Genomic DNA, 57,346 nt, shown 5'->3' on the forward strand with positions numbered 1-57,346 from the left:
GCACCGGCCCGACCGCGCCCGACCGGGGCCGACTCGGCCGCCGCGAGCACGTCGTCCGCCGACCCGCCCGTCTGCGCCCGGACCGCCGCGGCGACGGCGCCCTCGACGAACGGCGCGTCGGCGACCCGCACGCGCGCGGCGACGTCCGCGTCGGCGAGCTCGAGCACCGACTCGGCGGTGAGCAGCGCGGACCCGAGGTCGACGAGCACGACCGCCGAGCGACCTCCGTCCGTCGCCGCCGCCAGCGCGCGCTCGACCGCGTCGTAGCTCGTCCCGAGACCGCCGTGCCCGTCACCGCCCGCGGCGAGCAGCGGGACGCCGGGGGCCATCTGCCGAGCGAGCTCGACCACCCCGTCCGCCAGCAGACGCGAGTGCGAGACCAGCACGAGGCCCACGCGCACGTCCGGCGTCCCCTCGCCCGCGGCGGACGCGCTCACGCGGCGCCACCCTCCCCGGCGCCACCGCGCGCACCCGTCGCGGCCGACGCTGCCTGCGCGGCCGCCCGCAGGATCAGTGCGCTCGACGTCGCCCCCGGGTCCCGGTGGCCCGCGGACCTCTCGCCCAGGTAGCTCGCCCGGCCCTTCGTCGCGACGAGCGGCACGGTCGCGTCCGACCCGCGCTCCGCGGCGTCCGCAGCCGCCGCCAGGACGTCGGCCGGCCCGGCGCCCGCGTGCGCCGACGCGACGGCTGCCTCGACCGCGGGGCTCCAGGCGTCGACCATCGTCTTCTCGCCGAGCGACGCCTTGCCCCGCACGACGATGCCCTCGAGCGCGGCCTCGAGCATCGCGACCACGCCCGCGCTGTCGAGGGCAGGCGTGCCGGTGATCTTGGCCGCCCGCAGGTACGCGGTGCCGTACAGCGGACCGGCGGCGCCGCCGACGCTCGACATGAGGGTCGTCGCCACGAGCTTGAGGACGTCGCCGATCTCGGCGGGCGCCGCGTCGAGCGCGTCGAGCCGGGCCAGGACCGCGCTGAAGCCGCGCGCGAGGTTCTCGCCGTGGTCGCCGTCGCCGATCTGCCGGTCGAGCTCGACGAGCTCGTCGCGGTGCTCGAGCACCGCCGCCGCCGACGCGCGGACCCACGCCGTCGCCCACGCCACGTCCACCGTCATGCCTGCTCCCGCCTCAGCCGTCCGGACCGCCGCCTCACCATCGGAGAGCGGCGGTGTGCACCGGAGCGTCCCACAGGGCGGTCAGCTCGTCGTCCAGCCGGAGAACGGTCACCGAGGCGCCCTGCATCTCCAGTGATGTCACGTAGCTGCCGACGAGCGACCGGGCCACCTCGACCCCCCGCGCCTCGAGCAACCTGCGTGCCTGACCATAGACGACGTACAGCTCCGAGGCAGGGGTGCCGCCCATGCCGTTGACCAGGAGCAGCACGCGCTCGCCGCCGGTCAGCGCGAGGTCGTCCGCGACGGCGGTCACGAGCATCTCGGTGATCTCGTCGGCGCTCGCGAGCGGGATCCGGTGCCGGCCGGGCTCGCCGTGGATGCCGATGCCGATCTCGACCTCGTCGTCGGGCAGGTCGAAGCTCGGCCGGCCGGCGTGCGGCACGGTGCACGCCGTCAGCGCGACGCCCATGGTCCGCACGTTCGCCACGACCCGCTGGGCGACGGCCGTCACGGCGTCGAGGTCGTCGCCGCGCTCGGCCGCGGCGCCGGCGATCTTCTCGACGGCGACGGTCCCCGCGACGCCGCGGCGCCCCGCGGTGTACAGCGAGTCCTCGACCGCGACGTCGTCGTTCACCAGGACCGTGCGGACCACGAGGTCGTCGGCCTCGGCGAGCTCGACCGCCGTCTCGAAGTTGAGCACGTCGCCCGTGTAGTTCTTGACGATCGCGAGGACCCCGGCGCCGCCGTCCGCCGCCGTGAACGCGGGCGCGATCTGGTCGGGGGTCGGCGAGGTGAACATCGCCCCCGGCACGGCCGCGTCGAGCATGCCGTGACCCACGAAGCCCGCGTGCAGCGGCTCGTGCCCGCTGCCGCCGCCGCTCACGAGCCCGACCTTGCCCGCCACCGCCCCGCCCGCCCGGGCCACGAACAGCGGGTCGGCGTGCACCGCCACGAGGTCGGCGTGCGCGAGCCCGAAGCCCTGGACGGACTCGGTGACCACGTGCTGCGGGTCGTTGATGAGCTTCTTCACCGGGGACCTCTCCTTCTCTGCCGGACGCGCGCCGGGATGCGTGCCGGACGCCCGCCGGACCCGTGCCGAGGACCGGCCACGGCTACCGGCGGCGGCGCCGGGGTCCCCTCACACTTGCCGCGCCCTGGACGAGCGTCAAGCGCACGCCAGGCGCACGACGCCCCCGGTGCACGTAGGTGCACCGGGGGGCGACGTGCGGGCGACGTCAGTCGCGGCCGAGCAGCGTCCGCGCCTGGGCGACGAGCACGACCGAGCCCGTGATCAGGACGCCTGCGCCGTACTGCGCCTCGCTCTCGGCCCGGTTCGACGCGAGCGCGATCGCGTCGTCGAGCCGCTCCGCGACGTGCACGCGGTCCTCGCCGAACACGTCGACCGCGACCTCGGCGAGGTCCGGGACGTCGAGGGCCCGCGACGACGCGGCGCGCGTCACGACGACCTCGGCGAGCAGCGGCTCGAGGCCCGCGAGGATGCCCTCGGGGTCCTTGTCCGCCATGACGCCCACGACGCCGACGAGCCGCGTGAACTCGAAGGCCTCCTCGACCGCCGAGACGAGCGCAGCGACGCCCGCGGGGTTGTGCGCGGCGTCGACCAGGATCGTCGGGCTCGTGCGGACGACCTCGAGCCGCCCGGGCGACGACATGTCCGCGAACGCCGCCTCGACGACCTCGCCGCTCAGCGCCGCGCCGCCCGTGAGCAGGCTCTCGACCGCGACGAGTGCCAGGAGCGCGTTGTGCGCCTGGTGCTCGCCGTACAGCGGCAGGAACACGTCCTGGTAGACCGCACCGGTGCCCCGCAGCGCGATCAGCTGCCCGCCCACCGCGACCTGGCGGTCGACGACCTCGATGTCGACGCCCTCGCGCAGCACCCGGGCGCCGCGCTCGGCGGCGGCTTGCAGCAGGACACCCTCGACGTCCTCGTCCTGCGCCGCCAGGACCGCGGTCGCGCCGTCCTTGATGATCCCGGACTTCTCGCTCGCGATCTCGACGAGCGTGTCGCCGAGGTAGCGCTCGTGGTCCTTGGCGACGGTCGTGACGACCGCGACCTCGCCGTCGACGACGTTCGTCGCGTCCCACGTGCCGCCGAGCCCCACCTCGACGACGGCGACCTCGACGGGCGCGTCGGCGAACGCCGCGAACGCCATCACGGTGAACACCTCGAAGAAGCTGAGCCGCGGACCACCGCGCTCGAGCGAGCGGGTGTCGACCATGTGGACGTACGGCGCGACGTCCTGCCACACCTCGACGAAGCGCTCGTCGCTGATCGGCTCGCCGTCGACCGTGATGCGCTCGGTCACGCGCGTCAGGTGCGGGCTCGTGAACCGGCCCGTGCGCAGCCCGTGCTCGCGCAGGAGCCGCTCGACCATGCGCGCCGTCGACGTCTTGCCGTTGGTCCCCGTGATGTGGACCGTGCGGAACGCGTGCTGCGGGTCGCCCAGCAGCTCGCAGACCTCGCGCACGCGGTCGAGGGACGGCTCGATGTCGTTCTCGGGCGCGCGCTCGAGGATCGCGGCGTACACCTCGTCGGCCGCCGAGCGTGCGGCGGCCTCGGCCTCGCGGCGCAGGTGCTCCGCGCCGCCCGGCTCGCCGGAGTACCCGGACGGCCCGCTGTCGCGCTTCGCGGCGCTCATGCCCGGGCCACCCGGACGACGAGCTCGGTCCCGCCACCGGGCGTCACGACGATCTCGGTCGCGAGCGTCTCGGCCGCGAGGAACTCCCGGTGCGTCTCGATCGCGGTCAGGCCCTCGGCCGGGACGTCGAGCTCGAGCACGATGCGGTCGCTGACCTGCAGGCCCGCGGCCTTGCGTGCGTCCTGCACGGCACGGACCGCGTCGCGCGCGTAGCCCTCGGCGCGCAGCTCGTCGTCGAGCGCGAGGTCGAGCACGACGAACCCGCCGCCCGGCAGCACCGCGGCGGCCAGGTCACCGGCTCCCCCGGCGGCGACGACCGTCGCGAGCTCGTACTCGCCGTCCGCGAGCGTCACGTCGCCGCCCGCCGTGCGGACCACGACCTCGCCGTCCGGCGCCTGCTCCCAGTCGCCGGCCTTCGCGGCACGGATGACGTCCTGGACGCCGCGCCCGAGCCGGGGCCCGGCGGCGCGCGCGTTCACGGACAGCCGGGTCTCGACGCCGACATCGGTCGCCGCCGCGTCGTCGAGCGAGAGCAGCGTGACGCCCTTGACGTTGAGCTCGGCGCCGACGAGGTCCGCGAACGGCTCGACGGCCGTGGGGTCCGCGAGCGCGACCCGGAGCTCGCGCAGCGGCTGGCGCACGCGCAGGGAGTGCGCCTTGCGCAGACCGAGCGCGGTCGACACGATCGCGCGCACGCGGTCGACGGCCGCGACGAGCTCGTCGTCGGCGGGCAGCGCGGTGTCGTCGACCGAGCCCTGCACGAGGCTCGGCCAGTCGGTCAGGTGCACGCTGCGGCCCCCGGTCAACCCGCGCCAGACCTCCTCGGAGACCAGCGGCGCGAGGGGTGCCATGACTCGGGCGAGCGTCTCGAGCGCGGTCCACAGGGTGTTGAACGCGCCGGCGTCCTCGCTCCAGAACCGCTCGCGCGACGTCCGGACGTACCAGTTGGTGAGCACGTCGAGATGCTCGCGCACGCTCTCGCACGCGCCCGGGACGTCGTAGGCGTCGAGCTGCGCGGTGACCTCCTCGACGAGCGTGCGCGTGCGGGCCAGCAGGTACCGGTCCATCGTCGCGAGCCCGGGCAGGTCCTCGGCGGTCACCCGGCGCGCGGTCAGGCCCTCGCCGCCGTTCGCCGCGCCCGCGTAGAGCGCGAAGAAGTACCACGTGCTCCACAGCGGGAGCAGCACCTGGCGGACCTCGGCGCGGATGCCCTCCTCGGTGACCACCAGGTTGCCGCCGCGCAGGATCGGGCTGGCCATGAGGAACCAGCGCATCGCGTCGGAGCCGTCGCGGTCCAGCACCTCGGACACGTCGGGGTAGTTGCGCAGCGACTTGCTCATCTTGCGGCCGTCGGACCCGAGCACGATGCCGTGCGAGACGGCCGTGCCGAACGAGGGGCGGTCGAACAGCGCGGTCGCGAGCACGTGCAGCGTGTAGAACCAGCCGCGCGTCTGCCCGATGTACTCCGTGATGAAGTCGCCCGGGTAGTGGTGCTCGAACCACTCGGCGTTCTCGAACGGGTAGTGCACCTGCGCGAACGGCATCGAGCCGGAGTCGAACCACACGTCGAGCACGTCGGGGATGCGGCGCATCGTGGACCGGCCGGTCGGGTCGTCCGGGTTCGGGCGCGTCAGGTCGTCGATGAACGGCCGGTGCAGGTCCGTGACCTCGACCCCGAAGTCGGCCTCGAGCTCCGCGAGGGAGCCGTAGACGTCGCGGCGCGGGTAGGCCGGGTCGTCGCTCTCCCACACCGGGATGGGCGTGCCCCAGTAGCGGTTGCGCGAGATCGACCAGTCGCGGGCGCCCGCGAGCCACTTGCCGAACTGCCCGTCCTTGATGTGGTCGGGGACCCACGCGATCTTGTCGTTGAGCTCGACCATGCGGTCGCGGAACTCGGTCACGCGCACGAACCAGCTCGACACCGCCTTGTAGATCAGCGGGTTCCGGCACCGCCAGCAGTGCGGGTAGGAGTGCTGGTACGTCTCGTGGCGCACGACGACGGCACGGTCCTCGGCGTGCACGGCCGCGAGCGGGCCCGTGCCGGCCTTGAGGTCCGCGATCACGTGCGGGTTCGCGTCGAACACCTGCTGGCCCGCGTAGTCGGGCACCTCCGTCGTGAAGCGGCCCTTGGAGTCGACCGGGACGACGGGCGTGATGCCCGCCGCCGCGCAGACCGCCATGTCCTCCTCGCCGAAGGCGGGCGCGAGGTGCACGAGGCCGGTGCCGTCCTCGGTCGAGACGAAGTCGCCCACCAGCACGCGGTGCGCGTTCGGGTGACCCGCGAAGTAGGGGAACGGCGGCGTGTACGACCGGCCCGCGACCTCGGCGCCCGTGAGGTGCTCGACGACCGTCGCGTCCTCGCCGAGCTCGCGCGCGTAGGAGGCGAGGCGCGACGCCGCGAGCAGCACGCGGTCGCCCGCGAGCGGGCCCTCGACGGGGGCGACGACGACGTAGTCGATCTCGGGACCGACCGCGACGGCCAGGTTGCTCGGCAGCGTCCACGGGGTCGTCGTCCAGACCAGCGCGAGCTCGCCCGTCTCGAGGCGCACGCCCACCGTCAGCGCCGGGTCCTGGCGCGACTGGTAGACGTCGTCGTCCATCCGCAGCTCGTGGTTCGACAGCGGGGTCTCGTCCCGCCAGCAGTACGGCAGCACCCGGTAGCCCTCGTACGCGAGACCCTTGTCGTAGAGCTGCTTGAACGCCCAGACGACCGACTCCATGTAGGTCAGGTCGAGCGTCTTGTAGTCGTTGTCGAAGTCGACCCAGCGCGCCTGGCGCGTCACGTACTCGCGCCACTCGTCGGTGTACTTGAGCACCGACGTGCGGCAGGCCTCGTTGAACGCGGCGATGCCCATCTCGTCGATCTGCGACTTGTCGGTGATGCCGAGCACGCGCTCGGCCTCGAGCTCGGCGGGCAGCCCGTGCGTGTCCCACCCGAAGCGGCGCTCGACCCGGCGGCCCCGCTGGGTCTGGTAGCGCCCGACGAGGTCCTTCGCGTACCCCGTGAGCAGGTGACCGTAGTGCGGCAGGCCGTTCGCGAACGGCGGGCCGTCGTAGAAGACGAACTCGTTCGCGCCGTGCTCGCCCGCGGGGCGCTGGTCGATCGAGGCCTGGAACGTGCCGTCGGCCGCCCAGTGGGCGAGCACGTCCTTCTCGAGGGACGGCAGGTCGGGGCTCGCGGGCACACCGTCGTCGGCGCGGTGCAGCGGATAGGCCATGGTCTTCGGGCTCCCGGGGTCGGTCGTGCGCTCTCGTCACCTGCACGAGGACGACGGCCCCGGTTCTCGCCGGTCGCCACCGCGGTACCACCCCGCTTGCCACGCCCCGCGAACGGGTGCGCGACCTCTCTCCGACGGCTGTGACGGGCCTGCCCCGTCCGGTTCTACTGGGCGGCGCGCTCCCGTGGGCCGGGCGTGCACCGCTGTTCTTCCGGAGGCTCACCGGTGATGGCCGGGTCGACGCCTGTGCCCGCCATCCTAGACGCCGGTGCGGTGGGGACCGCCAGCGGGATCCGGGCCGCGCCGAGCTCGTGCGTCCCGGCGCCGCGCGTCAGATCGCGGCCGAGCCGCCCGGGCGCCAGACGGCCTCGTCGACCCAGTGCCGCGTCGCGGACTCGTCGACGCGGCGGTCGTACTCCTCGGGCGTGATGGCCCCGCTCTCGAGCGCGGTGAGGTTCTCGACGTCCTCGCGGTTGGGCACCCAGCCGCCCGCCGCCGCCCGCACGAACGACTGCGCGACGGAGCGGCGCTGCTGCGCGTCGAGCGGCTCGAACAGGTCGGGCCACAAGGCCTCGACGTCGGGCTCCTCGTGCATCGCCGGTCCCCCTCCTCGCGCTGCGCGACGGACGGCCGGGCAGCACGGCCGACTGTACGCAGCGCCGGTCCGGACGTCTCGCGGTGCGATGATCTCGCCCGTGACCTACCGCCTCGTCCTGCTCGACCTCGACGGCACCCTGACCGACTCGGCCCCCGCGATCACCGCCTCGGTGCGCGCCGCGTACGCCGCGATGGGCATCCCCGCACCGGACGCAGCGACCCTGCGGACCTTCGTGGGGCCGCCGATCTGGGACAACTTCACGGCCCACGGCGTCCCGCCGGAGCTCGTCGAGACCGGCATCGCCGCCTACCGCGCCGACTACGCCGAGCGGGCGACGCGGGACGCGGTCCTGTACCCCGGCATCGTCGAGCTGCTGACCGCGCTGCGCGCCGCCGGCCTGCGCGCCGCGGTCGCGACGTCCAAGCCCGAGCCGACGGCCCGGCGCATCGCCGCGCACTTCGGCCTGGACGCGCTCGTCGACGGCGTGTTCGGCGCGACGTTCGACCAGACGCGCGCGAGCAAGGCCGCCGTCGTCGCGCACGCGCTGGACTCGCTCGACGCGCGGGACCTCGCCGCGCGCGGGGAGGTCGTCATGGTCGGCGACCGTGAGCACGACGTGCTCGGCTCGCGCGCGCACGGCGTCGGGTGCATCGCGGTGACGTGGGGCTACGCCCCGGCCGGCGAGCTCGAGGCCGCGGCCCCGCTGGCGACCGTCACGTCCGTCGACGAGCTGCACGCGCTGCTCGTCGACGGGCACCGGGACGCGATGCCGGCGGCCGCCTCGTGAGCGCCGTCGACATCCTCGGCTGGGCGGGGTCGGTGCTGCTCGTCTACTCGGTGCTGCAGTCCCGCATGCTGCGGTTCCGCGTGCTGAACCTCGCCGCGTCCGGTGCGCTCGTGGTGTTCAACGCGCTGATCGGGGTGTGGCCGATGGTCGCGATGAACGTCGCGCTGTGCGCGATCAACGCGTGGTTCGTCGTGAGCCTGCTGCGGCGCCGGAGCACCGGGACCGCCTTCGAGTGGGTCGCCGCCGCCCCCGACGACCCCTTCGTCGCCCACTTCCTGGCCCAGCACGGGGAGGACGTCGAGCGGTTCTGGCCCGCGGCGCGTGCCCTGCGGACCCTCGACGTGGCGCCGCCGAACGTGCTGTGCGCGCTCGTGCTGCACGGCGACGTCACGGTCGGGCTCGTCGTGGCGGTCCGCGAGCGCGACGCCGCACACGGGGAGACGTGGGAGCTGCTCGTCGACTACGTGGTCCCGGGCTACCGCGACTACACCGCGGGGTCGCTCATCTACTCCCCCGCCGGACCGTTCGCGGCACGCGGGGCCCAGCGCGTCGTCAGCACCGGGGTCGTGGCCCCGAGCGTGCGGCCGTACCTGCACCGCGCCGGGTTCGGGCTCGACGGCGAACGGTGGGCGCGCGCGCTCTGACACGGCCGATCGGGTGGTCGACCGGCGCGAGCGCCTCGTCGGCGGCCTCGGCGCCGCGACCGGCCACTACGGTGACCGCATGATGTTCGACGGCCCCATGGAGTACCTGCTCATCGGCGTGCTGGGGTACGCCGTCCCCATCGGGCTGCTCACCCTCTTCGTGTACTGGGTCGTACGCCGGGCGGTCCGGGACGGCATGCGCGACGCGGCGCTGCGTGGCGTGGGCCTGCGTGACGCGGCGGTCGACCGGCTCCCCGCCGCCGCGCCCCAGGACGGACCCGAGCCGCCCCGAGAGAAGTGACGGGCGGTCCGCGCCACGGGCGGGGACCCGCTCAGCCGCCTGCCGGTCGCCGCGCGATCTGCGTGTTGGAGACCTGGGCGCGCGGGCGGACCACGAGCGTGTCGATGTTGACGTGGTGCGGGCGGGTGAGGGCGAACGTGATGACGTCGGCGACGTCCTCCGCGAGCAGCGGCTCGTAGCCCTCGTAGATCGTGGCGGCGCGCTCGGCGTCCCCACCGAAGCGCACGAGCGAGAACTCCTCGGTCGCGACGTTGCCGGGCGCGACGTCGATGACCCGGACGGGCTCGCCGATGAGCTCGAGCCGCAGCGTCGTCGTGAGCATCCGCTCGGCGTGCTTGACGCCCGTGTACCCGCCACCGCCCTCGTAGGGCGCGATGCCCGCGGTCGAGGTGACGACGAGCACGTCGCCGCGACCGCTCGCGCGCAGCGCCGGGAGCAGGGCCTTCGTGATGCGCAGCGTCCCGAGCACGTTCGTCTCGTACATCCAGCGCCAGCCCTCGACGTCGGCGTGCTCGACGCGGTCCAGCCCGAGCGCACCGCCCGCGTTGTTGACCAGCGAGGTCAGGCCGCCGGTCGCCTCGACGTGCGCGGTCAGCCGCGCGACGTCGTCGTCCGAGGTGATGTCGCACGCGAACGGCTCGGCACCCGTCTCCGCCGCGAGCGCCTCGAGCCGGTCGGCGCGGCGCGCGACGGCGACGACGTCCCAGCCCTCGGCGCGCAGCCGGCGCACCGTCGCCGCCCCGATCCCCGACGAGGCCCCGGTGACGACGGCGCGCAGCCGCGTCGTGCTCGGTGCGCCGTCCGCGGTCTCCCCGGTCGTGCCCTGCGTCGTGCCGTCCGTCCCCGTCGTGCTCACAGCTCTCCCTCGATCACGGTCAGTGCCTCGTCGTACACGGCCAGCGCCCGCGCCACCTCGTCGTCCGTGACGACGCACGGCGGCACCACGTGCAGCCGGTTGTCGGCGAGGAACGGCAGCAGGTCGCGGGCCATCATCTCCGACTTCAGGCGGCCCATGAGCGCGGGGGCCAGCGGCTCGCGGGTCGCCGGGTCCGCGACGAGCTCGAGCGCCCAGAAGACCCCGAGCCCGCGCACCTCCCCGATCACGGGGTGGCGGTCCGCGAGCGCGGCGAGCCCGGGTGCCAGCACGTCGGTGCCGATGCGCGCGGCGTTCTCGACGAGGTGCTCGCGCTCCATCGTCTCGAGGGTCGCGACGACGGCCGCCATCGCGAGCGGGTGGCCCGAGTAGGTGAGGCCGCCCGGGAACACGCGGTCGTCGAAGGTCGCCGCGATCTCGTCGGAGATGAGGACGCCGCCCGCGGGCACATAGCCGGAGTTGACCCCCTTCGCGAACGTCACGAGGTCGGGGCGCACCCCCCAGTGGTCGAGCGCGAGCCACGCGCCCGTGCGGCCGAAGCCCGACATGACCTCGTCGAGGATCAGCAGGACGCCGTAGCGGTCGCACAGCGCTCGCACCCCGGCGAGGTAGCCGTCGGGCGGCACGAGCACCCCGCCGGTCCCGACCACCGTCTCGAGCAGCACCGCGGCGACGGACGCGGGCCCCTCGCACTGGAGCACCCGCTCGAGGTGGTGCAGCGCGCGCTCGGACTCCTCCTCGGGCGTGCTCGCCCAGAACTCACTGCGGTAGAGGTAGGGCCCGAACGCGTGCACGTGACCGCGCGCGAACTCGTTGGGCACGCGGCGCCAGTCCCCCGTCGCGACGACCGCCGCACCGGTGTTGCCGTGGTACGACCGGTACAGCGAGACGACCTTGTCACGGCCCGTGTGCAGGCGAGCGAGCCGGATCGCGTTCTCGTTGGCGTCGGCGCCGCCATTGGTGAAGAACACCTTGTGCATGCCCGCGGGTGCGTGCGCGACGACCGCCCGCGCCGCGAGCCCGCGCGTGAGGTTCGCGGTCGCCGGAGCGACGGTCGGGAGCAGGTCGGCCTGCATCTGGATCGCCTCGACGACCGCGGGGTGGCCGTGACCGATGTTGGTGTTGACGAGCTGGCTCGAGAAGTCGAGGTAGCGGCGGCCCGCGTGGTCCCACACCTCGCAGCCCGAGCCGCCCGCGACGACGAACGGCGTGAGCGCGCCCTGCGCCGACCACGAGTGGAAGACGTGCGCGCGGTCGAGCTCGGCGGCACGCACGTCGTCGGGGTGCGGTGCGAGGTCCGGCTGGGGTGCCGGCGGTGCAGCGGTCATGGCGGGACGCCTTCCTGGTCGCGGTGGTGCGTCGTCCGTGGTGGGTCGTGCGGGGTGGCGCGTGCGGGGCCGGACCGGTGCGGGGTGCGCCGGGCCGCCGAGCCGCCGGGGTGGGCGCGGACCGCGTGCAGGGCCCGCGCCCACCCCGGACGGACGGTCAGGCGCCGCCGGGCTCGAGCGTCACGTCGACGGGCTCGAAGTCGGCGCCCGTCACGTCGACACCCTCCTCCTCGAGCTCCTCGAGCGCCCGGTCGACGTACTCGTTGGTGAACGCCGGCTCGGCCGGCTCCTCGGAGATGATCGTCGCGCCCGTCTCGTTGGAGGTCGTCAGCGACATCTCGACGGTCGCGTCCCACGCGGCCTCGTCGATGTGCCCGATCCCGCCCGTGCTCGGCCAGATGAGCTTGTTGACCTCGTTGGTCATCCACAGCTGGTGGCTCGTGCCGAGGGTCGAGCCGGCCTCGGTCACGTGGTCCGCGGCCTCCTGCGGGTTGTCCCGTGCGAACGCCCAGCCGCGGATCGTAGCCTTGAGGAACTTCACCGTCGTCTCGGCGTACTCCTCGTCGTCCGCGAGGCGGCCCTGGTCCGCCCAGATCGCGTCCTGGAGCATCGCGGTGCCCTCCTCGTTCCAGTCGATGACCGTGAAGTCCTCGGGCTGGTAGAGCTCGCCGGTCTCCGGGTCCTCCGCCTCGAGCAGCTGCGCGTACTCGTTGTAGGTCATGGCCTGGGCCGCGTCGATGTCGCCCGCGAGGAACGCGTTCATGTCGAACGCCTGCTGCACGATCTCGAAGTCCGTGACGCCGGCCTCGTTGAGGCCCGCGAAGAGCTCCCACTCGTTGCCGTAGCCCCAGCTGCCGATCTTCTTGCCCGCGAGGTCCTCGACCGAGTCGATCCCCGAGTCGGCGAACGCGACCTGCAGCGTCGCGGACCGCTCGAAGATCTGCGCGACGTCGACGATGTCGGCGCCCTGCTCGATCGAGCCGAGCACCTTGGGCACCCAGGCGACGGCGTAGTCGACCTCGCCGTTCGCGAGGGCGTCCTGCGGGACGACGTCCCCGCCGCTCGGCAGGATCTCGACGTCCAGGCCCTCGTCGGCGTAGAAGCCCTCGGCGAGCGCCGCGTAGTAGCCGGCGAACTGCGCCTGCGTGAGCCACTGGAGCTGGAGCTTGACGGGCGTCATCCCGTTCGCGGACCCGCTGGCGCCCGCCTCGGGCTCGCTGTCGCCGGCGCAGCCCGCGAGCGTGAGCGCGGCCGTGAGCCCGAGCGCCGTCGCGGCCCACCGTGCGCGTGTGGTGTCCCTCATGTCATCGCCTTCCGTCGGTGTGCGTGGGGGCCGCCCCTGCCCCGGGCGGGGTCGTGCGGGGCCCTGCGTGCTGCGGTGATCGACCGACCTGGCGACGTCGGCAGGTGGACCTCTGTGGTGGGCGTCAGCCCGGCGCCTGGTGCCGGGTCACGGCCCGCTCGGCGGCGAGCGTCGCGGCGTAGAAGACGAGCCCCACGACGATGCCGCCGACGACGTACGCCCAGGCGCGCGCGTAGTTGCTGCCTGCGGCGGCGGTCGTGATGAACGAGCCGATGCCCGAGCGGGGTCCGCCGAAGTACTCCGCGACGATCGCGGAGATGACGGCCAGCGACGACGCGAGGCGCAGGCCGGTGAAGACGAACGGCACGGCCGCGGGGATCGTCACGGTGCGGGTCACCTGGCGCGGCGTCGCCGCGAGGACCCGCATGAGGTCCCGGTGCACCGGTCGGACCTGGCGCAGCCCGCGCAGCGAGTTCACGAACACCGGGACCGCCACCGCGAGCGCCGCGACGAGCTGGCGGGCGACCTCCGAGCTCGCGCCGTACATCGTGTAGAGCACCGGGGCGAGCGCGACGATCGGGACGACCGCGAGCGCCGCCACGAGCGGCCCGAGCAGCGCGTCGGCCGCCCGGGTGCGGGCCGCGAGCACCGCGAGGCCGATCCCGGCGAGCGAGCCGAGCACGAGCCCGACGAGCGCGTTCGTGCCGGTGACGAGCGCGGCGGCGGCGATCGCGGGCAGGAACGCGACCAGCTCGGCGCCGATCGTGGCCGGGCCGGGCAGCAGGTAGGCGGGGAGGTCGCCGAGCGTCACCGCGGCCTGCCACGCGCAGAGCGTCACGACGCCGAGGACGACGGGGGCCAGCACGCGCTGCGCCGTGTCGGCACGGGCCGCGACGGACACCGGGCGGCGCGGCGTGGCCCGCGTGCGGGGGCGGGGCAGGGTCGACGGTGGACGCGTCGCGTCGGGCGGCGCGGCGGTGCCGGCCGCGGGCGTCGCGGGCGCGCTCACGGGACGTCGACCCCGCGGGCCGGCACGAGCGCCCCGCCGTGCAGCGCCTCGCGCACCGCGGTGACGGCCGCGAAGTACGCGGTGTCCTCGCGCACGCCGTCCTCACGCCCGGCGGCCCGCCCGAGCCCGACGTCGACGACCGTGCGGATCCGGCCCGGGCGGGGCGACATCACCACGACCCGGTCCGAGAGGAAGACCGCCTCGGGGATCGAGTGCGTGACGAACACGACGGCGGCCCGGGTCTCGGCGCAGATCCGCACGAGCTCGTTCTGCAGCCGCTCGCGGGTCATCTCGTCGAGCGCCCCGAACGGCTCGTCCATGAGCAGCAGGCTCGGCTCCTCGGCGAGCGCGCGGGCGATCGCGACCCGCTGCTGCATGCCGCCCGAGAGCTGGTCGGGGAAGTGGTCCGCGAAGTCGGTGAGCCCGACGAGCGCGAGCATCTCCTCGGCGCGGGCCCGCCGGGCGGCCTTGCCGGTCCCGTGCAGCGCGAGCGGCAGCTCGACGTTCGCGCGGACCGTGCGCCACGGCAGGAGGCCCGCCTGCTGGAACGCGATGCCGTAGTCGTGCGCGAGGCGGGCCTGCTCGGGGCTGCGGCCGAAGACCTCGATGGTCCCGGACGTCGGGGCGTCGAGGTCCGCGACGAGCCGCAGGAGCGTGCTCTTGCCGCAGCCGGACGGGCCGATGAGCGAGACGAACTCCCCCGCGGCGACGGCGAGGTCGACGTCGTCGAGCGCGGTCACGCTCGCGCCCCCGCTGCCCGGGAACACCCGGCTCACGCCCCGGACGTCGACCGCGACGGCGCTCACGCGGGCACCTCGGCCCGGCGGTAGCGGCCCAGCGGGGCGCCGAGCAGCGCGACGGCGCCCGACGCCACGAGCCCGAGGGCGATCGCCCCGAAGATCGGCGCCCACGGCTTCGCGGGGTCGCTGCTCGCGAAGTTGGCCAGCTCGAGGATCATGCGTCCGACACCTCCGGGGAGTCCGGTCGAGACCTCGGCGACGACGGTCCCGACGACGGCGGCCGCGGCTGCGAGGCGCAGCGCGGGGAGCAGGTAGGGCACGGACGCGGGCAGGTGCAGGCGCACGAGCGCCTGCCACCACCCCGCGCCGTAGCTGGTGAGGAGCTCGCGGTGGATCGTGTCGGGCGACTGCAGCCCGCGCAGCGCCCCGACCGCGACGGGGAAGAACGCGAGGTAGGACGCGATCACCGCGACCGACATCCAGCCCTGCCACTCGAACGAGCCGAGCTCGAGCTTCGAGCCCCACGACTTCACGAGCGGCGCGAGCGCGATGAGCGGGACCGTCTGGCTCAGCACGACGAACGGCAGCACCGCGCGCTCGGCGAGCCGGACGCGCTGCATGAGCACCGCGAGCGCGAGGCCCACGGTGACGCCGAGCACCCAGCCGACGGCCGCGACCCGCAGGCTCGCCGCGCACGCCTGCACGACGGCGACCCACAGCGCCGGGGCGCCGGCCGCGCCGGTCACCGGCTCGGCGAGCCGGGCGAGCATGTCCGTCACGTGCGGCATCGCGAGGTCGGACGTGCGCGGCAGGAGCCGCAGCTCCCCGACGAGCCAGCCGTCGTCGGGCCCGAGGAGCTTGTAGCCCTCCCAGGCCGCGACCACGAGGGCGAGCGCCGCGAGACCGAGGCCGGCGCTGCGGGCCGGGCGCGCGACGGCGGCACCAGCCCGGCGCACCGCCGCCGGTCGCACCGCACCCGGTCGCACCGCACCCGGTCGCTCGCTCACGCGGTCGCCACGACGGTCTCGCGCAGCGCGGGGATGACGCGCTCGCCGTACATCCGCAGGGTCTCCTCCTTGTTGTCGTGCTGGAGGTAGCCGGCGAACTGCGTGACACCGAGCGCGCGCAGGGCCTCGAGCTTCTCGACGTGCTCGCGCGGGCTGCCGAGCAGGCAGAACCGCTCGACGATCTCGTCGGGCACGAAGTCCGCGTGGGTGTTCCCGGCGCGCCCGTGCTGGTTGTAGTCGTACCCCTGCCGGCCCTCGATGTAGTCCGTGAGGGCCTTCGGCACGGTCGACCCGGCGCCGTACTTCGTCACGATGTCCGCGACGTGGTTGCCGACCATGCCGCCGAACCAGCGGCACTGCTCGCGCATGTGCGCCCGCTCGGCCGGGGAGTCGCCGTTGCCGACGTACATCGGGGCGGCGACGCAGAACTTCACCGTGTCGGGGTCCCGCCCGGCCTGCTCGGCGGCGTCCCGGACCGTGCGGATCATCCACGCGGCCACGTCGAGGTCCGCGAGCTGCAGGATGAACCCGTCCCCCACCTCCCCGGTGAGCCTGAGCGCGAGCGGCCCGTACGCGGCGACCCACAGCTCGAGCGCGGAGCCGTGGCTCCACGGGAACCGGACCTTCGCCCCGTTGACCTCGACCGCGCGGTCGTTCGCGAGCTCGCGGATCACGTGGATCGACTCGCGCAGCGTGGCGAGGTTCGACGGCCGCCCGTTGAGCGTCCGCACCGCCGAGTCCCCGCGCCCGATGCCGCACACGGTCCGGTTGCCGTACATCTCGTTGAGCGTCGCGAACAGCGACGCCAGCACGGTCCAGTCCCGCGTCGCGGGGTTCGTGACCATCGGGCCGACGACCACCTTGCGCGTCGCGGCCAGGATCGCGGAGTAGATGACGAACGGCTCCTGCCACAGCAGGTGCGAGTCGAACGTCCACACGTAGTCGAAGCCGTGCGTCTCCGCCTGGCGCGCGAGCTCGACGGTGCGCGAGGCCGGGGGGTTCGTCTGCAGGACGACGCCGAAGTCCATGGGGTGCTCCGTTCGGGTCAGATGAGGTACTGCGACAGCTCGCGCCGGACGTAGCGGCCGTGCCCGGCGCGCCCGTGGAACTCGCCGCCGTCGACGACGACCGACCCGCGCGAGAGGACCGTGTCGACGTGCCCGTCGACCTCGAAGCCCTCCCAGGCCGAGTAGTCCATCTGCATGTGGTGGGTCTTCCCGAGCCCGATCGACGTGTGGCCGGCGGGGTCGTAGACGACGAGGTCGGCGTCCGCGCCGGGGGCGATCACGCCCTTGCGCCCGTACATGCCGAACATCCGCGCGGGCGTCGTCGAGCAGATCTCGACCCACCGCTCGAGGGTGATCTCGCCCGTGACGACGCCCTGGTAGAGCAGGTCGAGGCGGTGCTCGACCGAGCCGATGCCGTTGGGGATCTTCGAGAAGTCGCCCACGCCCAGCTGCTTCTGGGTCAGGCAGAACGGGCAGTGGTCGGTCGAGACGAGCTGCAGGTCGTTGGTGCGCAGCGCGCGCCACATGTGGTCCTGGTGGCGCTCGGCCCGCGAGCGCAGCGGCGTCGAGCACACCCACTTCGCGCCGTCGAAGCCCGGCGCCCCGAGCTGCTCCTCGAGCGAGAGGTACAGGTACTGCGGGCACGTCTCGCCGAACACGTTCTGACCCTCGTCACGGGCGAGCGCGATCTGGTGCGCGGCCTGCTTCGCCGAGACGTGCACGACGTACAGCGGGGCGCCCGTGAGGTTCGCGAGCATGATCGCGCGGTGCGTCGCCTCGGCCTCCGCCTGCCAGGGCCGGGTGAGCCCGTGGAACACCGGGTCGGTGTCGCCGCGGGCGAGCGACTGCTGCACCAGGAGGTCGATGACCGAGCCGTTCTCGGCGTGCATCATGATCATCGAGCCGTTCGAGGCGGCCTTCTGCATGGCCTTGACGATCTGGCCGTCGTCGGACAGGAACACGCCCTTGTAAGCCATGAAGAGCTTGAAGCTCGACACGCCCTCCGCGACGAGCTCGTCCATCGCGGCGAGCGAGGAGTCCTGCACGTCGCTGAGGATCTGGTGGAACCCGTAGTCGATCGCGCACGCCCCGGCGGCCTTGTCCTGCCACAGCGCGTACTGCTCGAGCGGGTTCTCCCCCGCGTACTGCACGACGAAGTCGACGATCGTCGTCGTGCCTCCCCACGCGGCCGCCCTGGTGCCGGTCTCGAAGGTGTCGGAGGCGGACGTGCCGCCGAACGGCATCTCCATGTGCGTGTGCGCGTCGATGCCGCCGGGGATGACGTACTTCCCGGTCGCGTCGACCACGCGGTCGACCGAGGCGGCGAGGTCGTGGCCGAGCAGCGTCGAGCCGGGCGCCAGGACGGCGGCGATCTGCTCGCCGTCGACGAGCACGTCGGCGGCGCCGCGGCCGGTCGCGTTCACGACGGTGCCGCCGGTGATCAGGGTCGTGCTCATGCGGGACGTCCTCTCCGGGGGCGCGGGGCCGGCACGGGGGCCGCGGTCACGGCGCGACGATCGGGGCGTAGGCGTCGGGGCGGCGGTCGCGGAAGAACTGCCAGCGCTCGCGCACCTCGCGGACCTGGTCGAGGTCGACGTCCCGGACGATCAGCCCCGCCTCGGTCGAGGACGCGACGTCGCCGACGACGTTCCCGTCGGGCCCGACGACGTACGACGAGCCGTAGAACGCGACCGCCTCGTCGCCGTACTCGTTGGTCTCCGCGCCGACGCGGTTGCACGCCGCGACGAAGTAGCCGTTCGCGATGGCGGCGGCCGGCTGCTCGATCTCCCAGAGCTTGTTGGAGATGCCGGGCGCGGTGGCGTTGGGGTTGAACACGATCTCGGCGCCGTTGAGGGCCAGCGTGCGCCAGCCCTCCGGGAAGTGCCGGTCGTAGCAGATGTTGACGCCGATCTTCCCGACCGCGGTCTCGAACACCGGCCAGCCGAGGTTGCCCGGGCGGAAGTAGAACTTCTCCCAGAACTTCGGCAGGTGCGGGATGTGGTGCTTGCGGTACTTGCCGAGGTAGGTCCCGTCCGCGTCGATCACCGCGGCGGTGTTGTAGAGCACGCCCGGCTGGTCCTCCTCGTAGACCGGGAGCACGATGACGATGCCGAGCTCGGCGGCGAGCTTCGCGAACCGGTCGGTCGTCGGGCCCGGCACGGACTCCGCGTACTCGTAGTACGCCGGGTCCTGCGTGATCCCGAAGTACGGGCCGTAGAAGAGCTCCTGGAAGCAGATCACCTGCGCGCCCTGCGCGGCGGCCTGCCGCGTGAAGTCCTCGTGCAGGGCGGTCATCGACTCCCGGTCGCCCGTCCAGCCCGTCTGGGTCAGCGCCACGCGCACCACGCTCATCGGTCCTCCGCCTCGTCGATCCGTCGTCGCCGCCGGGCGTGCCGGTCGGCGGTCCGGTGCGGGGTCCCGGGCCCGGCGAGGGCCTCGGGGCCACGTCGCCAGGAATGTGACTGTGGGCGTTGAACATTTCTGCGGCGTAACCGTGTGTTTCCCGGGCGAGAACCCCCGTGACGGCCCGGTAAACCTTCGCGGGCCCGTGCCCGGTTCGTCCCGAGCGGAGCGGCCACGGACGCCTTCTGCGCGCCCGGGGACGGCACCATGACGCCATGCCCGAGGACGTCACCCGCGCCGTCGCCACAGCCGACGACTCCCCCGCCGCCGCGCCGGTGCGCCTCGCGGCACACGTCGACGACCGCAGCCCGCGAGGGATCGCCGCGACCGTCGCGCGTCTCGTCCGCTCGGGCGAGCTCGTGCCGGGCGACCGCCTGCCGACCGTGCGCGAGCTCGCCGCGGAGCTCGGGGTCTCGCCCGCGACGGTGAGCGGTGCGTGGCAGGCGCTCGCCGGGGTCGGCCTCGTGGTCTCGCGCGGGCGCGCCGGCACCTACGTCCAGCCCGAGCCCGCGAGCTGGCTCCCCCCGCGGTACCGCGACCTCGCGACCGGCGCACCCGCCGCGCGCCTCGACCTGTCGGCCGGCACCCCCGACCCCGCGCTCCTGCCGGCGCTCGCGCCCGCGCTGCGCCGCGTCGCCGAGCGGACGCCCGCGGCCGGGACGGGGACGTACCTGTCGGCGCCGCTCGTCGAGCCGCTCGAGCGGCTGCTGCGGGCGTCGTGGCCGTTCACCCCGGAGCGCCTCACGGTCGTCGACGGCGCGGTCGACGCGCTGAGCCGCACGCTCGAGCAGGTCGCGCGCTTCGGGGACCGCGTCGTCGTCGAGGACCCCTGCTTCCCGCCGATCCTCGACCTCCTCGACCAGCTCGGCCTCGAGCGGGTGCCCGTCGCCCTGGACCGCCAGGGCCTGCGCCCCGACCTGCTCGCGGCCGCGCTCGACACGGGCGCGAGCGTCGTGGTGCTCCAGCCGCGCGCGCACAACCCGACGGGCGTGAGCATGACGGCGACCCGCGCGCGCGAGCTCGCCCGGGTCCTGCGGGCACCCCGCGAGGGTCCGCGCGTGCACGTCGTCGAGGACGACCACTCGGGTGACATCTGCCGCGCCCCGGACGTGAGCCTGGGCCAGCACCTGCCGCACCGCACGGTGCACGTGCGCTCGTACTCGAAGTCCCACGGGCCCGACCTGCGCATCGCCGCCGTGGGCGGGCCCGCCGCGGTGCTCGACCCGCTCGTCGCCCGCCGGATGCTCGGGCCGGGGTGGACGAGCCGGCTGCTGCAGGAGGTGCTCGTCGACCTCATGACCGACGGCGACGCGATGGGGGCCGTCCTGGACGCTCGCCGCGTCTACTCCGCCCGGCAGCGCGCACTCACCACCGCGCTCGCGGAGCACGGGGTGCACGTCCAGCCCGGCGACGGGATCAACCTGTGGCTGCCCGTCGCCGACGAGGTGGCGGCGCTCGTGCGGCTCGAGGCGGCCGGCATCCGGGTCGCTCCCGGCTCCCCGTTCGTCGCGAGCACGGGCGCGGGCACCGGCGCAGGACCCGCGGACGGCCGGCGCGCGGCGCACGTGCGGGTCACCGTCGGCGTGCTGCGCGACGACTTCGACGCGATCGCCCGGGCGCTCGCGCTCGCCGCGGCGTGAGAGCGGCCCAACGGCTGACCGCTCCCCGCGCTCGCCCACCTGGACGGCCGTCCGACGACTTGGCTCAGGTCCCCGCCGGATCCGCCGATAAGACGTCCAGCAGCGCGCACCCGGGCAGCGCCGTCGGCGGGGAGGTGGTGGCGTGTCGGTGACCGACGCCCCGCACGCGACGTTCGCGCACCCGGTCGACGCCCCGGACTGGGACGCGCTCGTCGACGAGCTCGAGCTGCTGCAGGAGTCCGACGCCCCCGCGTGCGTCGAGCGCGCACGCGAGTACCTCGACCTCGCCCGGCTGCACGGCGACGAGCACGCCGAGATGCGCCTGTCGTGCTGCGTCGCGTTCGCCCACCACGTGCTCGCGCAGGACGCCGACGCGCTGCGGGCCGCGGGACGCGCGCAGCACCTCGCGCACGAGCTCGGCGACCTCGTCTGGGAGTCGCGCGCGCTCGTCTGCCAGGGGCTCGTGCACCACGAGATCGGCGACGTCGAGGGGGCGATCGACGAGCTGGACCGCGCGCTCGGGCTGCGCCGGCAGACCGACGACGACGCGGGCACCGCCTCGGTGCTCAACAGCCTCGGCACCGTCTACATGGGCATGCCGCACTTCGCGCCCCAGGCCGCGCAGGTGCTCTCCGAGGCACGCCGGCTCTGGCTCGCGGCGGACGACCCCGACCACGCGTCGATGGCCCTGACGAACCTCGCGAAGGCCTATGTCGTCACGAGCGGGCGGCTCGCCGCGGCCAACCCGCGCGGTGCGCTCGCCGCGGCCCGCCACGCGCTCGGCATCGCGCGCCAGTCGGTCGACGAGGCCGACGCCGCGGGGCTCGCCCGGACCGGCATCGACGCCCGGCTCGCCGTCGTCGGAGCCCACATGCACGCGGGCGACCTCGAGGCCGCCGGGCAGGCGCTCGAGGGCACCCACGCGATGCTCCGCACCTTTCCCTCGGCGCGCCAGGAGCTGCAGTACCACGGGCTGCGCGGCCGCTGGCTCGTGCGCAGCGGGCGCCTCGACGAGGCCGTGCTCGCGCTGTGCGACGGCCTCGACCTGTGCGCCGACCTCGACCGGCCGGGTGAGCGCATCGAGCTGCTCGCGGCGCTCGTCGACGCGCACGAGGGCCGCGGTGACCTGCCGTCGGCCCTGTCGGCCCTGCGCGAGCTCCACGAGCTGACGCTCCAGCAGGGCGACGCGATCGCGGACCGCCGCGCGCTGCTGCTGAGCTCGCGGCTCGAGGTCGAGCGCGCCGAGCGGGCCGCGGACGCCGAGCGCACCCGGGCCCGCGCCCTCGAGGAGCACAACGCGCGCCTCGAGCACGAGGCGACGCACGACGCGCTCACCGGCCTGCCGAACCGCCGTGCCCTCGACGTCGCGCTCGCGCGCTGGGCGGGTGACCCGTCCCGGCGGTTCGCGTGCGTCCTGCTCGACATCGACCACTTCAAGCGCGTCAACGACAATTACTCGCACCAGGTCGGCGACCAGGTGCTGGCGCGGCTCGGGGAGGTGCTGCACGACGTCGTGCGGGCGAGCGACCTCGCGGCACGCTACGGCGGCGAGGAGTTCGCGATCCTGCTGGACGGGCTCACCGACGTGAACGCCGCCGACGCGTGCGAGCGGATCCGCCGCGTGATCGTCACGCAGCGCTGGGACGACCTCATCCCGGGCGGGACCCTCACGGTCAGCGTCGGCGTCGCGGTGCACCGCCCCGACGAGACGGTCGCGTCGATGCTCACGCGCGCCGACGAGGCGCTCTACCACGTCAAGCGCAACGGCCGGGACGCGGTGCACGTCGCGCTCTGACGGCTCCTGCCGCGCGCAGCGGCCCGGTGCGCCGGGGCTACGATGACGCTGGATCCCGGGCTGGACTTGGCTCGGAGCGAGGGCCTGGACATGGGCCCGGGTTCGACGTCGGCGAGCTGCGCCGACCCCCTGACGTCGCGGGCCCGACGCTGCGCCCCGAGCCGCACCCAGCACCGCACCCCAGGAGCGCCCCCATGTCCCGCCCTGCCCGCCCCGTCCGTCCGGCGCCCGCCGCGCGCGCGCTCGCACGCCGCCGCCGCGCCGGTGCCCTCGTGCTCGTGCTCTCCCTCGGTGGCGCGCTCGCCGCCTGCGCACCGACGACCGCGACGCAGGAGCCCGTCACCGCGTCGCCGTCGGCCTCCGGCGGCTTCTCCCCCGTCACGCTCGACAACTGCGGCACCGAGGTCCGCCTCGACGCCCCACCCGAGCGGGTCGTGACCATCAAGTCGACCGCGACGGAGATGCTGCTCGCGCTCGGCCTCGAGGACGCCCTGGTCGGCACGGCGTTCGCCGACGGCCCGGTCCCCGAGGAGTACGCCGACGCCGCGGCCGGCATCCCCGTGCTCTCGGACAAGGTCCCCGGCCAGGAGGCGCTGCTCGAGGTGCAGCCCGACCTCGTCTACGGGGGCTGGGAGTCGAACTTCTCCCCCGACGGCGCCGGCGACCGCGAGGCCCTCGGGGCGCTCGGCATCGCGACGTACGTCGCACCCGCCGCGTGCAAGGGCGAGGCGTACATGCCCGACCCGCTGACGTTCGACGAGCTGTTCGACGAGATCCGCGAGGTCGCGTCGCTGTTCGGCGTGGCCGACCGGGCCGAGGAGCTCGTCGCGGAGCAGGAGGCCGCGCTGGCGTCCGTGACCCCGGCGGCCGAGGGGACGACGGCGCTCTGGTACAGCTCGGGCACCGACACGCCGTACGTCGGCGCGGGCATCGGCGCCCCGCAGATGATGCTGGAGGCGGTCGGCCTGACCAACGTCTTCGCCGACGTGCACGACACGTGGACCTCGGCGGGCTGGGAGCAGGTCGTCGCCGCGGACCCCGACGTGATCGTGCTGGTCGACGCCGCGTGGAACACGGCCGCGTCCAAGATCGAGCTCCTCGAGTCCAACCCGGCGACCCGCGAGCTCACCGCCGTGCGCGAGCGGCGCTACCTCACGCTGCCGTTCCCCGCGGCCGAGGCGGGCGTGCGCAACGCCGACGCGGTCGTCGACCTCGCCGAGCAGCTCGCCGCGCTGCCGGCCGCACGCTGACGGGCGGGCGACCCCCCGGCATGGAGCGAGCCCCCCGTCGTCCGCCGCTGACCGTGCTCCTCGCGGTCGGCGGGGCGCTGCTCGTCGCCACGGTGCTCGTGACCGTGACGATCGGGCCCGCGGACATCGCCGTCGCCGACGTCGGGCGCAGCATCGCCGCCCACCTCGGGCTCCCGGGCGCCGCCCCGGTGCCGCGCCTGCTCGACGCGATCGTGTGGGAGCTGCGCCTGCCCCGCGTGCTCACCGCCGCGGCGGTCGGTGCCGGGCTCGCTCTCGCCGGGGCCGTGATGCAGAGCCTCACGCGCAACCCGCTCGCCGACCCCTACCTGCTCGGGCTGTCCGCGGGCGCGTCGCTCGGGGCGGTCGCGGTGCTCGTGGTCGGCGTCGGGCTGCTCCTGCCGGTCGCGGCGTTCGCGGGCGCACTGGCCGCCCTGGTCGCGACCCTCGCGCTCGCGCGCACCGGCGGCGTCCTGACGCCGGGCCGGACCGTGCTCGCGGGGCTCGCCGTCTCCCAGCTCGCTGCGGCCGGCACGTCGTTCGTCATCTTCTGGACCGCGACCGGCGACTCCTACCGCGAGATCCTCAGCTGGCTCATGGGGTCGCTCGCGGGGGCCACGTGGCCCTCGGTGTGGATCGCGGGCGGTGCGCTCGCGGTCGTGGGCGCCGTCCTGGTGCTCAGCGCGCTGCGGCTCGACGCGTTCGCGTTCGGGGACACCTCCGCCGCGGCGCTCGGCATCGACGTGGGCCGCACGCGCTGGACGCTCATGACGCTCGTCGCGCTGCTCACGGGCGCGATGGTCGCGGTCAGCGGGGCCATCGGCTTCGTCGGGCTCGTCCTGCCGCACGCCGTCTCGGTGGTCACGGGGCCCGCGCACCGCCGGCTGCTGCCCGTCGCCGCGCTCACCGGCGCCGTCTTCCTCGTGTGGGCGGACACGCTCGCGCGCACCGTCTTCGACCCGCGGGAGCTGCCCGTGGGGATCATCACCGCGCTGATCGGCGTCCCGGTGTTCGCGGTGCTGCTGCGCCGCGGTCGGGGGGTCGCGTGGAGCTGACGCTGACGGGCGTGCGGACGCGGCTCGGCGGGCGCTGGGTCGTGGACGGGATCGACGCGACCCCGCCCCCCGGCCGTCTGACCGGGCTGCTCGGGCCCAACGGCGCGGGCAAGACGACGCTGCTGCGGCTCGTCGCCGGGCTGCTCGTGCCCGAGGGCGGGGCGGTGCTCGTCACCGCCGGGCAGGACGCGGGCGACACCACGGCCCCGACCGGTCCGGCGGGCGTCGACCGCTCGGCCGTGCCCGCCGGTCAGGTCCCCGGGCACGTGCACGGGCAGGTCCCCGTGCACGGGCTCCCCCGCCGCACCCGTGCCCGCCGGATCGCGCTGCTCGAGCAGGAGTCGTCGAGCACCGTCCCGCTGTCGGTGCACGACGTCGTGGCGCTCGGCCGCATCCCCTACCGCACGGTGTGGGGCACCGACCCGGACCCCGCGGCGGTGGCGCGCGCGCTCCGGCACGCCCGCGCGGAGCACCTCGCGGAGCGGCCGTGGTCGTCGCTGTCGGGCGGCGAGCGCCAGCGCGTGCACGTCGCGCGTGCCCTCGCGCAGGAGCCGGAGCTGCTGCTGCTCGACGAGCCGACGAACCACCTCGACGTCAGCACGCAGCTGAGCCTGCTCGCGTTCGTCCGCGACCTGGGCACCACGACGGTCGCGGCGCTGCACGACCTCAACCTCGCTGCGGCGTTCTGCGAGCACGTGCTCGTGCTCTCCGGCGGGCGGCTCGCCGCCGCCGGGCACCCGCGCGACGTGCTGCGCCCCGAGCTCCTGCGCGAGGTCTACGGGGTGGACTGCGACGTGCTGACGCACCCACGCACGGGTCGCCCGGTCATCGCGTTCGCCGAGCCCACGAGCGACCCGGCGCCCACCTCCCCCGCACCCCCGACCGACGGAGCGCCCGCATGAAGATCACCGTCCTGTCCGGCGGCGTCGGCGGCGCCCGGTTCACGCGCGGGCTGCTCGCTCACCTGCGCTCGACCCTCCCGGGGGGCCCGGACGACCACACGGGCACGTCCGCCGAGGTCACGGTCGTCGCGAACACCGGCGACGACATGTGGTTCCGCGGTGTGCGGGTCTGTCCCGACCTCGACACCCTGATGTACACGCTCGGCGGGGCGGTGCACGAGGACCAGGGCTGGGGGCGGCGCGAGGAGACGACGCGCACGAGCACCGACCTCGCCGCGTACGGGCTGGGCGGCGAGTGGTTCACGCTCGGCGACCTCGACCTCGCGACGCACCTGGCCCGCACCGAGCTGCTGCGCACCGGGCTCGGGCTCGCCGAGGTGACCGCCCGGCTGTGCCGGCGCTGGTCGCCCGGCGCCCGCCTCCTGCCGATGACCGAGCAGGAGGTCGAGACGCACGTCGAGGTCGACGGCCCGGACGGCGCGCCCGAGCTGCTGCACTTCGAGGAGTGGTGGGTGCGGCACCGTGCCGCGCTGCCCGCGCGCCGGTTCGTGCAGGTCGGCCTCGAGCGGGCGACCGCCGGCCCGGGGGTCCTGGACGCGCTGCTCGACGCCGACGTCGTGGTCGTCCCGCCGTCGAACCCGGTGGTCTCGGTCGGCACGATCCTCGCGGTCCCGGGGGTGCGCGAGGCGCTGCGGACGACGCCCGCGCCGGTCGTGGGCGTGAGCCCGGTCGTCGGCGGGGCCCCCGTGCGCGGCATGGCCGACGCGTGCCTGCGGGCGATCGGGGTCGAGACGAGCGCCGCGGCCGTCGCCCGGCACTACGGCCGGCGCTCGGAGGGCGGCGTCCTCGACGCGTGGCTCGTCGACACGGTCGACGCGGGTGCGGCGGAGGCGCTCGCCGCCGAGGGCTGGACCACCCAGGCCGTCCCGACGCTCATGACCGACGTGCCCACCACGGCCCGGATCGCCGCGGACGCGCTCGCGCTCGTCGGGGTCGGCCTCACCCGCTAGGCCGCGGGGAGCCGGCCCCACGTGCGGAGGACCGCAGCGGTGCGGGGACCTGCGCCGAGCAGGGCGACGGCGTCGAGGTCGGCGCGCACGTCGACGTCCTGACGCAGGCTCGACCCCGCGGCCACGTCGAGCGCGACGTGGCCCGCGGTGGCGTGCGCGGCGGCCGAGCCCGGGCCGAACCGTGGACGCGGCGCGACGTGCGGTGCCACGGTCAGGAGCGTCGTCCCCGTCCCGCCGGCGTCGGGGACGTGCGCGCGCGGGTGCGCGGCAGCGGCGGCGAGCGCGGCGTCGAGGTCCACGGACCGCAGCGCCGGGAGGTCGCCGAGCAGCACCGCGACGCCGGCGCCCGCGTCGAGCCCGCGAGCACGGTCGATCCCCGCCCGGACCGCCGCGCCCAGCCCCCCGGGGAACGGCTCCGCGACGACGTCGACGACGGCCCCGGGCGTGGCGAGCGCCTCCGCCGCGACGACCTCGTCGCCCGTGACCACCACGACCCGCACCACCGCGCGCGCCAGCGCGGCCGCGTGCACGGTGTCGGCGGCCATGGCCCGCACGAGCGCGACACGCTCGTCTGGCGCGAGGTCCCCCGCGAGCCGGGTCTTGCCGAGCCGCGCGGCCTTGACCGGGACCACCACGGTCCAGCGCACCTCCGCCGCGCGGCTGCCGTCCGGCACGCCGACGCCGTCGGTCGCCACGCCGCCGTCGCCGGTCGCCGTGCCGTCCCGGCTCACGCGGGTGCCCGGCCCCCGTGCTGAGGACCGTCGCGCCCGTCGGCCGCGTCCTTCCACCCCTGCGCGTACGCCTCGGCGCTGCCCTGCTCGAACATGTCCTCGGGGCCGAGCCGCACCAGGCTGCGCGCACCCGGGCCGTCGTCGTCGGTCACGTGCTCGGCGAGCCCGCGCACGACAGCGACGGGACGCCCGGTGGCCTTGCCCTTGACGAGCTCCGCGGCGCCCGCGATCTCGTCGGCGACCGCGGCCTGGCTGACCTGCAGCGCACGCCCGTGCGTGTCGAGCCGCCCGCGCAGGTCGTCGAGCACGCGCACGCCCGCGGCGCCGATCGCGAGGTCGGTCTGCCCGTGCCGCCAGGGCCGTCCGGCGGTGTCCGTCAGCAGCACGCCGAGCCGCACACCGAACCGCGCCCGCAGGCCGTCCCGCAGGTGCCGCGCGGACGCGTCGGGGTCGAGCGGCAGCAGCAGCACCGTGCCCTCGGGCGTGTTCGACGCGTCGACCCCCGCGGCGGCCATCACGAGCCCGAGCCGGTTCTCGACGATGCGCGTGACGCCGCCGGGGTGCTCACGCGTCGCGACGACCCGGACCGTCTCGGCGGTGATCGCGTCCTCGCGGTCGGCCGCGGGGACGACCCGCCCCTCGGCCTTGGACACGATCTTGCTGGTCACGACGACGATGTCGCCGTCGGCCGGCGCGGGCAGCGAGGGGTCCGCGAGCGCACCCGCGACGAGCTCGACGAGGTCGTCGCCGGGCACGACCTCGGGCAGCCCGTCGGGCGCCCAGACGCGCAGCTCGCTCATCGCACCAGGCTCGGCAGGACGTCGCGGCCGAACACGTCGATCCACTCGCGCTGGTTGCGCCCCACGTTGTGCAGGTAGATGCGGTCGAAGCCGAGGTCGACGTACTTCTGGATCTCGGCGCGGTGCACGTCGGGGTCCGCGGAGATGACCATGCGGCCCTGGAAGTCCTCGGGGCGCACGAGCTTGGCCATCTGCTCGAAGTCGAACGGCGAGCGGATGTCGGCCTTCGGGAACTTCATGCCGCCGTTGGGCCACTCGGTCATCGCGTTCGTGAGCGCCTGCTCGTCGGTCTCGGCCCACGACAGGTGGAGCTGGAGCACCTTGGGCATCGCGTCGGGGTCCTTGCCGGCCTCGCGCGCACCCTCGGCGAACTTCGCGAACAGCCCCGAGATCTTCTCGAGCGGTGCGCCGACCGTGATGAGCCCGTCCGCGTGGCGCCCCGTGCGCTTGGCGGTCACGGGCCCGGCGGTCGCGACGAGGATCTCCGGCGGGACCTCGGGCATCGTCCACAGACGGGTCGACTCGAGCTTGTAGAACGTGCCCGAGTGCTTGACGTCCTTGCCGGCGAGCGACGCCGCGAAGAGCTTGTTGATGATCTCGATCGCCTCGAACATGCGGTTGATCCGCTCGGGCGCCTCGGGCCAGTACCCGGCGACCACGTGCTCGTTGAGCGCCTCGCCCGAGCCGAGCCCGAGCCAGTGCCGCCCGGGGTACATCGCCGCGAGCGTCGCCGACGCCTGCGCGACCATCGCGGGGTGCCAGCGGAACGTCGGGGCCGTCACGCCGGGGCCGAGGTCGCCGCGCGTGCGCTCGCCGAGCGCGGACAGGACGTTCCACACGAACGCGGACTGCCCCTGCGCGGGGACCCACGGCTGGAAGTGGTCCGCCGCCATGACGCCCGAGAAGCCGTTCTCCTCGGCGTACGCGGACAGGTCCACGACCTCGCTCGGGTGGAACTGCTCCAGCATCGCCGCGTACCCGACCGTCAGTCCGGCCGCCGTCACACCCTGCGCCACGTCGCCACCTCTCTCGGGCCGACCTGACCCCGGTCGGCGCCCGCACCCCAGCACCTCGGACGAGCGTGCCTCGTCGAGCCTAACCAGTCCGGGTTTCGCGGATGTTCCCGCACGCCCCGGATCGCGCGCGCACCGGGCGGGGGCCCGTGCCGGGCACCGGTCCCGGCGCGTCGGCAGGCCCGCGCGTCTGGGAGGATGTCGCACCATGAGCGACCTGCGTCCCGAGCCGACCCCGCCCGCACCCGGCAGCCCCTCGCCGAGCACCGCGAACCCGACCAGCGCAGCGACCACCGCCCGCCCCGTACCCGACAAGGTCTCGCTCGACGGCCTCGAGCAGCGCTGGGACACCGCGTGGGGCGAGCAGGGCACGTACTCCTTCGACCGGACCGCGGAGCGCGCGCAGGTCTACTCGATCGACACCCCGCCGCCCACGGTCTCGGGCTCGCTGCACGTGGGCCACGTGTTCTCCTACACGCACACCGACGTCGTGGCGCGCTTCCAGCGGATGCGCGGCAGGTCGGTCTTCTACCCGATGGGCTGGGACGACAACGGCCTGCCGACCGAGCGCCGCGTGCAGAACTACTACGGCGTGCGGTGCGACACGTCGCTGCCCTACGTCGAGGGCTACGAGCCGCCGTTCGCGGGCGGCGACGGCAAGAGCGTCAAGGCGGCCGACCAGCAGCCCATCAGCCGGCGCAACTTCGTCGAGCTGTGCGAGCGCCTGACCGCCGAGGACGAGCGCCAGTTCGAGGCGCTGTGGCGCCACCTCGGCCTGTCCGTCGACTGGTCGCACCACTACCAGACCATCGGCCGGGAGGCGCAGAAGGTCGCGCAGACCGCGTTCCTGCGCAACGTCGCCCGCGGCGAGGCGTACGCCGCCGAGGCCCCCGGGCTGTGGGACGTCACGTTCCAGACGGCCGTCGCGCAGGCCGAGCTCGAGGCCCGCGACTACCCGGGGCACTTCCACAAGGTGGCGTTCCACGCCTCCGTGGACGGGGCCGAGACGCCCGTGTTCATCGAGACGACGCGCCCCGAGCTCCTGTCCGCGTGCGTCGCGCTCATCGCGCACCCCGACGACGAGCGCTACCAGCACCTGTTCGGCACGACGGTCCGCTCGCCGCTGTTCGACGTCGAGGTCCCCGTGCTCGCCCACCCGGCGGCCGAGCCCGACAAGGGTGCGGGCATCGCGATGTGCTGCACGTTCGGCGACCTGACCGACGTGCAGTGGTGGCGCGAGCTCCAGCTCCCGACGCGCTCGGTCCTCGTGCGCGACGGCCGGCTGACCCGCGAGGTCCCGGAGTGGATCACCTCGGAGCGCGGCACGGCGCTGTTCGCCGAGATCGCGGGCAAGACGACCTTCTCGGCGCGCACGGCGGTCGTCGACGCGCTGCGCGAGTCGGGCGACCTCGACGGCGAGCCGGTCGCGACGCAGCGCAAGGCGAACTTCTTCGAGAAGGGCGACAAGCCGCTCGAGATCGTCACGTCGCGGCAGTGGTACATCCGCAACGGCGGGCGCGACGTCCCGCTGCGCGAGGAGCTGCTCGCGCGCGGCGCGGAGCTCGGGTTCCACCCCGACTTCATGCGCGTGCGCTACGAGAACTGGGTCGGCGGCCTCAACGGCGACTGGCTCGTCTCGCGCCAGCGCTTCTTCGGCGTCCCGATCCCGGTCTGGTACCCGCTCGACGCGCAGGGCGAGCCCGACTACGACCACCCGCTCGTGCCCGACGAGGCGACGCTGCCGATCGACCCGTCGTCCGACGTCCCGCCGGGGTACTCCCCCGACCAGCGCGGCGTCCCGGGCGGCTTCGTCGGCGACCCCGACATCATGGACACGTGGGCGACGAGCTCGCTGACGCCGCAGATCGCGGGCGGCTGGCTCTCCGACCCCGACCTGTTCGCGCGCGTCTTCCCGATGGACCTGCGCCCCCAGGGCCAGGACATCATCCGGACGTGGCTGTTCTCGACCGTGGTCCGCGCGCACCTCGAGCACGGCAGCCTCCCCTGGGCCAACGCGGCGATCTCGGGCTGGATCCTCGACCCGGACCGCAAGAAGATGAGCAAGTCCAAGGGCAACGTCGTCACGCCCATGGGGCTGCTCGAGGAGCACGGCTCCGACGCGGTGCGCTACTGGGCGGCGTCCGCGCGGCTGGGCACCGACGCGGCGTTCGAGGTCGGCCAGATGAAGATCGGCCGCCGGCTCGCGATCAAGGTGCTCAACGCGAGCAAGTTCGCGCTGACCTTCGGCTCGCCCGAGGACCGCGCACGCCTGCTCGACGCCACGCTCGTCACGGAGACGCTCGACCGCGCGATGCTCGCCGGGCTCGCGGACGTCGTCGACCGGGCGACCGCGGCGCTCGAGGCGTACGACCACACGCGCGCCCTCGAGCTGAGCGAGACGTTCTTCTGGACGTTCTGCGACGACTACCTCGAGCTCGTCAAGGACCGCGCGTACGCGGGCGGCGCGGCCGACGCGGACGTCCCCGCGGAGTCGGCCTCCGCGCGCGCGGCGCTGGGCATCGCGCTCGACACGCTCCTGCGGCTGTTCGCGCCGGTGCTGCCGTTCGCGACCGAGGAGGTCTGGTCCTGGTGGCGCGAGGGCTCGGTGCACCTCGCCCCGTGGCCCGTCGCCGAGCCGCTGCGCGCGGCCGCGGGTGATGCGGACCCCGCGGTGGTCGGCGCCGCCGGTGCGGCGCTCGCGGCGCTGCGCAAGGTCAAGTCCGAGGCGAAGGTGTCGATGCGCACCGAGATCACGCGGGTGACGCTCGCGGTCCCGGCCGCGCACACCGCCGGCGTGGAGGCCGCGCTCTCGGACGTCCGGTCGGCCGGCCGGGTGACGGGCCCGCTCGACCTCGTGACCGAGGACGGCGAGACGGTCGTCGCGCGCGACGCCGAGCTCCTGCCGCCCGAGCCGAAGGTGCAGGGCTGACCGCTCCGGCGTGCGCAGCACCGCACCCGAGCGCAACGTGGCGCAGGATGGGACCACGGTCCCATCCTGCGCCGTTTTGCATATCTACTATGTGTTGCGCATACTCATGCACGAACGCCCATCGTGAGAGGACAGCCGTCATGACCCGCACCACCCGCCTCGTCCCCCTGGGGCTCGCCGTGACGCTGCTGCTCTCCGCGTGCAGCGGCGGCGACGGCACACCCGCCGCCACGTCCGACAGCGGGGTCCCGCTCGTCGCCGAGGGCAAGCTGACCGTCTGCACGAACCCGCCGTACGAGCCGTTCGAGTACACGGACGACTCCGGCGAGATCGTCGGGCTCGACATCGACATCGTGAACGAGATCGCGGCCGACCTCGGGGTCGAGCCCGAGATCAAGGTCGCACAGTTCGAGGGCATCCAGTCGGGCGCCGACCTCGAGACCGGCAACTGCGACCTCGTCGCCTCGGCGATCACCATCACCGAGGAGCGTGCCGCACGCATCGACTTCTCGGAGCCCTACTTCGACGCCGACCAGGGCCTGCTGCTCCCCGCCGCCGCCGGGGTCGAGCCGATGGACGAGGAGGAGGCGCTCGCGTCCCTCGAGGGCTCGACGATCGGCGTGCAGCAGGAGACGACCGGTGCCGCCTGGGCGACCGAGAACGGGCTCACCACCATCGAGTTCGAGGACCTCGGGCTCCAGGTCCAGGCCCTCGAGAACGGCCAGGTGAACGCGATCATCAACGACGTCGCGGTGCTCGGCCCGTTCGTCGAGGACGGCTACACGTTCGGCGCGACGTTCACGACCGGCGAGCAGTACGGCTTCGGGGTCAAGAAGGGCAACACCGCGCTGCTCGACGCGGTCAACGGCACGCTCGAGCGGATCCAGGGTGACGGCACCTACGACGCGATCTACACCGAGCGCATCGGCGACATCCCGACGGCCGACTGACGTGACGGCGATCTCCCGTCCGGACGCCGCCGTCCCGCCGCGGCTCCCGGCGGCACGGCGACGCACGAGCCCGCGCCGACGCCAGCGGATCATCCGCGGCGTGCAGTACGGGGTGCTGCTCGTCGCGCTCGTCGTCATCGTCGTCGCGACCGACTGGGCGCGGGTCAGCACGCAGCTCTTCAACCCGGCGGTCGCGGCCGACATGGCCTCGTCCCTCCCGGGCGCCCTGAAGAACACCGTCGTCTACACGATCGCCGCGTTCGCGATCGGGCTGAGCCTCGGCACGGTGCTCGCGCTCATGCGGCTGTCGTCCGTCGGCCCGTACCGCTGGATCGCGACGCTCTACATCGAGTTCTTCCGCGGCATCCCCGCGCTGCTCGTCGTCATCGCGTTCGGGTACGCCGTCCCGATCGCGCTCGGCGTGCGGATCGAGTCGGTCGTCGCCAAGGCCGGGCTCGCGCTCGGCATGGTGTCGGCCGCCTACATCGCCGAGACGCTGCGCGCCGGCATCCAGGCGGTGCCGAAGGGCCAGGTCGAGGCGGCCCGGTCGCTCGGGATGTCCCCGGCCCGCACGCTCGTGCAGGTCGTCATCCCGCAGGCCTTCCGCATCGTGCTGCCCCCGATGACGAACGAGCTGATCCTGCTCACCAAGGACACCTCGCTCATCTCGGTCGTCGGCCTGCTGCCGACGCAGTTCGACCTCACGAAGGTCGGCCGCGACATGCTCAACAGCGCGACCGGCGGCCTCACGGCGCTGTTCGTCGTCGGCGCCTGCTACCTCGTCATCACCATCCCGCTCGGCCTCGTCGCACGCTGGCTCGAGCGCCGCACCGGAGGGGGCTCCCGCCCATGACCGTGTCCCCCGAGGCCGGCAGCAGCGCCGCCGCGACCCGCACCGACCGCCAGGACGTCGTCGTCCGCATCGACGCCCTGCACAAGGCGTTCGGCGACAAGCAGGTGCTGCGCGGCATCGACCTCGAGGTCCGCTCGGGCGAGGTCGTCTGCGTGATCGGCCCCTCCGGCTCGGGCAAGTCGACGCTCCTGCGCTGCGTCAACCTCCTCGAGGAGCCCACGGGCGGCACCATCGAGGTGCTGGGCACGGAGGTCACCGACCCGGACGTCGACCTCGACCACGTCCGCACGCACGTCGGCATGGTGTTCCAGCAGTTCAACCTGTTCACGCACCGCACCGTCCTCGACAACTGCACGATGGCGCAGCGGACGGTCCTGCGCCGCTCCCGCGCCGAGGCGGAGCGGGTCGCGCGGGAGAACCTCGCGCGCGTGGGGCTCACCGGCACCGACGCGCTGATGCCCGCGCAGCTGTCCGGCGGGATGCAGCAGCGCGTGGCGATCGCGCGGGCGCTGTCGATGGACCCGCAGCTCATGCTGTTCGACGAGCCCACGTCGGCCCTCGACCCCGAGCTCGTGGGCGACGTCCTGGGCGTCATGCGCGACCTCGCCGAGGGCGGCATGACGATGATCGTCGTGACGCACGAGATGGCGTTCGCGCGCGAGGTCGGCGACCGCGTCGTGTTCATGGACGGCGGCGTCGTCGTCGAGGACGGACCAGCCGACGAGGTCATCGGGGCGCCGCGCGAGGAGCGCACGCGCGAGTTCCTCCAGCGCGTGCTGGACCCGACCCACCGGCACGACGACCAGGCGCCGGCTGGTCCCGGTACGGCGCGCTGACGGCGGTCTAGGGTCGGGTTGTCCGACCCGCCGACCAGGAGCACCGATGCCCGAGACCCGATCCCCCGCCCTCGTCGAGCCCGACGCGGCGTGGAGCATCCCGCGACTGCTCGCCGAGCGCGTCGCCCGCGACCCGCACGGCACGCTCGTGGAGCGCTCGACCGGCCTCGGCGGCACCTGGCGGCCGGTGAGCGCCGCCGCGTTCGCCGACGAGGTCGCGGGAGTGGCACGCGGTCTCGTCGCCCGCGGCATCCAGCCGGGCGACAGCGTCGCGATCATGTCGCGCACACGCTACGAGTGGACGGTCGCCGACTTCGCGGTCTGGGCGGCGGGCGGCGTGAGCGTGCCCGTGTACGAGACGTCGTCCGCCGACCAGGTGCGGTGGATCCTCTCCGACGCACGCGTCCGGCTCGTGCTCGTCGAGACCGCCGCGCACGCCGCGGTCGTCGAGCAGGTCCGCGGCGAGCTGCCCGAGCTCGGCGACGTCCTCGTGATCGACGAGGGCGCGCTCGACCGGCTCGCCGAGACCGGGACCGACGTCCCCGCCGCCGAGGTCGAGCGCCGGAGCACGGCGACCGTCGCCGACGACCTGGCCACGATCATCTACACGTCCGGGACGACCGGGCGCCCCAAGGGCGTCGAGCTCACGCACGGCAACTTCGCCGCGATCACGCTCAACGGCGTCGCGGGCCTGACCGACGTCGTCGCCTCGCCGGGCTCGCGCACGCTGCTGTTCATGCCGCTCGCGCACGTCTTCGCGCGCTTCATCCAGGTCCTGTGCATCCCGTCCGGCGCCGTCCTGGGCCACACGCCGGACACCCGCAACCTGCTCGCCGACCTCGGGACGTTCCAGCCGACGTTCATCCTCGCGGTCCCGCGCGTCTTCGAGAAGGTCTACAACTCCTCCGAGCAGAAGGCCGGCACGGGCGCGAAGCTGCGCATCTTCCGCTGGTCCGCCAAGGTCGCCATCGCCTACTCACGCGCTCTCGAGCAGCCCGGTGGGCCGGGCGCGGCGCTCAAGGCGCAGAAGGCCGTCGCGGAGACGCTCGTCCACCGCAAGCTGCGCGCCGCGCTCGGCGGCCGCGCGCGCTACGCCGTCTCGGGCGGCGCACCCCTCGGGGAGCGGCTCGGGCACTTCTACCGCGGCATCGGCCTGATCGTGCTCGAGGGCTACGGCCTCACGGAGACGACCTCGGCCACAGCCGTGAACCGTCCCGAGCTCACCAAGATCGGGACGGTCGGCCCGGCGTACCCGGGCGCGTCGCTCCGCGTCGACGACGACGGCGAGATCCTCGTCCGCGGCCCGCACGTCTTCCGCGGCTACCACGGCAACGCCGAGGCGACCGCGGAGGCCCTGCAGGACGGCTGGTTCCGCACCGGCGACCTCGGGACCCTCGACGAGGACGGCTGCCTGCGGATCACCGGCCGCAAGAAGGAGATCATCGTGACCGCGGGCGGCAAGAACGTCGCGCCCGCGGTGCTCGAGGACCGGTTGCGTGGCCACCCCCTCGTGAGCCAGGTCGTCGTCGTCGGGGACGCCCGCCCGTTCATCGGGGCGCTCGTCACGCTCGACGCCGAGCTGCTGCCCGGCTGGCTCACGTCGCACGGCCTGCCCGTCATGGACGTCGCCGCGGCCGCGGCCCACCCCGAGGTGCTCGCCGCGCTCGACCGCGCCGCCGAGCGCGCCAACGAGGCCGTCTCGCGTGCCGAGTCGATCCGCAAGCTGCGCGTGCTGCCGCTCGACTTCACCGAGGCGAACGGGTACCTGACACCGTCGCTCAAGGTGAAGCGTGCCGTCGTGCTGCAGGACTTCGCCGGGGAGATCGACGCGCTCTACGTCGACACGCGCGAGGCCGGCGGGCACTGAGCCGTCGGCACCGTCGCACGCACGACGCGCGCACCGACCGCCGGGCCGGTGCGCGCGTCGCAGTCGTGCGGGTCGCGGGTCAGACCACGTCGTGCACGCGCGTCCGGTCGCCCGACTGCGTGAGCAGCGACTCGCTCGGCGTCGACGGGTCGTGCCAGCGGAGCACGGCGCCGACCCCGTCGATCAGGTCGACGCTGCCGTCCACGGCGAACGTCAGCCCGGCGTCCTGCCCGAGCGCCGCCCGGACCACCGCGATGTCGGCGCGCAGCTCGCGTGCCCCCTCGTCGACCCCCATGGCCTCGAGCCCGGCCCGGTCGACCGCGATCTGCAGCGGGTCCGGCCCCACCCACGCCGTGCGCTCCGCGAGAGGCGACGCGGGCGTGCTGACCGACTCGAGCAGCACGAGCTCGGCGACCTGCCCGCGCTGCAGCACCGCGATCACGTCACCGAGCTGCGTCACCGCCGCGCCGGCACGGCCCTGCTCCTGACGGAACCGGTCGAGCACCTCCTCGCGGCGCCGCGCCCGGAACGCCTCGAGCGTCGCCTGGACGCGCTCGTCGAACGCGTCCTGCTTGACGCCCTCGGCACGCGAGCCTCCCGGCACGTCGACGACGAGCTCCTTGGTGCGGTGCCCGAGCGCCTCGTGCAGCAGCGGCACCTCGCGCACGTCGCCCGTCAGGATCACGAGCTCCGGGCTGCGGTCGACGACCTGCCGGTCGATCTCCGCGGCGACGGTCTCGGCGTTGCGCTCCCAGGAGTCCTCCGCGCGCATCTGCATGCGCCGGTGCGCCCAGCCGTCACCGCTGCGGACCTTGCGGATCACGTCGTGGTCACCCTCGACGACCTCGTGCTGCCGCCCGTCGAGCCGGCCCGCCTCGTCGCTCCAGTAGAGGTCGGCACCCTGCCGGTCGACCTGCACGAGCAGGTAGCTGACGGCCTCGTCGGCCGCACGCGCTGCCGGCAGCAGCGAGGGGACGGGTCCGTGGACCGCGGAGTTGCTCGCCGGTGGGTCGGCGAGCACCCGGTCGATCGCGACGCCCTGGGAGTCGGCGATCAGCACGCGCCCGTGCGGGCCGGGGACCCGGGTCTGCGTGGTGACGCGCTCCTCGATCTCGTCGAGGAGGGTCGCCGGAGCGCCCTGGCGGTCGAGCTCGCGGCGCAGTCCCTTCCACCGGTCGAGCACCTCGGTCTCCCCCGCGGCGTCGGCGCGGGTCGCGTCGAGGTAGACGGTCGTGAACGGACCCGTGCGTCCGAGCAACGGCTTGAGCCAGTCGAGCTTCATGGGCAGCCCTCCGGGGATGCAGTGGAGTGGACCCGGCCCTCCTGCCCGGCCGGGTGCTGACCCCTCCACCATGGTTCACCCCGCAGGGCCGCGCCACCCGGTCGACCGTCCTGATCGGGCGCTCGTGGCGACCTGTCGGTGCACGACGCCACCGGTGTCCGGACATGTCCGGACACCGGGGCACGGACCGGTCGACGAGCCGCGGCGCGGTGGCCGCGGCTGGGCGTCAGGCGCCGCTGCGCGCGTCCGACGCGATCGCCTCGTGGTGGCGGATCACCTCGTCGACGATGAACGCGAGGAACTTCTCCGCGAAGACCGGGTCGAGCTCGGCCTCGTGCGCGAGCGTCCGCAGCCGGGCGACCTGGCGCGCCTCGCGTCCCGGGTCGGAGGGCGGGAGACCGCGCGACGCCTTGAGGACGCCGACCTGCTGGGTGGCCTTGAACCGCTCGGCGAGCAGGTAGACGAGGGCGGCGTCGATGTTGTCGATGCTCCCGCGCAGCCGTACGAGCTCGGCGGGCAGCTCCGCGCCGTCGACGGGGGGCGCGTCCGTGGGTGCCGGATCGACGGGCAGGTCCGGGTCGGTCCGGCGCGTGGCGTCCACCGGCGCGGCGAAGGTCTCGTTCTCGGTCGGCACGGTGCGGCTGTCCTCGGTCACGCGGCCGATCCTAGGTGTGGTCGTCCTGCGCCTGCGGGGACCGTCCGCTCAGGCGGACTTCTCGCGCGGCGTGCGCTTCGGGGTGCTCGCGTCCCGCGGGACCAGCGTCGGGTTGACGTTCTCCAGGACGACCTCGCGGGTGATGACGACCCGGGCCACGTCGTCGCGGCTCGGCACCTCGAACATCACCTGCTGGAGGACCTCCTCCATGATCGCCCGCAGCCCGCGCGCGCCCGTGCCGCGCAGGAGGGCGAGGTCGGCGATCGCCGCGATGGCGTCGTCGGAGAACTCGAGGTCCACGCCGTCGATCTCGAACATCCGCTGGTACTGCTTGATGAGCGCGTTGCGCGGCTCGGTGAGGATCCGCATGAGCGCCGACTGGTCGAGCGGCGAGACCGTCGTGATGACGGGGACGCGGCCGATGAACTCGGGGATGAGCCCGAACTTCAGCAGGTCCTCCGGCATGACCTCGCCGTAGACGTCCGTGTCGTCGGCCGAGTGCAGCGGCGCACCGAAGCCGATGCCCCGGCGACCGGAGCGCGAGGTGATGATCTCGTCGAGCCCGGCGAACGCGCCGGCGACGATGAACAGCACGTTCGTCGTGTCGATCTGGATGAACTCCTGGTGCGGGTGCTTGCGCCCGCCCTGCGGGGGCACCGACGCGGTCGTGCCCTCGAGGATCTTCAGCAGCGCCTGCTGCACGCCCTCGCCGGAGACGTCGCGCGTGATCGACGGGTTCTCGCTCTTGCGGGCGATCTTGTCGACCTCGTCGATGTAGATGATGCCCGTCTCGGCCTTCTTGACGTCGTAGTCCGCGGCCTGGATGAGCTTGAGGAGGATGTTCTCGACGTCCTCGCCGACGTAGCCCGCCTCGGTCAGCGCCGTCGCGTCGGCGATCGCGAAGGGGACGTTGAGCATGCGCGCGAGAGTCTGCGCGAGGTACGTCTTGCCGCAGCCCGTGGGGCCGATCAGCAGGATGTTCGACTTCGCGATCTCGATCGGCTGCTCGCCGCCGGACCCGGGACCCAGGCGGCCGAGCTCGCCGGCCTGGATGCGCTTGTAGTGGTTGTACACCGCGACGGCGAGCGACCGCTTCGCGGGCTCCTGCCCGATGATGTACTGCTCGAGGAAGGCGAAGATCTCCTTCGGCTTGGGCAGCTCGACCATGCCGACCTCGGTCGCCTCGGCGAGCTCCTCCTCGATGATCTCGTTGCACAGGTCGATGCACTCGTCGCAGATGTACACCCCAGGGCCCGCGATGAGCTTCTTGACCTGCTTCTGGGACTTCCCGCAGAACGAGCACTTGAGGAGATCGGCTCCGTCCCCGATGCGAGCCACGTGCGTCCCCTTCCTCGGTGTCGCTCTCCGCCCGGTCGGGCGGCGCGTCGGTCCTGCGCAGAGCTCTCCGGTCGCCGGCCTCGGCGTTCCCCCGTGCTCCCCACCATTGCACACCACGTGGGCCGACATGTCAGCCCGCCGGGCCGGTGGAGGCCCGACTGTCCGCCGGGCCCGCAGGTCGCGGGCCCGGCGGCACGCGTCAGACGGGCTGGACGACCGGCGTCACGACACCCTTGCGCGACGCGAGCACCTGGTCGACGAGGCCGTACTCGTGCGCCTCGGCGGCGGTCAGGATCTTGTCGCGCTCGATGTCGTTGCGCACCTGCTCGACGTCCCGGCCGGTGTGCTTCGCGAGCGTCGCCTCGAGCCACTCGCGCATGCGGATGAGCTCGTTGGCGTGGATCTCGATGTCGGACGCCTGGGCGTAGCCGCCGCCCTCCATCGCGGGCTGGTGGATCAGCACGCGGGCGTTCGGCAGCGCGAGGCGCTTGCCCGGGCTGCCGGCGCCGAGCAGCACCGCCGCCGCCGACGCGGCCTGCCCGAGGCAGACCGTGACGAGCTGCGGCTTGATGTACTGCATCGTGTCGTAGATCGCCGTCATCGCGGTGAACGAGCCACCGGGCGAGTTGATGTACAGCGTGATGTCACGGTCCGGGTCCGTGCTCTCGAGCACGAGCAGCTGGGCCATGATGTCGTCGGCCGACGCGTCGTCGACCTGCACCCCGAGGAAGATGATGCGGTCCTCGAAGAGCTTGGTGTAGGGGTCCTGGCGCTTGAAGCCGTAGGCCGTGCGCTCCTCGAACTGCGGCAGCACGTACCGGCTGCTCGGGGACGCGGGCCCCTGCCCGGACCAGCCGGACGCGCCCGGCCCGGCCAGGCGCCCGGCGCGGGCGATGAACTGGGACTCGATGCTCACTGGGTTCTCCTCAGGTCTCGGTGGTCGGTCGGGACGCGGTCAGGACGCCGTGGTCCCGCCACCGCCGGAGACCGATCCGGCGTGGGTGACGACGTGGTCGACGAAGCCGTACTCGAGCGCCTCGTCCGCGGTGAACCAGCGGTCGCGGTCCGAGTCGGCGTTGATCTGCTCGGGCGTCTTGCCGGTCTGCTCCGCGATGAGGTCCGCGAGGACCTTCTTCATGTGCATGATCAGCTGGGCGTTGATCCGCACGTCCGTCGCCGTGCCGCCGATGCCGCCCGAGGGCTGGTGCATCATCACGCGGGTGTGCGGGGTCGCGTAGCGCTTGCCCTTGGTGCCCGAGGAGAGCAGGAACTGCCCCATCGACGCCGCCATGCCGATCGCGACGGTCGCCACGTCCGGCTGGATGTACTTCATGGTGTCGTAGATCGCCATGCCGGCCGTGATCGAGCCGCCGGGCGAGTTGATGTACAGGAAGATGTCCTTGTCCGGGTCCTCTGCGGCCAGGAGCATCATCTGGGCGCAGATGGCGTTCGCGTTCTCGTCGCGCACCTCGGAGCCCAGCCAGATGATGCGCTCCCGCAGGAGCCGGTTGTAGATGTGGTCGTTGAGGCCGAAACCGGGGGAATCGGCCCGGGCGATCGCCGGCATCTGGTCGTTCACGAAGGCTCCCTCGTCAGACTGCGTCCGCTCCCGGAACCGGGGGCGGACCTGCATGTGCAAGGACCCTAACGCGCACGTGCGACGGCGAACGTCCCGCGGACACGCGTTTTCGCTGACGGCGCACCCGGCCCGTCACCCCTCACCCGGACACGCGCAGGGCCCCGCACCGGGTGGGTGCGGGGCCCTGCGTCGAGCGACCGACCGGGGTCAGGCCTTGGCGTCCTCGGCGGGCGCCTCGTCGTCGAAGACGATGTCCGAGTCGTCGGCGCCGACGCTCGCCTGCACGGCGGCGTCCTCGAGCGCGTCCTCCTCGTCGGACCCGATGAACTCCGACAGGTCGACGGGCGCACCGCTCGCGTCGGTCACCGAGACCCGGCGCAGCGCGATCGCGAGCGCCTTGGACCGGGCGACCTCGCCGACCATCGCGGGGATCTGGCCCTGCTGGTCGACGGTCTGGATGAACGTGTTCGGGTCCATGCCGTACTGGCGCGACGCGCTCACGAGGTAGTCGAGCAGCTCGTTCTGGCTGACCTTGACCTCGAGCTGCTCGGCGAGCGTGTCGAGCAGGATCTGGTTGCGCAGGGCCGTCTCGGCCTGCTCGCCGACCTCGGCGCGGTGCTCGGCGTCCTCGAGGCGACCCTCGTTCTCGAGGTGACGGTGCACCTCGGCCTCGACGACGCCGGCCGGGACCGGGATCTCCGTGGCGGCGAGGAGCTGCTCGAGGAGCAGGTCCCGCGCCTGGACGGCCTGGCCCGACGCCTTGTTCTTCGCGGCCTGCTCGCGCAGGTCGGCCTCGAGCTCGGCGAGCGTGTCGAACTCGCTCGCGAGCTGGGCGAAGTCGTCGTCCGCGGCGGGGAGCTCGCGCGTCTTGACCGTCGTGGCCGTGACCGTGACCTGGGCCTTCTCGCCCGCGTGGTCGCCGCCCGCGAGGGTCGTCTCGAACGTCGTGGTCTCGCCGCCCGAGAGGCCCTCGAGCGCCTCGTCGAGGCCCTCGAGCATGTTGCCCGAGCCGATCTGGTAGCTGATGCCGCTCACGGAGTCGACCTGCTCGCCGTCGATCGTCGCCTCGAGGTCGAGCACCACGAAGTCGCCCTCGGCCGCCGGGCGGTCAACGCCCACCAGGGTGCCGAAGCGCTCGCGCAGGGCGTCGAGCCGGGTCGCGACGTCCTCGTCGGTGACGGTGACGTCGTCGACCGAGACCGTCAGGGAGTCGAGCGCGGGCACGGTGATCTCGGGGCGGACCTCGACCTCGGCGGTGAAGTGCAGCTCGCCCTCCTCGCCCGCGGGGGCGGCGGTCAGCGCGGGGACCTTGGTGACCTCGACCTCGGGCTGGCCGAGCGGGCGCAGCTTGTTCTCGCGGACGGCCTCGGCGTAGAAGCCCGACAGGCCCTCGTTGACGGCGTGCTCGATCACGGCCACGCGACCGACGCGCTGGTCGATGATCCGCGGGGGCACCTTGCCCTTGCGGAAGCCGGGGACCGTGACCTGCTCAGCGATGTGCTGGTAGGCGTGGTCGATGCTCGGCTTGAGCTCGTCGTACGGCACCTCGACGGTCAGCTTGACCTTGGTGGCGTCCAGGGTCTCGACGGCGCTCTTCACTTCGATGATCTCCAACTGGTCGGGGCGGGCGCCGGCGACTCCGGCGATCTCCGGGGCCGACGCGCGGCCCCGCGCCAGGCAGCCCGGCAGGTGACCGCACGCTGGCGACCCTCGATCCTACGTCACCCGGTCCGACGTCCCAAGCCGCCAGGTCACGCCCGGGGCCGCCCCGCCGGTCGGACCGCGTCGTGGGCGGGGCCGGTCGCAGAGTCGGGATGGCGGGATTCGAACCCACGACCTTCCGCTCCCAAAGCGGACGCGCTACCAACCTGCGCCACATCCCGTGCGGGGCCGAGTCTAGTGGCGCCACAGGCGGAGAGGGCCTCGTCGGCCGGGTGCGGGTCGACGGGCGGGACGGGCGCGTCGCACGGCGCTGCGCGGAGCCGCTAACCTGGGGCCGCTGGTCCGGCGAGAGCCGACCGCGCGGGTGTAGCTCAATGGTAGAGCCCCAGTCTTCCAAACTGGCTACGCGAGTTCGATTCTCGTCACCCGCTCCACCCGTGCCCACCCGCCTACCGGCGCAGCTCGACGGCCGCGTGCTCGACGACGCGCCCGGTCAGCTCCCCCAGCCAGTGCGAGCCCACCTTCCAGTGCTGCCAGTAGAGCGGCACGTCGAGGTGGTGCCCCGCGGCGAGCTCGACGAGGTCTCCCCGCGCGATCCCGGCCCGCGCGGCCTGCTCGGGCACCATGCCCCAGCCCAGCCCGCGCACGACGAGCTCGACGAACGCGTGGTTCGACGGCACGAGGTGCCGCGGCGGGTCGACGCGGCGACCCGTGACCTGCTCGGCGAAGCGGTCCTGCAGCGCGTCCTTGCCGGTGAAGGCGAGCAGGGGCGCGAGCGCGAGCGCCTCGGGTCCGGGCCCGTCCGGCAGCCACCGCCCGACGAAGCCCGGGGCGGCGACGGCGAGGTAGCGCATGTCGCCGAGGTGGTGCACGCGGCAGCCCTGCACCGGCGCGCTGTCGGTCGTCACCGCAGCCATCACGGAGCCCTCGCGCAGCAGCGCCGCCGAGTGGTCCTGGTCCTCCCGGCGGACGTCGAGCAGGACGTGCGCGGGGAGCCCGGCGAGCACCGGCGGGAACCAGGTCGACAGGGAGTCGGCGTTGACCGCGATCGCGAGCCGGACGTGCGCCTCGGCGTCGTCGCCCCCGAGCACGCCCGCGGCCTCCGCCTCGAGCACGCTCCACTCGCGCGCGAGACGGAGCAGGGCGCGACCCGGGACGGTCGGCTCGCACGGCCGGACCCGGCGCACGACGACGTGGCCGGCGGCCCGCTCGAGTGCCTTGATGCGCTGGCTCACCGCGGACGGCGTGACGTTCAGCGCCCGCGCCGCGCCCTCGAAGCTCCCCTCGTCGACGACGGCCGCGAGCGCCTTGAGCTGGGCCGGGTCGAGTTCCATGAAGTCATGCTAACGATCCATGCAGATCATTCGCTGGCCTGCACGTGCCCCGGTGCCTACCGTCGAGGCATGCCCTCCTCGCTCCCCCGGACCCGCCCGTGAACGGCGGCGCTCCCGCCGACGCGCTCGTCGGCCTCGTGACGGGCCTCGGCCTCATCGTGGCGATCGGCGCGCAGAACGCGTTCGTGCTCCGGCAGGGCCTGCGCCGCGAGCACGTGCTGGGCGTGGTGCTCGTCTGCGCGCTCGCCGACGCGGCGCTCGTGACCGCCGGCGTCGCCGGCCTCGGGCCGGTGCTCACCGCGCACGAGACCGTCATGACGGCCGTGCGGTACGGGGGCGCGGCGTTCCTCGGCTGGTTCGCGGTGAACGCGGCGCGCCGTGCGCTGCGGCCCGCGACGCTGCAGCCCGCCGCCGACGACGCCCCGGGCGGGCGTGCCCGCGTGCTGCTCACGTGCGCCGCCCTGACCTTCCTGAACCCGCACGTGTACCTCGACACCGTCGTGCTCCTCGGCTCGGTCGCGCACCAGCAGGACCGGCCGTGGGCCTTCGCCGCCGGGGCGGTCGCCGCGAGCATCGGCTGGTTCGTCACCCTCGGGTTCGGCGCGGGCCGGCTCGCCCCGCTCTTCGCCCGCCCGCGCGCCTGGCAGGTCCTCGACGGGCTCGTCGCGGTCGTGATGGCGGCGCTCGCGGTCTCGCTCGTGGTCGGCACCTGACCGGCTTGTCCGATCCGGGCCCCTGTGCTGCAGTTCGGGGCATGACGCTTCTCGAGGCGGGCGACCGCATCCTGCTGACCGGCGACTCGATCACCGACGGGGGGCGCGACCGCAGCGACCCGGCGAGCCTCGGGCACGGGTACGCGCTGCTCGTCGCCGCGCTCGCCGGCGCGCGCCGGCCCGACCTGGGCCTGACCTTCCTCAACCGCGGGATCGGCGGGGACACCGCGCGGCAGCTCCGCGACCGCTGGGAGGCCGACGCCCTCGCGCTCGAGCCGACCGTGATCTCGGTGCTCGTCGGGATCAACGACACGTGGCGCCGCTACGACTCGGGCCGCGCGACCTCCGTCGACGCGTACGAGGAGGACTACCGCGCGATGCTCGACTCGGCGCGCGAGCGCCTGGGGGCGCGCCTCGTCCTCGTCGAGCCGTTCGTCGTGCCCGTCGAGGAGGCACAGCACGGCTGGCGCGAGGACCTCGACCCGCGGATCGGGGTCGTCCGGCGGCTCGCCGCCGAGCTCCGCGCGACGCTCGTGCCGGCCGACGGGCTCTTCGCCGCGGCGGCCGTCCGCACCACGCCGGCCGCCTGGGCGTACGACGGCGTGCACCCCACGCCCGCCGGTCACGGCCTGCTCGCCGAGGCGTGGCTCGACGCCGTCGGGCTGGGCTGAGCGTCCTGCGCGTGCGCCCGGGCGCACGCACAGGACCACGCCCGCCACCCGTGCGGGTGCACCCGTCCGTGAATGCACCGATCGTGTTCGTAACCCGTCCCGGACGGACATCCCGGACGTGCCGCCGGGGCGCCCGCGCCGCACTCGGGAACTCGTCGAAAACAACGCCTTCTCACGCATTCCCACGCCCGTGACCTGCGGGATCGCCCTGATCCGCACCGGCTGTTATCACCGGCACCGAGGACCCGCCGCCCGGACGACGCTGTTTCACCCGCCTGCCAGGCGCTGTGACTCTTGTCGCGGGCAGCCGCGACCGCATACGGTCCTCCTGTCCACGAAAAGGCAAAGCTGCCGCGAGGCAGTGACGCAAAGCCATGGGACCCACGAGGTTCGCCAGGCTGCCGAACGACGGAGAATCCAGTGCTCAATGCAGTCCGCTCGACCTTCAGCGCGCCCACCGACAGCCTGTCGGAGCGCGCCCCGCAGCGCGCCCTCCGCCGCCGGGGCCGGGCCGTCGCCCTCGTCGCCGGCCTCAGCGTCGTCGCAGCGATCGCGTCAACGGCTCCCGCTGCCGGCGCCGGCGTCGCACCCGCCGCGCTCACCATCCCGACGCTGAGCAACGCGAGCGCCAGCACGACGGGCGTGCCGGCAGGCACGGTCCTGACCGTCATCACCGGCGACCTCGTGGTGAGCACGCCGGGCGCGGTCATCGACGCGGTCGACGTGCGGGGGTTCCTCAAGGTCACGGCACCGAACGTCACGATCAAGCGCTCGGTCGTCCGCGGCCGGCCGATCACCAGCAGCTTCGCCCTCGTCACGAACGGCGCGGGTCTCTACCCCTTCACGATCGAGGACAGCGAGCTCGTCGCGGCCGACGCGTCGCCGCACATCGCGGGCATCATCGGGCACAACTTCACGGTCCGCCGCACGGAGATCGCGAACGTCATCGACTCGGTGCACATCACGGGCTCGAACGTCCTCGTCGAGGACTCGTACATGCACAGCAACCTGTACTACGCCTCCGACCCGAACCACAAGGGCGGCGAGAGCCACGCCGACAGCATCCAGATCCAGGGCGGGTCGAACATCCGGATCCTGCGGAACAACATCCGCGGTGCGCAGGCCACGGCGATCCAGACGACGCAGGACCGTTCGCAGATCACGGGCCTGACGATCAAGGACAACCGGATCGGTGGCGGCAAGTGCACCATCAACATGGCTTACGGCAGCCGCCCGGCGAGCACCGGCGTGGTCATCCAGAACAACGTGTTCCGGCTCGACACGGGGTACACGCGCTGCGCGATCCTCGCTCCGACCGTCCACACGATCGCGAACGTCGACAACTACTTCACGGACGGCGCGGCGGTCAAGGTCCAGCGCAGCTTCTGACGTCCGCACGGCAGACGCACGCGAGCGGTGCGCGGGTTTCCCGCGCACCGCTCGCGTGCGTCGTCGGCGTCCCACGGCCCGTCGCCGTGCTGCGTCGCGGTCGTCCGCGCGGACGACGTCCCGCACCTCGGGCATGCTTTGCACCGCGGGGACGTTGTCGATAACGTCAGCGCGTCCATGACCGACCGGGAGGAGAGGTGACCGTGCTGCTCCGCGCGTGCGTCACCACCCTGGTCCTGTGCGACGCCGCGTGCGCCCGGCCCCACCGGGTCGCCGCCTGCTGTCGCTGTCACTAGAGCGCTGGCCGCTCCCGCTGCCCTCGCAGCGGGAGGCCCGCACGGGCACATCCCCCCGCGCCAGCGCTCGCCCCACGCGCCGCACCGGTGGTCCCCGGCGCTCGGCGGTCCCCGGCAGCGAGCCCCGCGCGCTGCTGCCCGGCCCGACGACGAGCCCACCGCGCGGCGCGCGACGCCGGAGCCCTCCCGGTCCCCCGCACCACCTCCCCCACCCCGCCACGCACCCCGTGGCCCCGCACAGACGAGGACGACATGGCCCGCATCTACGACGACGCGACGCAGCTCATCGGCAACACCCCGCTGGTCCGCATCAACAAGCTGACCGAGGGCGCCGGCGCCACGGTGGTCGGCAAGCTCGAGTTCTACAACCCCGCGAGCTCGGTCAAGGACCGCATCGGCGTCGCGATCATCGACGCCGCCGAGGCGTCCGGCGAGCTCCCCGCGGGCGGCACGATCGTCGAGGCCACCAGCGGCAACACCGGCATCGCGCTCGCGTTCGTCGGCGCGGCGCGCGGGTACAAGGTCGTCCTGACGATGCCCGAGACCATGTCGAAGGAGCGCCGGGCCCTGCTGCGCGCGTACGGCGCCGAGCTCATCCTCACCCCCGGCTCGGAGGGCATGAAGGGCGCGGTCAACCGCGCGAACGAGGTCGCCGCGGAGCGCCCGGGCGCCGTGCTCGCCCGCCAGTTCGCGAACGCCGCCAACCCGGCGATCCACCGCGCGACGACCGCCGAGGAGATCTGGGCGGACACCGACGGCAAGGTCGACATCTTCGTCGCCGGGATCGGCACGGGCGGCACGATCACGGGCGTCGGGCAGCTGCTCAAGGAGCGCAACCCGGACGTGAAGATCATCGCCGTCGAGCCGGAGGAGTCGCCGATCCTGAACGGCGGTCAGCCGGGGCCGCACAAGATCCAGGGCATCGGCGCCAACTTCGTCCCCGAGATCCTCGACACCTCGGTCTACGACGAGGTGATCGACGTCAACGCCGAGACGGCCGTCGAGTGGGCGCGACGCGCGGCGAAGGAGGAGGGGCTCCTCGTCGGGATCTCCTCCGGCGCGGCGCTCTACGCCGCCGTCCAGGTCGCCAAGCGCCCCGAGAACGCGGGCAAGCTGATCGTCACGATCATCCCGTCCTTCGGCGAGCGCTACCTGACGTCGATCCTCTACGCCGACCTGCTGGACTGACCGTGCCGTCGCTCACCCGCTTCCTCGGCGTCCTGCGCGAGGACCTCGACGTCGCGCGGCGCCGCGACCCCGCGGCCCGCTCCGTCGTCGAGGTCGCCCTCGGCTACCCGGGGGTGCACGCGGTGTGGGCGTACCGGCTGTTCCACCGCATGTGGCGCGAACCCGGTCTGAGGCTGCCCGCGCGCCTGCTCTCGCAGGCGACGCGGGCGGCCACGGGCATCGAGATCCACCCCGGCGCGCGGCTCGGGCGCCGGCTGTTCATCGACCACGGCATGGGGGTCGTCATCGGCGAGACGGCGGTCGTCGGCGACGACGTCGTGCTGTTCCACGGCGCGACGCTCGGGGGCCGCACGATGCGCGTCGGCAAGCGGCACCCGACGCTCGGCAACGACGTCGTCGTGGGTGCGGGCGCGAAGGTCCTGGGCCCCGTCTGGATCGGCGACGGCGCGCAGATCGGCGCGAACGCGGTCGTGGTCAAGGACGTGCCGGCGGGCTCGGTCGCCGTCGGGGTCCCGGCCGAGGTCCGACGCCGGCCCTCGGCGTGGACGGCCGAGGACATCGTGGACGACCCCGCGATCTACATCTGACGCGGGGTCGCGGTGCACCTGACCTGGACGCTCACGACCTGACAGACTCCTCCCCGGGCGCGACGAGGCGCCCGCACGAGGCAGGGACGAGGGCGCGATGCGACTGGGTTACCACACGGGCTACTGGTCGGCGGGTCCGCCGCAGGGAGCGCAGGAGGCGGTGCTCGCGGCCGAGCAGCTCGGGTTCGACTCGGTCTGGACCGCGGAGGCGTACGGGTCGGACGCCCTGACGCCGCTCGCCTGGTGGGGGGCCCGGACGTCGCGCATCCGGCTCGGCACCGCGATCGCGCAGATCTCGGCGCGCACCCCCACCGCGGCCGCGATGGCCGCCCTCACGCTCGACCACCTGTCCGGCGGGCGCTTCACGCTCGGGCTCGGGGCGTCCGGGCCGCAGGTCGTCGAGGGCTGGTACGGCCAGCCGTACCCCCGCCCGCTGGCGCGCACGCGCGAGTACGTCGAGGTCGTCCGCCAGGTGCTCGCCCGGGAGGCGCCGGTGACGTACGACGGCGCGTTCTACCAGCTCCCGCTCCAGGGCGGCGCGGGGCTCGGCAAGGCGCTGCGCTCGACGGTGCACCCGCTGCGCGCCGACCTGCCGATCCACCTCGCGGCGGAGGGGCCCAAGAACGTCGCGCTGTCCGCCGAGATCGCGGACGGGTGGCTGCCGCTGTTCTACTCCCCGCGGATGGACGCGACCTACCGCGAGCTGCTCGCCGACGGCTTCGCGCGGCGCGGCGCGGGAGCGCGGCCCGTCGAGGAGTTCGAGGTGACGGCGACGGTGCCCGTGGTGCTGGACGACGACGTCGAGCGCGCGGCCGACCATGTCCGGCCGTTCATCGCGCTGTACGCGGGCGGCATGGGCGCCAAGGGCGCGAACTTCCACCGCGACGTGCTGGACCGGCTCGGGTACGCGGACGCGTGCGACGAGATCCAGGCGCACTTCCTCGCCGGCGACCGCGCGCGTGCGACGGCGGCCGTGCCGCTCGAGCTCGTGCAGGACGTCGCGCTCGTCGGGCCGGCGGCGGAGATCCGGGGCCGGCTCCCGTCGTGGCGGAGCACCGCGATCACCACCCTGCTCGTGCAGGCGGACCCGCGCTCGCTCCCGCAGGTCGCCGCGCTGCTCGCCTGACCGCGGGCCCCTCGCGACGCCACCCGGGCGGGTGACGTCGGCAGCGGCATGCCCGGACCGGGTTGGCCGCGGGCCCCCAGGGGCGCTACTGTCGGCCCGTTCCCACTGTGTGGGAACCGCGTCCCAGAATGTGGACGCACTCCGACGGCGACGAGAGGCAGGCCCATGGCGCAGCGCACCGTGCCGGTCGCGTCGCACGTCGCCGCGCCGAGCTGTCGCGCCTGCTGTTGTCCGCAGCCGCACCGCAGCCGCGCCTGACGGGTCCGCCCGCCCAGACCCTCCCGGTCACCGACCGGACGCGCCCGCCGGTGCACCACACCCCGCAGCTGCCCAGCACGCGTGCACCCGGCCGGTCCCAGGCCGCCCCGGAGCCCGTGCCCGACTCCCCCAGGACGGCCATGGCCCTCACCCCCTCCCTCGCGAGCCGCACGCCCGGCACCGCGGGGGCCCACCCCGTCGCGCTGCGCGGCGTGAGCCGCACGTTCCCCACCGCGACCGGTCCGCGCGTCGTGCTGCACGACGTCGACCTCGAGCTGACCGCCGGGGAGATCGTCGCGATCATCGGCCCCTCGGGCTGCGGCAAGTCGACGCTCCTGCGCCAGGTCGCCGGGCTCGACGTGCCGGACACCGGCGAGATCCTGCTCGACGGCAGCCCGGTCGCGGGCGTCGACACCCGCACCGCCGTGGCCTTCCAGGAGCCCCGCCTGCTGCCCTGGCGCACGCTCAGCCAGAACGTCGCGCTCGGCCTCCCGCGCGGCACCGACCGGTCCGCCGGTGCCCGCCGCGTCGGCGAGCTGCTCGACCTCGTCGGGCTCGCGTCGTCCGCGGGGCTGCGGCCCCGCCAGGTCTCGGGCGGGATGGCGCAGCGCGCGTCGCTCGCCCGGGCGCTCGCGCGCAACCCCGGCGTGCTCCTGCTCGACGAGCCGTTCGGTGCGCTGGACGCGCTGACCCGCCTGAAGATGCAGGACCTCCTGCTCGAGGTCCACGCCGCCGAGCCGACGACCGTGCTGCTCGTGACGCACGACGTCGAGGAGGCGCTCTACCTCGCCGACCGGGTCGTGCTGCTCACGACGCTGGCCACCGCGGACCCCGGCACCGGCTCGGTCCGCTCGGTCATCCGGGTGCCCGGCGACCGCCCGCGCGACCGCGCCGACCACGTGCTCGCCGAGCTGCGCGCCGAGCTCCTCGAGGGCCTCGGCGTCCCGACGCACCACCGCACGCCCGGCGACCCGGACCTGCACCACTCCATCTGAGCCTCCGCTCCCCACCCGCGCCGTCCCCCACGGCTCACCACCCGAGAGAGAGACCATGAACATCCGTACCGCACTGCCCGCCGCCGCCCTCGTCACCGTGCTGGCCACGAGCGTGCTGAGCGGCTGCGTCGCGGGCGAGGGTGCCGCCGCCGAGCCCGACGACGCGGGCACGCCGGCCGCCGACGCCGGCTGGAGCGACACCGAGCTCACCCTCGACTTCGCGACCTACAACCCGCTGAGCCTCGTGATCAAGGAGCAGGGCTGGATCGAGGAGACCCTCGGCGACGACGTGACCGTCACCTGGGTCCAGTCGGCCGGTTCCAACAAGGCCAACGAGGCGCTGCGTGCGGGTGCCGTCGACGTCGGCTCGACCGCCGGCTCCGCGGCGCTGCTCGCCCGCGCGAACGGCTCGCCGATCAAGGTCATCGACATCTACTCCCAGCCGGAGTGGGCGGCGATCGTCGTGCCCGCGGGCTCCGACATCACCGACGTGAAGCAGCTCGCGGGGAAGTCGGTCGCCGCGACCAAGGGCACGGACCCGTACTTCTTCCTGCTCCAGGCGCTCGAGGAGGCCGGCGTCCCGCTCGCCGACGTCGAGGTGCAGAACCTTCAGCACGCCGACGGCAAGGCCGCGCTCGAGAACGGCAGCGTCCAGGCGTGGTCCGGGCTCGACCCGCTCATGGCCGCGAGCGAGGCGACCGCGGGCTCGACGCTGATCTACCGCAACATCGACTTCAACACCTACGGCTTCCTCAACGCGACCGAGGAGTTCCTCACCGAGAACCCCGACCTCGCGCAGGTCGTCGTCGACGCGTACGAGAAGGCGCGCGCGTGGGCCGAGGAGAACCCCGAGGAGGTCGCCGCGATCCTCGCCGAGGTCGCCGCGATCGACCCGGCCGTCGCCACGACGGTCATCACCGAGCGCACCAACCTCGCCGTCGACCCGGTCCCGGGCGACGCGCAGCGCGAGGTGCTCGAGGTCGTCGGCCCGATCTTCGTCGAGTCCGGCGACGTCGCGAGCCAGGACGCCATCGACGACGCGCTCGAGGCGCTCCTGGAGCCCGCGTTCGCCGAGAAGGCCGACCCCAGCACGATCGCGGACTGACCGCCGGAGCCGTCCCTGCGCCGCCCGGCGCGGCGCGGGGACGGCTCACCTCGCGACCCCCGGGCCGCACACCGCGCACGACTCCGCACCCGCACCACCTGGAGCACTCATGACGATCCCTGGCAGCCTCGGGGCCGGACCGGTGACCGACGACGAGGGCCGGCGCCGCGAGGGCGTCGACCCCGCCACGTCGTCCCCGGCCTCGTCGCCCCCGGCGTCGTCCCCGGCCACGGACGCGCCCGGCCCGGACGCCGCCGCGCAGGTGCGCCCGGGCACCGGCGTCGCCGGACCGGTCGGCTCCGGCACCGCGGTCACCCTCGCGGGCGGCTCCCGGGTGCGCGAGCACCGCCGTCCGGCGCTCTCGCGTGCCTGGGTGCGCGCCGGCCTCGGTGCGGTGCTGCCGCTCGCGCTGCTCGGCGTCTGGCACGCCGTGACCGCGGCAGGGCTCGTCCCCGCCTACCAGCTCCCGGCGCCCGCCTCGGTGTGGACCGCGGCGGTCGACCTCGCCGAGCGGGGACAGCTCGGGCAGTTCGTCGCGATCTCCACGCAGCGTGTGCTGCTCGGCTTCGTGATCGGAGGCAGCCTCGGCCTCCTGGTCGGCGCCCTCGTCGGGCTCTCCCGCGTCGCGAGCGCGCTCCTCGCCCCGACGATCGGCGCGGTGCGCGCGGTGCCGTCGCTCGCGTGGATCCCGCTTCTGATCCTCTGGATGAAGATCGGCGAGGAGTCCAAGATCACGCTCATCGCGATCGGGGCGTTCTTCCCGGTCTACACGACCGTCGCCGCCGCGCTGCGCCACGTCGACCCGCACCTCGTCGAGGTCGGGCGCGCGTACGGCCTGCGCGCCGTCTCGCTCTTCAGCCGCGTGCAGCTGCCCGCGGTGCTGCCCTCGATGGTCTCGGGCCTGCGCCTCGCGCTCGCGCAGTCGTGGCTCTTCCTCGTCGCCGCGGAGCTCATCGCGTCGTCGATGGGGCTCGGGTTCCTGCTCATGGACTCGGGTCAGAACGGCCGCATCGACCGGCTCCTGCTCGCGATCGTCCTGCTCGCCCTGCTCGGGAAGATCACCGACTCGCTGATCGGCCTCGCCGAGAAGCACCTGCTCCGGAGGTGGTCGTGACGACCGGCACCGTGACCACGCACGCGCGCGAGCGCTCCTACCCGGCACCGGCCGCGTTCTCCGCGCGGGCCCAGGTCGGCCCGGCCGAGCACGCGCGGCTCGCCGCCGCTGCCGACGCCGACCCCGTCGCGTTCTGGGAGGACGCCGCCCGGCGGCTGCAGTGGGACACCCCCTGGCACACCGCGCACGCGTGGTCGCCCGCGGTCCCCACGAGCGACGACCCGGACGCGCCGCTGAGCGTCCCCGAGGCGCGCTGGTTCCTCGGCGGGACGCTCAACGTCGCGGTGAGCTGCGTCGACCGGCACGTCGCCGCGGGCCGGGGCGACAAGGTCGCGCTGTTCTTCGAGGGCGAGCCGGGCGACCGCCGGGCCGTCACCTACGCCGAGCTGCAGCGCGAGGTGGCCCGCGCGGCGAACGCGCTCACGGCGCTCGGCGTCGGGAAGGGCGACCGGGTCGTCGTCTACCTGCCGGTGCTCGTCGAGACCGTCGTCGTGACGCTCGCGATCGCCCGGATCGGCGCCGTCCACTCGCTCGTGTTCGGCGGCTTCTCCGCCGAGGCCGTGCGGTTCCGGCTCCAGGACACCGGCGCGAAGCTGCTCGTGACGTCGGACGGCCAGTTCCGCCGCGGCGTCGCGACGCCGACCAAGGCGACCGCGGACCAGGCGGCCGCGGGCCTCGACGCGCTCGAGCACGTGCTCGTGGTCCGCCGCACGGGCGACGCGACGCCCGACGTGCCGTGGACCGAGGGCCGCGACGTCTGGTGGCACGACGTCGTCGGCGCCGCGAGCGACGTGCACGAACCCGAGTCGTTCGACTCGGAGACGCCGCTGTTCATCATCTACACGTCCGGCACGACCGGGCGGCCCAAGGGCCTGGTGCACACCGCGGGCGGCTACCTCACGCAGGCGTCGTGGTCGCACTGGCTGCACTTCGACGCGCGCGACGACGACGTGCACTGGTGCACCGCCGACCTCGCCTGGGTCACCGCGCACACGTACGAGATCTACGGCCCGCTCTCGAACGGCCTGACCCAGGTGATCTACGAGGGCGTCCCGAACGCCCCGCACCAGGAGCGTCACCTCGAGATCATCGAGCGGTACGGCGTGACGGTCTACTACACCGCACCGACCCTCATCCGGACCTTCATGACGTGGTTCGGCGACGACCTGCCCGGCGGGCACGACCTGTCGTCGATCCGGCTGCTCGGGAGCGTCGGCGAGGCGATCAACCCCGAGGCGTGGGCGTGGTTCCACCGCAACCTCGGCCGCGGCGAGGCGCCGGTCGTCGACACGTGGTGGCAGTCCGAGACGGGCGCGGCGATCATCGCGCCCGTGCCCGGGGTCTCGACGCTCAAGCCCGGTTCCGCGACGCGGCCGTCGCTCGGGGTCTCCGCGCGCGTGGTCGACGAGGCGGGCGAGCGCACCGCCCCGGGCGAGCAGGGGTTCCTCGTGCTCGACCGGACGTGGCCGGGGATGGCGCGGACCATCTGGGGCGACCCCGAGCGGTACCGCGACGCGTACTGGTCCCGGTACGCCGCGCAGGGCTGGTTCTTCGCGGGCGACGGCGCGCGGTACGACGAGGACGGCGACATCTGGCTGCTCGGGCGCGTCGACGAGGCGATCAACGTCTCGGGGCACCTGCTCTCGACGATCGAGATCGAGTCGGCGCTCGTCGCACACCCCGCCGTCGGCGAGGCGGGCGTCACGGGCGTGCACGACGCGCTCACCGGGCAGGGCATCGCGGCGTTCGTCGTGCCGACGAGCCCGCCCGGTCCGGTCGAGGACGTCGCGGCGTGGCAGGCGGCGGCAGCGGCGCTGCGCGACGAGCTCCGGACGCACGTCGCGACGGCCATCGGCCCGATCGCCAAGCCGCACGACGTCGTCGTCGTCCCGGAGGTGCCCAAGACCCGCTCGGGCAAGATCCTGCGCCGCCTGCTCGCGCAGCTGCGCGACGGGGAGACGCTCGGCGACACCACGTCGCTGCAGAACCCGTGGGCCGTCGAGGACATCGCCCGGATCCTGGGTACCGTGCAGCCGGGCACGCCGGCCGCCGACGTGACCCGCCCCCGCACGACCGAGGCCGAGGAGGCCCGCACCGCATGACCGACCACCGTTTCGGCTTCCGTACGCGTGCGCTGCACGCCGGGGCCATCCCCGACGCCGCCACCGGCGCGCGCGCCGTGCCGATCTACCAGTCGACGTCGTTCGTCTTCCAGGACACGACCGACGCCGCCACGCTGTTCGCGCTGCAGAAGTACGGCAACATCTACTCGCGGATCGGCAACCCGACCGTCGCCGCGTTCGAGGAGCGCATCGCCTCGCTCGAGGGCGGGATCGGCGCCGTGGCGACCGCGTCCGGCATGGCCGCCGAGTTCATCGTGTTCGCGGCGCTCGTCGGTGCGGGCGACCACGTCGTCGCGGCGGCGCAGCTCTACGGCGGCACCGTCACGCAGCTCGACGTGACGCTGCGGCGGTTCGGCGTCGAGACGACGTTCGTGCCCGGCAGCGACCCCGCCGACTTCGCCGCGGCGATCCGGCCCGAGACCAAGGTCGTGTACGTCGAGTCGATCGCGAACCCGTCGGGCGAGATCGCCGACCTCGCGGGGCTCGCCGAGGTCGCGCACGCCGCCGGCGTCCCCCTCGTCGTGGACTCGACGCTCGCGACCCCGTACCTCCTCCGGCCGATCGAGCACGGCGCCGACATCGTCATCCACTCCGCGACGAAGTTCCTCGGCGGGCACGGCACGACGCTCGGCGGCGTCGTCGTCGAGTCGGGCACGTTCGACTGGGGCAACGGGCGCTTCCCGCAGATGACCGAGCCCGTGCCGTCGTACGGCGGCGTGAGCTGGTGGGAGAACTTCGGCGAGTACGGCTTCCTCACCAAGCTGCGCAGCGAGCAGCTGCGTGACATCGGCCCCGCGCTGTCCGCCCAGTCGGCGTTCCAGCTGCTGCAGGGCGTCGAGACCCTGCCGCAGCGCCTCGACGCGCACCTCGCGAACGCCCACGCGGTCGCCCGGTGGCTCGAGGAGGACCCGCGCGTGTCGTACGTGAGCTGGGCCGGGCTGCCGAGCCACCCGCACCACGAGCGCGCCGCGCGGTACCTCCCGCAGGGACCCGGCTCGGTCTTCGCGTTCGGGCTCGCGGCGACACCCGACCGCGACGGCCGCGAGGTCGGCCGCCGGTTCATCGAGGCACTCCAGCTCGCGAGCCACCTCGCGAACATCGGCGACGCCCGCACGCTCGTCATCCACCCCGCCTCCACGACGCACCAGCAGCTGAGCGCGGAGCAGCTCGTCGCGGCCGGCATCCCCGCGGACCTCGTCCGGCTCAGCGTCGGCATCGAGGACGTCGAGGACATCCTGTGGGACCTCGACCAGGCCCTCACCGAGGCGAGCGGAGCGACCCGATGAGCACCGTCATCCCCCCGGTCGGCGGCGGCG

The 57,346-nt window shown here is 74.1% G+C and carries 51 protein-coding genes, 2 tRNA genes and 1 riboswitch (1 of these 54 cut by a window edge); of the genes, 27 read left to right on the forward strand and 26 right to left on the reverse strand.

The features are described 5' to 3' along the window. The 6 genes from dhaM to AB6N24_RS01185 all read right to left on the reverse strand — a co-directional run. On the reverse strand, nt 1-437 hold a 437-nt coding region (dhaM, locus tag AB6N24_RS01160; protein WP_412867606.1), incomplete at its 3' end, for a dihydroxyacetone kinase phosphoryl donor subunit DhaM. Next, nucleotides 434-1,111, reverse strand: coding sequence for a dihydroxyacetone kinase subunit DhaL (dhaL, locus tag AB6N24_RS01165; protein WP_412867607.1), 678 nt, complete (start codon nt 1,109-1,111; stop codon nt 434-436). The genes dhaM and dhaL, both read right to left, overlap by 4 nt. A 34-nt stretch (nt 1,112-1,145) precedes the next feature. Further along, the gene (dhaK, locus tag AB6N24_RS01170; RefSeq protein WP_412867608.1) at nt 1,146-2,141 is read right to left on the reverse strand and encodes a dihydroxyacetone kinase subunit DhaK; all 996 of its coding nucleotides are present in this window, start codon (nt 2,139-2,141) and stop codon (nt 1,146-1,148) included. A 205-nt stretch (nt 2,142-2,346) separates the two neighbouring features. Beyond that, nucleotides 2,347-3,768 (reverse strand): bifunctional folylpolyglutamate synthase/dihydrofolate synthase, encoded by a 1,422-nt coding sequence (locus AB6N24_RS01175; protein WP_412867609.1) that lies wholly within the window; start codon nt 3,766-3,768, stop codon nt 2,347-2,349. Next, nucleotides 3,765-6,986 carry an isoleucine--tRNA ligase gene (ileS, locus tag AB6N24_RS01180; RefSeq protein ID WP_412867610.1) on the reverse strand — a complete coding sequence of 1,074 codons (3,222 nt, stop codon included), beginning with the start codon at nt 6,984-6,986 and terminating at the stop codon, nt 3,765-3,767. Before ileS ends, AB6N24_RS01175 begins: the two co-directional genes overlap by 4 nt. A 331-nt stretch (nt 6,987-7,317) precedes the next feature. Then, complete coding sequence (locus tag AB6N24_RS01185) at nt 7,318-7,581, reverse strand: antitoxin VbhA family protein (protein WP_412867611.1); 264 nt, start codon at nt 7,579-7,581, stop codon at nt 7,318-7,320. 100 nt (nt 7,582-7,681) lie between these two features. On the opposite strand from AB6N24_RS01185, the gene AB6N24_RS01190 reads away from it, so the two are divergent. From AB6N24_RS01190 to AB6N24_RS01200, 3 genes are all read left to right on the forward strand, one after another. Beyond that, on the forward strand, nt 7,682-8,371 hold the full coding sequence (locus AB6N24_RS01190; protein ID WP_412867612.1) for an HAD hydrolase-like protein: 690 nt from the start codon (nt 7,682-7,684) through the stop codon (nt 8,369-8,371). Beyond that, on the forward strand, nt 8,368-9,015 hold the full coding sequence (locus tag AB6N24_RS01195; protein ID WP_412867613.1) for a hypothetical protein: 648 nt from the start codon (nt 8,368-8,370) through the stop codon (nt 9,013-9,015). The genes AB6N24_RS01190 and AB6N24_RS01195 overlap by 4 nt, the downstream gene beginning before the upstream one ends. A 79-nt stretch (nt 9,016-9,094) precedes the next feature. After that, the gene (locus tag AB6N24_RS01200) at nt 9,095-9,316 is read left to right on the forward strand and encodes a hypothetical protein (protein WP_412867614.1); all 222 of its coding nucleotides are present in this window, start codon (nt 9,095-9,097) and stop codon (nt 9,314-9,316) included. A gap of 31 nt (nt 9,317-9,347) precedes the next feature. Here the strand turns inward: AB6N24_RS01200 and AB6N24_RS01205 are convergent, their stop codons facing one another. The 9 genes from AB6N24_RS01205 to AB6N24_RS01245 form a co-directional block, all read right to left on the reverse strand. Beyond that, entirely contained in the window at nt 9,348-10,094 is a 747-nt protein-coding gene (locus AB6N24_RS01205) for an SDR family oxidoreductase (RefSeq protein WP_412867674.1), read from the reverse strand. Nucleotides 10,095-10,168: 74 nt separating this feature from the next. Next, nucleotides 10,169-11,518: an aspartate aminotransferase family protein gene (locus AB6N24_RS01210; protein ID WP_412867615.1), complete on the reverse strand. Its 1,350-nt coding sequence runs from the start codon at nt 11,516-11,518 to the stop codon at nt 10,169-10,171. A 157-nt stretch (nt 11,519-11,675) separates the two neighbouring features. Next, entirely contained in the window at nt 11,676-12,821 is a 1,146-nt protein-coding gene (locus AB6N24_RS01215; RefSeq protein WP_412867616.1) for an ABC transporter substrate-binding protein, read from the reverse strand. A gap of 124 nt (nt 12,822-12,945) precedes the next feature. Then, nucleotides 12,946-13,830 (reverse strand): ABC transporter permease, encoded by an 885-nt coding sequence (locus AB6N24_RS01220; protein WP_412867617.1) that lies wholly within the window; start codon nt 13,828-13,830, stop codon nt 12,946-12,948. Then, a complete protein-coding gene (locus AB6N24_RS01225; RefSeq protein ID WP_412867618.1) occupies nt 13,827-14,636 on the reverse strand; it encodes an ABC transporter ATP-binding protein in 810 nt (269 codons plus the stop codon). Before AB6N24_RS01225 ends, AB6N24_RS01220 begins: the two co-directional genes overlap by 4 nt. Next, a complete protein-coding gene (locus AB6N24_RS01230; protein WP_412867619.1) occupies nt 14,633-15,577 on the reverse strand; it encodes an ABC transporter permease in 945 nt (314 codons plus the stop codon). The genes AB6N24_RS01225 and AB6N24_RS01230 overlap by 4 nt, the downstream gene beginning before the upstream one ends. Continuing rightward, the gene (locus AB6N24_RS01235) at nt 15,574-16,605 is read right to left on the reverse strand and encodes a TIGR03842 family LLM class F420-dependent oxidoreductase (protein WP_412867620.1); all 1,032 of its coding nucleotides are present in this window, start codon (nt 16,603-16,605) and stop codon (nt 15,574-15,576) included. Before AB6N24_RS01235 ends, AB6N24_RS01230 begins: the two co-directional genes overlap by 4 nt. Nucleotides 16,606-16,622: 17 nt before the next feature. After that, nucleotides 16,623-18,041 (reverse strand): dihydropyrimidinase, encoded by a 1,419-nt coding sequence (gene hydA, locus AB6N24_RS01240; protein ID WP_412867621.1) that lies wholly within the window; start codon nt 18,039-18,041, stop codon nt 16,623-16,625. A gap of 46 nt (nt 18,042-18,087) precedes the next feature. Then, entirely contained in the window at nt 18,088-18,936 is an 849-nt protein-coding gene (locus AB6N24_RS01245) for a nitrilase-related carbon-nitrogen hydrolase (protein WP_412867622.1), read from the reverse strand. A gap of 266 nt (nt 18,937-19,202) precedes the next feature. On the opposite strand from AB6N24_RS01245, the gene AB6N24_RS01250 reads away from it, so the two are divergent. The 6 genes from AB6N24_RS01250 (at nt 19,203) to cofD (ending at nt 26,636) form a co-directional block, all read left to right on the forward strand. Further along, on the forward strand, nt 19,203-20,627 hold the full coding sequence (locus tag AB6N24_RS01250; RefSeq protein ID WP_412867623.1) for an aminotransferase-like domain-containing protein: 1,425 nt from the start codon (nt 19,203-19,205) through the stop codon (nt 20,625-20,627). Nucleotides 20,628-20,769: 142 nt separating this feature from the next. Beyond that, nucleotides 20,770-22,422, forward strand: coding sequence for a diguanylate cyclase (locus AB6N24_RS01255; protein WP_412867624.1), 1,653 nt, complete (start codon nt 20,770-20,772; stop codon nt 22,420-22,422). Between the two features lie 194 nt (nt 22,423-22,616). After that, nucleotides 22,617-23,672: a putative F420-0 ABC transporter substrate-binding protein gene (locus AB6N24_RS01260; protein WP_412867625.1), complete on the forward strand. Its 1,056-nt coding sequence runs from the start codon at nt 22,617-22,619 to the stop codon at nt 23,670-23,672. A gap of 20 nt (nt 23,673-23,692) precedes the next feature. After that, nucleotides 23,693-24,724 (forward strand): putative F420-0 ABC transporter permease subunit, encoded by a 1,032-nt coding sequence (locus AB6N24_RS01265; RefSeq protein ID WP_412867626.1) that lies wholly within the window; start codon nt 23,693-23,695, stop codon nt 24,722-24,724. Further along, on the forward strand, nt 24,715-25,626 hold the full coding sequence (locus AB6N24_RS01270; RefSeq protein ID WP_412867627.1) for an ATP-binding cassette domain-containing protein: 912 nt from the start codon (nt 24,715-24,717) through the stop codon (nt 25,624-25,626). The genes AB6N24_RS01265 and AB6N24_RS01270 overlap by 10 nt, the downstream gene beginning before the upstream one ends. Next, entirely contained in the window at nt 25,623-26,636 is a 1,014-nt protein-coding gene (gene cofD / locus AB6N24_RS01275; protein ID WP_412867628.1) for a 2-phospho-L-lactate transferase, read from the forward strand. The genes AB6N24_RS01270 and cofD overlap by 4 nt, the downstream gene beginning before the upstream one ends. Here the strand turns inward: cofD and cofC are convergent. The 3 genes from cofC to AB6N24_RS01290 are packed head-to-tail and all read right to left on the reverse strand — an operon-like array spanning nt 26,633 to nt 29,183. Further along, the gene (cofC, locus tag AB6N24_RS01280; protein WP_412867629.1) at nt 26,633-27,367 is read right to left on the reverse strand and encodes a 2-phospho-L-lactate guanylyltransferase; all 735 of its coding nucleotides are present in this window, start codon (nt 27,365-27,367) and stop codon (nt 26,633-26,635) included. The genes cofD and cofC overlap by 4 nt on opposite strands. Then, a complete protein-coding gene (locus AB6N24_RS01285) occupies nt 27,364-28,167 on the reverse strand; it encodes a coenzyme F420-0:L-glutamate ligase (RefSeq protein WP_412867630.1) in 804 nt (267 codons plus the stop codon). The genes cofC and AB6N24_RS01285 overlap by 4 nt, the downstream gene beginning before the upstream one ends. Beyond that, nucleotides 28,164-29,183: a TIGR03557 family F420-dependent LLM class oxidoreductase gene (locus AB6N24_RS01290; RefSeq protein WP_412867631.1), complete on the reverse strand. Its 1,020-nt coding sequence runs from the start codon at nt 29,181-29,183 to the stop codon at nt 28,164-28,166. Before AB6N24_RS01290 ends, AB6N24_RS01285 begins: the two co-directional genes overlap by 4 nt. Before the next feature lie 205 nt (nt 29,184-29,388). Between AB6N24_RS01290 and valS the strand changes: the two genes are divergently transcribed. The 5 genes from valS to AB6N24_RS01315 all read left to right on the forward strand — a co-directional run bounded on the left by valS (nt 29,389) and on the right by AB6N24_RS01315 (nt 36,615). Further along, the gene (gene valS / locus AB6N24_RS01295; RefSeq protein ID WP_412867632.1) at nt 29,389-32,109 is read left to right on the forward strand and encodes a valine--tRNA ligase; all 2,721 of its coding nucleotides are present in this window, start codon (nt 29,389-29,391) and stop codon (nt 32,107-32,109) included. 140 nt (nt 32,110-32,249) lie between these two features. Continuing rightward, a complete protein-coding gene (locus tag AB6N24_RS01300; RefSeq protein WP_412867633.1) occupies nt 32,250-33,059 on the forward strand; it encodes a transporter substrate-binding domain-containing protein in 810 nt (269 codons plus the stop codon). A gap of 91 nt (nt 33,060-33,150) precedes the next feature. Further along, nucleotides 33,151-33,912 carry an amino acid ABC transporter permease gene (locus tag AB6N24_RS01305; protein WP_412867675.1) on the forward strand — a complete coding sequence of 254 codons (762 nt, stop codon included), beginning with the start codon at nt 33,151-33,153 and terminating at the stop codon, nt 33,910-33,912. After that, the gene (locus AB6N24_RS01310) at nt 33,909-34,748 is read left to right on the forward strand and encodes an amino acid ABC transporter ATP-binding protein (RefSeq protein WP_412867634.1); all 840 of its coding nucleotides are present in this window, start codon (nt 33,909-33,911) and stop codon (nt 34,746-34,748) included. The genes AB6N24_RS01305 and AB6N24_RS01310 overlap by 4 nt, the downstream gene beginning before the upstream one ends. Before the next feature lie 46 nt (nt 34,749-34,794). Then, nucleotides 34,795-36,615, forward strand: a complete 1,821-nt coding sequence (locus AB6N24_RS01315) for an AMP-dependent synthetase/ligase (RefSeq protein WP_412867635.1) — start codon at nt 34,795-34,797, stop codon at nt 36,613-36,615. Between the two features lie 79 nt (nt 36,616-36,694). Here AB6N24_RS01315 and AB6N24_RS01320 read toward each other — a convergent pair whose 3' ends face one another. The 7 genes from AB6N24_RS01320 to AB6N24_RS01350 form a co-directional block, all read right to left on the reverse strand. Further along, nucleotides 36,695-37,897, reverse strand: a complete 1,203-nt coding sequence (locus AB6N24_RS01320; protein ID WP_412867636.1) for a baeRF2 domain-containing protein — start codon at nt 37,895-37,897, stop codon at nt 36,695-36,697. A 226-nt stretch (nt 37,898-38,123) separates the two neighbouring features. Continuing rightward, on the reverse strand, nt 38,124-38,468 hold the full coding sequence (locus tag AB6N24_RS01325; protein ID WP_412867676.1) for a chorismate mutase: 345 nt from the start codon (nt 38,466-38,468) through the stop codon (nt 38,124-38,126). Nucleotides 38,469-38,600: 132 nt separating this feature from the next. After that, the gene (clpX, locus tag AB6N24_RS01330) at nt 38,601-39,890 is read right to left on the reverse strand and encodes an ATP-dependent Clp protease ATP-binding subunit ClpX (protein WP_258726620.1); all 1,290 of its coding nucleotides are present in this window, start codon (nt 39,888-39,890) and stop codon (nt 38,601-38,603) included. A gap of 199 nt (nt 39,891-40,089) precedes the next feature. Continuing rightward, complete coding sequence (locus tag AB6N24_RS01335) at nt 40,090-40,806, reverse strand: ATP-dependent Clp protease proteolytic subunit (RefSeq protein WP_034624799.1); 717 nt, start codon at nt 40,804-40,806, stop codon at nt 40,090-40,092. Nucleotides 40,807-40,845: 39 nt separating this feature from the next. Then, entirely contained in the window at nt 40,846-41,469 is a 624-nt protein-coding gene (locus tag AB6N24_RS01340; protein WP_309485068.1) for an ATP-dependent Clp protease proteolytic subunit, read from the reverse strand. Nucleotides 41,470-41,676: 207 nt separating this feature from the next. Continuing rightward, a complete protein-coding gene (gene tig / locus AB6N24_RS01345) occupies nt 41,677-43,068 on the reverse strand; it encodes a trigger factor (protein ID WP_412867637.1) in 1,392 nt (463 codons plus the stop codon). A 210-nt stretch (nt 43,069-43,278) separates the two neighbouring features. Then, a tRNA-Pro gene (locus AB6N24_RS01350) sits at nt 43,279-43,352 on the reverse strand. 139 nt (nt 43,353-43,491) lie between these two features. On the opposite strand from AB6N24_RS01350, the gene AB6N24_RS01355 reads away from it, so the two are divergent. Next, nucleotides 43,492-43,565, forward strand: a tRNA-Gly gene (locus AB6N24_RS01355). Nucleotides 43,566-43,580: 15 nt separating this feature from the next. Here the strand turns inward: AB6N24_RS01355 and AB6N24_RS01360 are convergent. Continuing rightward, nucleotides 43,581-44,465 (reverse strand): LysR family transcriptional regulator ArgP, encoded by an 885-nt coding sequence (locus tag AB6N24_RS01360; protein WP_412867638.1) that lies wholly within the window; start codon nt 44,463-44,465, stop codon nt 43,581-43,583. A 98-nt stretch (nt 44,466-44,563) separates the two neighbouring features. Here AB6N24_RS01360 and AB6N24_RS01365 point away from each other — a divergent pair, with 98 nt between their 5' ends. The 12 genes from AB6N24_RS01365 to AB6N24_RS01420 form a co-directional block, all read left to right on the forward strand. Further along, nucleotides 44,564-45,178, forward strand: a complete 615-nt coding sequence (locus AB6N24_RS01365; protein WP_412867639.1) for a LysE/ArgO family amino acid transporter — start codon at nt 44,564-44,566, stop codon at nt 45,176-45,178. A gap of 41 nt (nt 45,179-45,219) precedes the next feature. Beyond that, the gene (locus AB6N24_RS01370; RefSeq protein ID WP_412867640.1) at nt 45,220-45,849 is read left to right on the forward strand and encodes an SGNH/GDSL hydrolase family protein; all 630 of its coding nucleotides are present in this window, start codon (nt 45,220-45,222) and stop codon (nt 45,847-45,849) included. Between the two features lie 331 nt (nt 45,850-46,180). Continuing rightward, a riboswitch (cyclic di-GMP riboswitch) is annotated at nt 46,181-46,255 on the forward strand. Nucleotides 46,256-46,269: 14 nt separating this feature from the next. Further along, complete coding sequence (locus AB6N24_RS01375; RefSeq protein WP_412867641.1) at nt 46,270-47,238, forward strand: right-handed parallel beta-helix repeat-containing protein; 969 nt, start codon at nt 46,270-46,272, stop codon at nt 47,236-47,238. Between the two features lie 548 nt (nt 47,239-47,786). Beyond that, nucleotides 47,787-48,722: a cysteine synthase A gene (cysK, locus tag AB6N24_RS01380; RefSeq protein WP_412867642.1), complete on the forward strand. Its 936-nt coding sequence runs from the start codon at nt 47,787-47,789 to the stop codon at nt 48,720-48,722. Nucleotides 48,723-48,724: 2 nt separating this feature from the next. Further along, nucleotides 48,725-49,309: a serine O-acetyltransferase EpsC gene (epsC, locus tag AB6N24_RS01385; protein ID WP_412867643.1), complete on the forward strand. Its 585-nt coding sequence runs from the start codon at nt 48,725-48,727 to the stop codon at nt 49,307-49,309. A gap of 97 nt (nt 49,310-49,406) precedes the next feature. Then, nucleotides 49,407-50,435, forward strand: a complete 1,029-nt coding sequence (locus AB6N24_RS01390) for an LLM class F420-dependent oxidoreductase (protein ID WP_412867644.1) — start codon at nt 49,407-49,409, stop codon at nt 50,433-50,435. Between the two features lie 398 nt (nt 50,436-50,833). After that, entirely contained in the window at nt 50,834-51,688 is an 855-nt protein-coding gene (locus tag AB6N24_RS01395) for an ABC transporter ATP-binding protein (RefSeq protein ID WP_412867645.1), read from the forward strand. A gap of 55 nt (nt 51,689-51,743) precedes the next feature. Continuing rightward, nucleotides 51,744-52,793, forward strand: a complete 1,050-nt coding sequence (locus tag AB6N24_RS01400) for an aliphatic sulfonate ABC transporter substrate-binding protein (RefSeq protein WP_412867646.1) — start codon at nt 51,744-51,746, stop codon at nt 52,791-52,793. A 109-nt stretch (nt 52,794-52,902) separates the two neighbouring features. Continuing rightward, nucleotides 52,903-53,907, forward strand: a complete 1,005-nt coding sequence (locus AB6N24_RS01405; protein WP_412867647.1) for an ABC transporter permease — start codon at nt 52,903-52,905, stop codon at nt 53,905-53,907. Next, entirely contained in the window at nt 53,904-56,009 is a 2,106-nt protein-coding gene (gene acs / locus AB6N24_RS01410) for an acetate--CoA ligase (RefSeq protein ID WP_412867648.1), read from the forward strand. The genes AB6N24_RS01405 and acs overlap by 4 nt, the downstream gene beginning before the upstream one ends. Next, nucleotides 56,006-57,316 carry an O-acetylhomoserine aminocarboxypropyltransferase/cysteine synthase family protein gene (locus AB6N24_RS01415; RefSeq protein WP_412867649.1) on the forward strand — a complete coding sequence of 437 codons (1,311 nt, stop codon included), beginning with the start codon at nt 56,006-56,008 and terminating at the stop codon, nt 57,314-57,316. Before acs ends, AB6N24_RS01415 begins: the two co-directional genes overlap by 4 nt. Next, nucleotides 57,313-57,346, forward strand: partial view of a CoA-binding protein gene (locus AB6N24_RS01420; RefSeq protein WP_412867650.1) — the 5' end (the start) only. It continues 557 nt past the right edge of the window; the window shows 34 of its 591 coding nt (coding positions 1-34); its start codon is at nt 57,313-57,315; its stop codon lies off the right edge, out of view. The genes AB6N24_RS01415 and AB6N24_RS01420 overlap by 4 nt, the downstream gene beginning before the upstream one ends.

The organism is Cellulomonas jepli (genome assembly GCF_047229345.1).
Lineage (GTDB): Bacteria > Actinomycetota > Actinomycetes > Actinomycetales > Cellulomonadaceae > Cellulomonas_A.

Bases quoted from the DNA above. Each gene is read 5' to 3' on its own strand.
- dhaL (WP_412867607.1), bottom strand. From the start codon at position 1,111: ATGACGGTGGACGTGGCGTGGGCGACGGCGTGGGTCCGCGCGTCGGCG.
- AB6N24_RS01175 (WP_412867609.1), bottom strand. From the start codon at position 3,768: ATGAGCGCCGCGAAGCGCGACAGCGGGCCGTCCGGGTACTCCGGCGAG.
- ileS (WP_412867610.1), bottom strand. From the start codon at position 6,986: ATGGCCTATCCGCTGCACCGCGCCGACGACGGTGTGCCCGCGAGCCCC.
- AB6N24_RS01185 (WP_412867611.1), bottom strand. From the start codon at position 7,581: ATGCACGAGGAGCCCGACGTCGAGGCCTTGTGGCCCGACCTGTTCGAG.
- AB6N24_RS01200 (WP_412867614.1), top strand. From the start codon at position 9,095: ATGATGTTCGACGGCCCCATGGAGTACCTGCTCATCGGCGTGCTGGGG.
- AB6N24_RS01210 (WP_412867615.1), bottom strand. From the start codon at position 11,518: ATGACCGCTGCACCGCCGGCACCCCAGCCGGACCTCGCACCGCACCCC.
- AB6N24_RS01215 (WP_412867616.1), bottom strand. From the start codon at position 12,821: ATGAGGGACACCACACGCGCACGGTGGGCCGCGACGGCGCTCGGGCTC.
- AB6N24_RS01235 (WP_412867620.1), bottom strand. From the start codon at position 16,605: ATGGACTTCGGCGTCGTCCTGCAGACGAACCCCCCGGCCTCGCGCACC.
- hydA (WP_412867621.1), bottom strand. From the start codon at position 18,041: ATGAGCACGACCCTGATCACCGGCGGCACCGTCGTGAACGCGACCGGC.
- AB6N24_RS01245 (WP_412867622.1), bottom strand. From the start codon at position 18,936: ATGAGCGTGGTGCGCGTGGCGCTGACCCAGACGGGCTGGACGGGCGAC.
- AB6N24_RS01250 (WP_412867623.1), top strand. From the start codon at position 19,203: ATGCCCGAGGACGTCACCCGCGCCGTCGCCACAGCCGACGACTCCCCC.
- AB6N24_RS01260 (WP_412867625.1), top strand. From the start codon at position 22,617: ATGTCCCGCCCTGCCCGCCCCGTCCGTCCGGCGCCCGCCGCGCGCGCG.
- AB6N24_RS01265 (WP_412867626.1), top strand. From the start codon at position 23,693: ATGGAGCGAGCCCCCCGTCGTCCGCCGCTGACCGTGCTCCTCGCGGTC.
- cofD (WP_412867628.1), top strand. From the start codon at position 25,623: ATGAAGATCACCGTCCTGTCCGGCGGCGTCGGCGGCGCCCGGTTCACG.
- AB6N24_RS01285 (WP_412867630.1), bottom strand. From the start codon at position 28,167: ATGAGCGAGCTGCGCGTCTGGGCGCCCGACGGGCTGCCCGAGGTCGTG.
- valS (WP_412867632.1), top strand. From the start codon at position 29,389: ATGAGCGACCTGCGTCCCGAGCCGACCCCGCCCGCACCCGGCAGCCCC.
- AB6N24_RS01300 (WP_412867633.1), top strand. From the start codon at position 32,250: ATGACCCGCACCACCCGCCTCGTCCCCCTGGGGCTCGCCGTGACGCTG.
- AB6N24_RS01310 (WP_412867634.1), top strand. From the start codon at position 33,909: ATGACCGTGTCCCCCGAGGCCGGCAGCAGCGCCGCCGCGACCCGCACC.
- AB6N24_RS01315 (WP_412867635.1), top strand. From the start codon at position 34,795: ATGCCCGAGACCCGATCCCCCGCCCTCGTCGAGCCCGACGCGGCGTGG.
- AB6N24_RS01320 (WP_412867636.1), bottom strand. From the start codon at position 37,897: ATGAAGCTCGACTGGCTCAAGCCGTTGCTCGGACGCACGGGTCCGTTC.
- AB6N24_RS01360 (WP_412867638.1), bottom strand. From the start codon at position 44,465: ATGGAACTCGACCCGGCCCAGCTCAAGGCGCTCGCGGCCGTCGTCGAC.
- AB6N24_RS01370 (WP_412867640.1), top strand. From the start codon at position 45,220: ATGACGCTTCTCGAGGCGGGCGACCGCATCCTGCTGACCGGCGACTCG.
- cysK (WP_412867642.1), top strand. From the start codon at position 47,787: ATGGCCCGCATCTACGACGACGCGACGCAGCTCATCGGCAACACCCCG.
- AB6N24_RS01390 (WP_412867644.1), top strand. From the start codon at position 49,407: ATGCGACTGGGTTACCACACGGGCTACTGGTCGGCGGGTCCGCCGCAG.
- AB6N24_RS01395 (WP_412867645.1), top strand. From the start codon at position 50,834: ATGGCCCTCACCCCCTCCCTCGCGAGCCGCACGCCCGGCACCGCGGGG.
- AB6N24_RS01400 (WP_412867646.1), top strand. From the start codon at position 51,744: ATGAACATCCGTACCGCACTGCCCGCCGCCGCCCTCGTCACCGTGCTG.
- AB6N24_RS01405 (WP_412867647.1), top strand. From the start codon at position 52,903: ATGACGATCCCTGGCAGCCTCGGGGCCGGACCGGTGACCGACGACGAG.
- AB6N24_RS01415 (WP_412867649.1), top strand. From the start codon at position 56,006: ATGACCGACCACCGTTTCGGCTTCCGTACGCGTGCGCTGCACGCCGGG.